This window comes from Pseudarthrobacter sp. C1 (assembly GCF_034720455.1).
In the GTDB taxonomy this organism is placed as follows: Bacteria; Actinomycetota; Actinomycetes; order Actinomycetales; family Micrococcaceae; genus Arthrobacter.
In genome coordinates this window covers 1-42,012 of sequence record NZ_JAYESK010000013.1, presented here as the reverse complement: position 1 = coordinate 42,012, position 42,012 = coordinate 1, and the positions used below count along the sequence as shown (strand labels likewise).

Sequence of the window (42,012 nt, the reverse complement as noted above, 5' to 3'; positions counted from 1 at the left end):
CCGGCGCCGGCGCGCTGCGGTTCCCCGTTCTCGCCGATGACCACTCCCGGGGCGATCATGGTGCCGGGCGGCAGCTGCCGGAGCTGCATCTGCGCGGCCGCATTCTCCCGGGCCGCATGCTGGGCAGCGATGGCCGTCTGGATGCCGTGGAACAATCCCTCCAACCACCCGACAAGCTGGGCCTGGGCTATCCGGAGTTCAGCGTCGGACGGCGTGCCCTCGTCGGGGAAGGGCAGGCTGATCCTGTCCAGTTCCTCCACCAGTTCAGGAGCCAGCCCGTCCTCCAGCTCCTTGATGGAGCGCGCGTGGATCTCAGCAAGCCTGCCCCGCGCAGCCTCATCCAGCGGTGCAGACTTCACTTCTTCCAGGAGCTGCCGGATCATGGTTCCGATCCGCATGACTTTGGCCGGTTCATCCACCAAGTCCTGGATGTTGCTGCCCTTGGGCTTCCTGCGATCGGCAGGTGCGGACGGCGGGGGCACCGGCGGCTGCCACTCATCGATGGGAGTGCCTTCTACCGGGAGGTCCTCGGCTGATTGAGTGTCTCGTGGATCGCTCATGCGTTCATACTCTCATGAGCGATCCACCCGGAACCCCTGGATGATCCCTCCCGGCGGCTTGTACGCTGCAAGCTCAATCAGCAGCACCGGCCTTGCGGGTTGCTGTCCTGGCGGTCGGTCCGGTCGCGCCAGAACTCGCGCTCCGTGAGGGGCGCCTCCCCGTGCCCGGCCGCCCTGTGGTGCTCGAGGTACTTGGCGTAGGCGTCCGCGCCCAGGACTCCGCTGAAGTACTGGGCGAAGCCGCGGAACCGCCGCTTGAGCACAACGAGTCCGGCCGTCATGAGTGGTGGCCCGCCCTTTCGAACCTCAGTTCCGCGGGGACTTTCTCCCATTCAGCCATCAACTCGCGCTCGGCAGGAGTGGGAATGAGTCCGGCAGGGGCGAAGACACGCGACGGGCGGGCGGGGTCCTCGTTGCCGCGCGTGGCGGCGGCGTCCCCGCGGTTGCGGAACGCTTTGGCAGTGGCGAGCAGCGCCGTCGCGATCACGATGATGCTCAGCACCACGAAGATCACAGACAGCCAGCCCTGGATCGCCGTGTTCCTGACCACGGCCTCCATGGCCGGGACCGTCTTGGCGGTGCCGAACGAGGTCTTGCCCTCGGCCAGTGCCTTGCTGAAGGCCGCGTTGTTGGCGAAGTAGCCGACAGCCGGGGTGGACGAGAAGATCTTCTGGTAGCTCGCCGTGATGGTGACCACGGCGGCGAACGTTAGCGGCAGCGCGACGATCCACAGGTAGTTGAACGTTCCCCGCTTCGCCACGATGGCCAGGCACACGGACAGGGCAATCGCGGCAAGCAACTGGTTTGCTATGCCGAACAACGGGAACAGCGTGTTGATGCCGCCCAGCGGATCGGTGACGCCCATGAGCAGCACAGCGCCCCAGGCACCGACCATGATGGCGGTGCAGAGCCAGGCCCCGGGACGCCAGGAGTGCTCCTTGAACTTGGGGATGAAGTTGCCGATCGAATCCTGCAGCATGAACCGGGCAACCCGGGTGCCGGCGTCCACAGCGGTGAGGATGAAAAGGGCCTCGAACATGATGGCGAAGTGGTACCAGAAGGCCATCATGGCGGTGCCGCCGATGAACTGCTGCATGATGTGGGCGAGCCCCACGGCCAGCGTGGGAGCGCCACCGGTACGCGAAACGATGCTTTCTTCACCCACGTTGGCGGCGGTTTCACTCAGGAGGTCAGGCGTGATGTTCACCCCGGCCAGGCCCAGGCTGTTGACCCAGGTGGCTGCTGTCTCCACCGTGCCGCCGGTCAGCGCCGCGGGGGAATTCATGGCGAAGTAAAGGCCGCGGTCGATCGAGATTGCCGCCACCAGGGCCATGATGGCCACGAAGGACTCCATCAGCATTCCGCCGTAGCCGATGAAACGGGTCTGCCGCTCCTTTTCAACCAGCTTGGGTGTGGTACCGGACGAAATCAGTGCATGGAAGCCGGACAAGGCACCGCACGCAATGGTGACGAACAGGAACGGGAACAGGGCGCCCGGGAACACCGGACCGTTTTCCCTGCTGGCGAACTCGCTGAACGCGGGAACGGTGATCTCCGGCCGGACCACGATGATGGCAAGCGCCAGCATCACGATCACGCCGATCTTCATGAACGTTGAGAGGTAGTCACGCGGTGCCAGGAGCAGCCACACGGGCAGGATGGCGGCGATGAAGCCGTAGATGATCAGGCCCCAGGCGATGGTCACCTTGTCGAGGCTGAAGATGTCCGCCCCCCACGGGGTTTCCGCCACGATGCCGCCGCCGATAATGGCAGCCATCAGCAGGACGAAGCCGATCAGCGAAACCTCCATCACCTTGCCGGGCCGCAGGTAACGGAGGTAGATGCCCATGAACAGCGCAATCGGAATGGTCATGCCGACGGAGAAGACGCCCCATGGGCTCTCGCCCAGGGCATTGACGACGACGAGGGCCAGGATGGCCACAATGATCACCATGATGAGCAGGGTGGCGATGAGGGCGGCCGTGCCGCCGATGACGCCCAGTTCCTCGCGGGCCATCTGGCCCAGCGACCGGCCGCCGCGGCGCATGGAGAAGAACATCACAAGGTAGTCCTGGACGGCGCCGGCAAGGACGACGCCGATGATGATCCAGATAGTGCCCGGCAGGTAGCCCATCTGGGCCGCGATGACCGGGCCCACCAGCGGCCCGGCGCCGGCGATGGCGGCAAAATGGTGGCCGAACAGGACATTGCGGTCCGTCCGGACATAATCCTTGCCGTCGGCCTTGTACTCCGCCGGAGTGGCACGCCGGTCATCAGGCCTGGTGATGTAGCGCTCGATGACCTTGGAGTAGAAGCGGTAGCCGATCAGGTAGGTGCACACGGAGGCGAACACGAACCAGATGGCGTTCACGGTTTCGCCGCGGATGATGGCCAGCATGAACCATGCCACGCCGCCGAGGAGGGCAATCGCAGCCCACAACGCGATCTTTCCCGGTGTCCATTTCCGCTCTTCGGCCTCACGGACCGCTTCATCCACCGCTGTCGGCGGCAGCGCCGGATCGGTGGCGGCCACGCCCCTGCCTCCGGATGCACTACCCCGCTGATCAGGCGTTTCGGCCATGTCTCCTCCTTGAGATTGTTATGCGTCTTCTGTCACGCACCCTACCAAGCCGCAGTCACAATCCGGAGGCATTCTGCCGGCTGCCGCAGAAACGTGCGGCGAGCGGAGTGGACGCGGCGACGAACGACCGGACCCGGGCTGCCAGTTGTGCCTGCGTCAACGCAGGCAAGGCCCCCGTCCGGAAGGTCCGGGCGGGGGCCTTGGCTCGTGGGAACTGCGTAAAGCTGCCCCCTTACGCGTGTGAGTAGGTGAGGCAGTCAGCGTTGTCGGCGCCGGGGCCGACGTGGACCTCGGTGGCCTTGCACATCAGGTGGTCATTGTGGACGCACTCGGCGCGCTGGCACGCCCCGACGTCGGCAAGGACCTTGGGCAGTCCGCCGTGGATCCCGGTCTCGATGAACGTGGCGCAGCGGGCGTGGTTTTCGGCGCCGCCCACAGTGATGGCGGCGGCGTTGCAGTTGGTGTGGTCATTAAAGGAACAGTTCGTTACGCTGCAGTCGGCGACGTGCGTTGTCATGAGCTTCCTCCGTTTGTTCCACCGCCCGGCCGGACGGTTCCTGGGACTTACGGTATGCCTGTCCGGGTCATTCAAAAAGACCCAATTGTGTGACCTATTTCCCCTGTCCCTGCTGGATCATCCTGGCCTCGCACAAGTCCAGCCACCGGACTTCCGCCTCCGCCTGGAAGATGAGTGAGTCCAGGACCAGCAGCGACGCGGTGTCACCGGCGCGCTGGTTCAGCGCCATGTCCCGGCGGGCCTTCGAATAGTCCTGCAGCGACTTCATGGAGGACACACGCTGGCTCTGGATGACGGCCTTGACGTCGACGCCGGGCAGGGTGACGGCCAGCGCCAGCTTGATGGCCAGTTCGTTGCGGGGCGGGTTGTTCCGCTCCACCGGTGCCGCGAACCAGTTCCGGATTTCGGTCCTGCCGGCTGCGGTGATGCTGTACACCACGTGGCCGTTCCCGTCGTCGCCGTCCCTGGCCACCAGGGCATCGCGTTCCAGCCGGTCCAGCGTAGTGTACACCTGCCCGATGTTCAAAGGCCAGGTGGCGCCGGTGCGGTTCTCGAATTCAACCCGCAGCTGGTAGCCGTAGCGGGGCTGGTCCTCCAACAGGGCGAGGAGGCTGTGGCGGATGGACATGCTGTTCCTTGTACTTGGCGGGCGTCGGTGTGCCGGACCTACATGACCAACAGGACCTTGCCCACGTGGTCGCCGGTGTCGAAATACCGGTGGGCGGCGCGCACCTGGTCCAGCGGGAACGTCTTTGCCACCAGCGGCCTGACCGATCCGTTGCTGACCAGCGGCCACACGGCGTCGCGGACGGCGTTCATGATGGCGCCTTTTTCCGCTACCGGCCGCGGCCGCAGGGCGGTGGCCACGACGGCGGCGCGCTTCTTCAGCAGCTGCCCCAGGTCGAGCTCCCCCTTCCTTCCGCCCTGAAGTCCAATCACCACCAGGCGTCCGTAGTCAGCGAGCGCGTCCACGTTCTGGGCCAGGTACTTGGCGCCCACGACGTCGAGGATCACGTCTGCGCCCTTGCCCCCGTTCTGGCGGCGAAGGCTTTCCGGAAAGTCCTCCTCGGCGTAGTTGATGGCGATGTCGGCCCCCAGGAAGGCTTTGGCCGTGCTCACTTTTTCGTCAGATCCTGCAGTTGCGGCAACCTTGGCGCCGAGGGCCTTGGCGAGCTGGATGGCCATGGTGCCGATCCCGCCCGTTGCGCCGTGGATCAGGACGGTCTCGCCCGCCTGCAGCTGGGCCGTCATCACCAGGTTGGAGTAGACAGTGGCCGCAACCTCGGGAAGGGCGGCCGCGGTCACCAGGTCAACGCCGTCGGGCACCCGGAGGACCTGCTCGGCCGGGACCGCCACCTGCTGCGCATACCCGCCGCCGGCCAGCAGCGCCACCACCTTGTCACCGAGGGAGAATGCCTTTGTGACGCCGGGACCGAACCCGGCGATCCGGCCGGATACTTCAAGGCCCGGAATTTCCGATGCGCCGGGCGGCGGCGGGTACAAACCCCTCCGCTGCTGCACGTCCGCCCGGTTCAGGCCGGCCGCCACGACGTCGATGAGCACCTCTCCGGGACCCGGTACCGGGGCCTCCACCTCGCGGACCTCCAGAACTTCCGGGCCGCCCGGCTCCGAAATATAGACGGCTTTCATGGAACACTCCCGTTTCTGACTGAATACTGCGTGCAACCAGTGTGCACCGGACGCGTTCCGGGTTCTGTTTTGTTGCAGGCAAGTGCCTATGAAACACTACTGGGTGAGGAAGGTTGTCCGAGCGGCCGAAGGAGCTAGTCTTGAAAACTAGTGTGCGGTAACCCCGTACCAAGAGTTCGAATCTCTTACCTTCCGCGAAACAGGACCCCTGTCCGCCAGCATGCTGGCGGGCAGGGGTCCTTCGTTTTGCCGGCAAAAGCCTGCGGGCGCCGGGTTCCGACTGCTTGAAGCAACCTCCGGGCAGTTACAGCGCGAGTATTGCCCCGGCGATTTCGTCCGCGTCGCGAAGGGTCCGCTGGCCACTGCGGTAGTTTGGGCCGCCGGGCTGGATGGCCTCGGCGGCGATGGCCGTGCCCCATTGGACCGATGAGAGCTGGAGTCCCAGCACGTACAGGCCTCCGGTCACCGAGCCGTTGGCTGCCACGGGACGGTAGGGATGCGGCACCACATCCAGGCCGGTGGACTGCACGGGGGCACCCTCCACCGTCATCATCAGCCGCGGCCGGACCAGGCCGTCCGCCAGCAGCTGCTCCAGCACCGGCGAATCACTGGCCGAGACCCGGTTACCGGGCGCGAGCGCCTCCACCATGGTCCGGGCAGCCACCGGAGCTCCGGCCACCCAAGGTGACGACGCCGTGAAGGCGGCGTTCTTCCGGTCCACTGAGAACTTGGGGTCTGGACCCACGAAGCTCACCACCCCCGCCCTGGCCAGCGCCGCCAGCTGCTCGGAGCGCAGGGCCGGAGGCCCGCTCGCGAGTCCTTCCACAAACGACTCGAACCAGCCACGCAGTCCCGCCACCCAGGATTCATCGGTGATGCCGCCGTCGGCCACTGCTGTCTTCAGCACGGCGCGCCCGTGGTGGAGTGCCCCAATGGCCATCTTCACGGGGTCATCTTCCCCGAGCGCGGACCGGCGGGCGTCGTCCAGCAGGTAGTCGACGACGGCGGCATCGAGTTCGGTGCGTGAGGCAAAGGATCGTCCGGCAAGGGGTGCGGCGAGCGCCGGCAGGTCCAGCCGGTGCCGTGGCCCCACGTGCACGGCCAGCACGCTCTCCACGCTGTCTTCCCAGTTCGCGGCACTGTGCGCGTGCGGATGCAGCGCCTCATCGAGTGCGGCGAGGAAGGCCGCCGGATCCGGTACCGCGTTCGGCTGGGAACGCACCAGGGTGGAGTAGTACGCCCACAAAGCGTCACGGTGCAGGAGCGGCCAGAAATCGTGGTCGAACGCCGGGCGGATTCCTGCGGTGCGGAACCGTTCCAGCGCCGCTTCGGTGAAGTAGCGCAGGGTGACCGACGCCGGGTAGTAGCCGTCCAGGGCAGCTTTCGCCCGGTAGGGCGTTCCCCGGCGGGAGGCGGCAATGATCCGCGGTTCCTGGCCCGAAGGCTCGTACCTGAGCGCCGTTCCGTTGCTGATGAATTTTCCGCCGCGGCCCTCGGTCAGCTGCACCATGGTGTCGAAGAAGTTCAGGCCCATGCCGCGGACCAGGACGGGCTCCCCTGCGGGAACCAGGGACCAGTCCACGTCCGCAGGTACAGCCGGCGGGAAGTATCGGAGGCCCAACCGCTTGGCCGACGCCTGCAGTTCGCGCTGTTCGGGGTTCAGGCGGGACGGGACGTGGCCCAAGGCAAGCACTACGGCGTCGGTGCGCAGCCTGTCTCCAGTGGCCAGGCCGACGTCGAACGTTCCGTCCCCCGCGGGGCACACGGACTGTGCCGACGTTTCGTGGAAGTCGATGGTGACGCCGTCGGGCGCTTTGGACGTCAGCTCCTCCAGCGTGCTGCGAAGGTAACGGCCGTAGAGGGCCCGGCTGGGAAAGCCGGTCGGGCCCAGGGCGGCCAGTTCAGCGAGGTCCTCCCCGCTTAGGGACGGCGAGGGGTTGCGCTGCTGGCGCGCCCGCCACAGGTCGAAGGTGGTTCCTGCGACCGGCGACGCCAGGTCAGGGTCCTCGGGGATCAGCGTGGGGTAGAAGGACTGCGTGTTCATCAGGAACAGCCGGGACTGCTGCGGCTGCCACACGTGCCCCGGGCCCGCCGGAAAGGGGTCGATGACATCGATGTGGAGACGCACCGTTCCTGCACCGGAAGCGATCTGCGCAGCACGGCGGGCAAGCAGGCGTTCCAGCACGCTGGTGCCCCGCGGACCTGCGCCGATGATGGCGGTCCGGATGCTCTGCGTTTTTTCCACGCCATCCAGCGTACGGGCTGGAAACAGAGTGTGGGCTGAACGCTTGACTTGCCAGCCGTCCGCGGTGTTGTTTGGATGGGGCGCATGACCACCACTGAAGCTGATCCAGCGCCCGCCTCCGGAACCGGCCCGCAGGACATCGCGCCCGAGCCCACTGACGAAAACGCCTGGCTCGAAGACATTTACGGCGAGGAGCAGCTTGCCTGGGTGAAAGAGCAGAATTCGCGCACGGAGGACCTCCTGGAGGACGCGGACTACGCCGGACTGGAAGGCAGCATCCTGGAGGTGCTGGACTCCACGGACCGGATCGCCATGGTGGGGAAGCGCGGTGACTGGTACTACAACTTCTGGAAGGACGCGAAGAACCCCAAGGGCCTGTGGCGGCGCACCACCTGGGAGAGCTACTGCACGGATTCCCCCGAGTGGGATGTGCTGCTCGATGTCGACGCGCTGGCGGCAGCCGAGGGCCAGGAATGGGTTTTCCACGGCGCCACCTTCCTGCGCCCCGCTTCCGGGGAACCATACCGGCATGCACTTCTTGCCCTCTCCCCCGACGGCGGCGACGCCAACCGTTACCGCGAATTCGACGTGGAGGGCAGGACATTCGTGGACCCCGCCCAGGGCGGTTTTGACCTGCCGACGGCGAAGGGAAACGTTTCCTGGCTGGACGCGGAAACGTTGCTGGTGGCCTCCACCGCCGACGGGCTGCCGAAGACCGCTTCCTCCTACGCCCGGACGGCCGTCACGCTCAAACGCGGGGATTCCCTGGCCGGAGCGCCGCGGCTGTTCGAGGTCCCCGAGCACCACATGATGGCCGTGGTTGCCCACGATTCCACCCCCGGTTTTGAGCGCACCTTCGCCGTTGACTACATCGATTTCTTCAACCGCAGGAACCTGGTGCTGCGTGAAGGATCCTGGGTCCAGATCGACGTGCCCACCGATGTGAATGTCAGCGCGCATCGGGAATGGCTGCTGTTCCGGCCACGCCAGGACTGGGTGCTTGGCACGTCAACGTACCCGGCGGGCTCGCTCCTCGCTGCCCGGTTCGAGGATTACCTGGCCGGTTCAGCCGACCTGGCCGTGCTGTTCACCCCGGATGCGAATACGTCCCTGCAGTCCTGGAGCTGGACCCGGGACTTCCTGCTGCTGAACCTCCTGAAGGACGTGTCCTCCGAAATCCGGGTGCTGGATCCCTCCCGGCCAACGCACAATGCCCAGGCAGCGTGGGCGTCGTCGCCGCTGGATGCCTGCCCGCCGCTGCATGACGTCAACGCCTACGCAGTGGACGACGAAGACGAGGCCGACGGCGGTGCGGGCAACGACTTCTGGCTCGTCGCCACGGGCTTTACCACCCCTACCACGCTGCTGCGCGGCAGCTTGGAGCGTGCGGCGTCCGGTCCCCCCGGCGTGGTGAGCCGGCACGCGGTGGTCAAGGCGTCGCCGTCGTTCTTCGATGACGGCGGCTATGAAGTGCAGCAGCACTTCGCCGTGTCCGACGACGGGACCCGGGTTCCGTATTTCCAGGTGGCTTCCCGGGACCTGGCCCTGGACGGGCAGAACCCCACCCAGCTTTCCGGATATGGCGGATTCGAGGTTTCGCGCACGCCGGCGTACAGCGGCACGGTGGGCAGGGCCTGGCTGGAACGGCGCACGTCCGGTGCCCCAAACGCGGACGGCGGGGCACCACACTCCCGGGGCGGCGTCTACGTCGTGGCAAACATCCGCGGCGGCGGCGAATACGGGCCGTCGTGGCACCGGGCGGCGCTGCAGGAGAACCGGCACAAGGCGTACCAGGACTTCGCGGCCGTTGCGAGGGATCTTCTGTCCCGGGGAGTCACCTCACGGGAGCGGCTGGGCTGCGTCGGCGGGTCCAACGGGGGGCTGCTGGTAGGCAACATGCTCACCCGGTACCCGGAGCTTTTCGGAGCTGTCTCATGCGGCGTGCCGCTGCTGGACATGCGCCGTTACACCAGGCTTTCGGCCGGGCACTCCTGGATTGCCGAATACGGCGACCCTGACGTCCCGGAACAGTGGGAGTACATCAAGACCTTTTCCCCCTACCACCTGCTCAAGGACGGGGTTGAGTACCCGGAGACGTTTATCTGGACGGCCACCTCCGACGACCGGGTTGGCCCCGTCCAGGCGCGCAAGATGGCAGCCCGCATGCTGGCCATGGGCATCCCCAACGTCTGGTTCCATGAGGCGCTGGAGGGCGGCCACGCAGGGGCGTCGGACAACCGGCAGGCTGCGGCGCTGCAGGCCCGCAGCCAGCACTTCCTGTGGAAGGCACTGGCGGGCGGGGCCTCGTAGCGATGGCGCTCGAGGTGCGGCGGGCGGCGGCCTCCGACGTGGAGCGGCTGGCCGAGGTTCACGTCCTCTGCTGGCAGGAGACCTACCGCGGGATGCTGTCCGACGGGTTCCTGGCCTCGCAGAAGACCGGTTCGCGGCTGCAGCTGTGGCGCCACCTGCTGGAAGCCGCCGAACCCGCGCATGCCTGGGTGGCGTCCGACGGCGGCACGGTAGTTGGGTTTGCCGGCATCCGCAGGGAGCCTGGGGCCGCGTCGCACGGGTTTGCGCCGCCGTCGTCCGGGGACCTGGAACTGTGGGGGCTGTACCTGCTGGCGTCGCACCAGGGGCTGGGCCTGGGCCGCCGCCTCCTGGCGGCAGCGCTGGGCAATGAGGCGGCGAGCCTGTGGGTGGCCGCCGACAACCAGCGCGCCATTGGCTTCTACCGGCACTTCGGGTTTGAACCTGACGGCGCCGCCGACGTGATTCCCGGGTGGGAAGACCTTCGCGAAATCAGGATGGTCCGGGGCGGACAGCCGCCGGGGTGAAGCCCGCACCGGGCAGCCGGGGAGTCCTTTGGAGGCCCGGGCGATCCGTTTTGCACTGCATGCCCCGTTCTGCGTATCCTTGGTGGGCTAGGAATAGCAATTGGAGACGTGCCAGAGCGGCCGAATGGGCTTCACTGCTAATGAAGTGTGGGGCACAACTCCACCGGGGGTTCAAATCCCCCCGTCTCCGCGTTTGGCCCCGGTCCTGGACCGGGGCCTTTTGCGTTCCCCGGCAGGTTCAACGCCCCGGACGTATCCGTCCGTGGGACGGACACCCGGCGCCTTGCCCGTCCCGGCGGTGGCAGGATTGTCGGATGGCAGCAAGCGACACGGTGGATGAGGCGCACGGCACGGTGCAGGCGTGGAGCCCCCGCCTGGCGCTCCTGGTGGCCGCCACCTTCTTCATGGAGTTCCTTGACGGCACAGTCCTCACCACGGCCATCCCCAACATCGCTGCCGACTTCCGGGTGCCCGCCGCGGACGTCAACATCACCATGACGGCGTACCTGCTGACCGTTGCCATGGGTATCCCGCTCAGCGGCTGGCTGACTGAGCGCTTTGGTGCCCGACGCATCTTTTGCCTTGCCATTGCGATCTTCACGGCAGCATCCCTGGCCTGTTCACTCAGCCAGGACCTGGTTGCCCTCACCCTCAGCCGGACCGCGCAGGGATTCGGCGGCGCCATGATGGTGCCGGTGGGAACCCTGCTGGTCCTTCGCGGGACGCCGAAGGCGGACCTCCTGCGCGCCACTGCGTTCCTGGTGTGGCCCGGGCTCCTGGCGCCAGTGCTCGCACCGCTGGTAGGCGGGGCCCTGACCACCTATCTTTCCTGGCACTGGATCTTCCTGATCAACCTCCCGCTGGGTGTGGCCGCACTGCTTGCGGCACTCCGGCTGGTTCCTGCTGCCGCGGGCGACGGCGGGCGGCGGCTGGACTGGGTGGGCTTGTCCCTGACCACGCTGGGCGTGGGCGCCCTGGTGGCTGGCCTTGAACTGGTGAGCGCCCATCCTGCCGCCCCCTGGGCGGCCCTGAGCGCAGGTTTCGGCGTGACGGCTGCAGCCTGCGCCGTGTTCTGGATGCGCAGGACCCCCAATCCACTCTTTGACCTCGGGGTCTTCAGCACCCGCACGTTCAGGGCGATGGCCACCGGCGGGTTCGCCTACCGGCTGGCCATCAGCTCCGTCCCTTTCCTGCTGCCGCTGATGTTCCAGGCCGGGTTCGGCTGGTCCCCGCTGCACGCAGGTGCCATGGTGGCGGCCGTCTTCATCGGCAACATCGGCATCAAGCCGGCCACCACGCCGCTGATCCGGCGCTTTGGCTTCAAGGCGATGCTCGTCTTCGCCTCCCTTGCCTCTGCAGCCACGTTCATCCTCTGCGCCCTGCTCACGGCAGAAACGCCAGAGCCGCTGACGTTTGCCCTGCTGGTCTGCAGCGGCGCCTTCCGCTCAATCGGGTTCTCCGCCTACGCGTCGGTCCAGTACGCCGACATCGCGCCGGCGCAGCTCACCTCGGCAAATACTGTGTCTGCCACCCTGGTCCAGCTCGCCACTGCTGCGGGCATTGCCATTGGGGCCTTGCTCATCCGGCTGTTCGACGGGCTCAACAGCTTTCCAGCTGATTCCGCCGGACCTTTCCGCGGCGCATTCCTCGCCATGGCAGTGCTGATGCTGGCGAGCACGGCGGACAGCCTGTTCCTGCCACGGCATGCCGGAGCGGAAGTCAGCCGGCGCGGGGCCCAGCGGGTCTAAGCCCTGCGGGGTCCAGGCCCAGCGCGTCCGGGCCCTGCGGGGTCCAAGCGCAGCGCGTCCAGGCCCTGCGGGGTCCAAGATCTGCGCGTCCAGGCCCTGCGGGGTCCAAGCCCTGCCGGATTAGGTTAGCGAACCCAGAGTCAGCCCGCCTGGGCCAGCACCAGCGGAAGCACAGCACCAGCCCCGGCCTGGCGAAGAGCCCGGCCCGCCACGGTGAGCGTCCACCTGCTGTCCACGATGTCATCGACCAGCATCACGCTGCCGCCCTGCAACGAGCCCAGCGCGGCCTCAAGCTCCGGCCCCACCACCAGACGGTCCCACACCCCCGCCAGCCGGTAGGCGCTGTTGCCCCCGCGGTTTCCCGTGGGGCCACCGTGGGCCAACTGAAGCTCGCCGAGGTACGGGATGCGTCCGATCTCCGAAATTCCCTTCGCAAGGGACCCCACCAGCTCAGGCTTGCCCCGCGACGGGATGCTGACAATGGCGGCCGGCCGTCCGGCACCGCTCCACGCAGGGTTGCGCGGGTCACCGCCGGCCCATTCGCGCAGTACCTGGACGCATGCCTGAAGCATGCCCGGGTCAACGGGCCGGTCCCCCGCGCCGGCCGCAAACAGCTCCCGCAATGCCCCGCCCCAGCCCAGGTCTGTCAGCCGTGCGAGGACCCGCCCCTCGGAGACTCCTTCTGCAGGTTTGAGCTTCCCCTTCACCGGAACACCAAGGCGGTCCATGCCGCTGGGCCACTGCAGCCGCGATTCCAGTACTCCGCCCGCCCTGCTGAGGGTCTGGCCGGCCGCCGCGGTGGCCTGCTCGGCAATCTCCGCCGGGAACCACCGGCCGGCGCAGTTATCGCACCTGCCACAGGCGTGGGCGGTCTCGTCATCAAGCACGGACGTGATGTATTCCATCCGGCAGCCGGCAGTGTCCTGGTAGATCACCATGGAGTCCTGCTCGTCCACGCGGGCCTCAGCTATCCGCCGGTACCGCTCGGCGTCGTATGCCCAGGGCCGGCCAGTTGACCGCCATCCACCGCCCACCCGCTCCACGGCGCCATCCACTGAGAGGACTTTCAACAGCAGTTCCAGCGGAGTGCGTCGAAGGTCCACCCTGGCTTCCAAGGCAACTGTGGACAGTGCGGTGCCTGCTTCGGCGAGCGCCGTGAGGACGGCGGCGGCTTTTTCCTCCGACGGCATGGAAGCCGTGGCGAAGTACTGCCAGATGTCCCGGTCTTCGGCACCCGGCAGGAGCAGGACATCGGCGTTCGCCGCCCCACGGCCGGCACGCCCAACCTGCTGGTAGTAAGCCACCGGCGAGGACGGCGCTCCGAGGTGGACCACGAAGCCGAGATCGGGCTTGTCAAAACCCATGCCTAGCGCGGACGTGGCAACCAGCGCCTTGACCTCATTGTCCTTCAGGAGCTGTTCGGCGCGTTCCCTGTCTGCGGGGTCCGTGCGCCCGGTATAGGCCAGCACCTCGTGGCCGGCCTCCGCCAGGAGGCGCGCTGTGTCCTCAGCCGCGGACACCGTCAGCGTATAGATGATGCCGCTGCCGGGAAGGTCGGCCAGATGCGTCAACAGCCAGCCCAGGCGCTGCTTGGCATCAGGAAGTGACAGGACTCCCAGCCGCAGCGAATCCCTGCCCAGCGCACCACGGATGGTGAGGACGCCGGCGCCGAGCTGCTCTTCGATGTCGTGAACCACCCGGGAGTTGGCGGTGGCTGTGGTGGCCAGCACGGGAACCGAATCCGGCAACTGGGTTATCAGGTCGGCGATCCTGCGGTAGTCGGGCCGGAAGTCGTGGCCCCAGTCTGAGATGCAGTGTGCCTCGTCGATGACCAGCAGGCCTGTGCGCCGGATAAGTTCGGGAAGCTGGTTTTCGCGGAAGGAGGGGTTGGTCAGCCGTTCCGGGGACACGAGCAGGACGTCCACCTGGTCAGCGGCGAGCTGTTCGCGGACGGTGTCCCATTCCAGCTGGTTCGCGGAGTTGATGGCCACGGCACGCACTCCTGCCCGGGCAGCCGCGGCTACCTGGTCCCGCATGAGGGCGAGGAGTGGCGACACGATAAGCGTGGGTCCGGCCCCGCGGCGGCGCAGGAGCAGGGAGGCCACGAAATAGACTGCCGATTTTCCCCAACCCGTACGCTGCACCACCAAAGCCCTACGGCCGTCATCCACCAGTGCCTCGATGGCTTCAAACTGGCCCTCGTGGAAACCGGCCGCCGGGTTGCCCACCAGCTCACGGAGAACGGCGAGCGCCTGCGCGTGGGTTGCCGAAGAAGGAAGGACGCCGGCATTTGCCGGTTCAGGAACGGTTGCGGGTTCAATGAGGTTGGTGGCGTGCTGGTTATCGACCATTGATTCAGTATCCCAGCCGCCTCCGACACGAGGCACACCGGAGCGCCCTATGTGGAAACCCCGCCACCGCAGCTTCGCGTCACATACGCCGGCCCCCACCCGTCCTCCACAGCCACTTCCGCGGCCCACGTAAGATAAAGCCCGTGACTAGCGAACAGACAACGACTTTTGACCTTTCGGCATCCTTCAAGGCGTACGACGTCCGTGGCATCGTGGGCGAGTCCATCACCGCCGAAATCGTCGAAGCCGTGGGCGCCGCCTTCGTGGACGTCCTCCAGCTCGAAGGCCAGACCATCCTGGTGGGCGGCGACATGCGCCCGTCCTCCCCGGAATTCAGCAAGGCCTTCGCCAACGGCGCAGCCACCCGCGGCGCCAACGTTGAGCTGCTGGACCTGATTTCCACGGACGAACTGTACTTCGCCTGCGGTTACCTGAACCGTGCCGGCGCCACCTTCACCGCCAGCCACAACCCGGCCGGCTACAACGGCATCAAGATGTCCAAGGCCGGAGCCGTTCCCATTTCTTCCGAATCCGGCCTTAAGGACATCCAGGCCCTCGCCGAGCAGTACCTCAACACCGGCACCATCCCGGCCGCGGCGAAGCGCGGCCTCATCGGTGTCCGCGACGTCCTCAAGGACTATTCCGAATACCTCCGCAAGCTCGTGGACCTGTCCGGTTCCCGGCCGCTGAAGGTTGTTGTGGACGCCGGCAACGGCATGGCAGGCCTCACCACCCCTGCAGTGCTGGGCGACACCCTGCTCCCCAAGCTGCCCCTGGACATCGTCCCCCTGTACTTCGAGCTGGACGGTTCCTTCCCCAACCACCCTGCGAACCCGCTGGAACCGGAGAACCTCCGCGACCTGCAGGCGGCAGTGGTGGAACACGGTGCGGACATCGGCCTGGCGTTCGACGGCGACGCCGACCGCTGCTTCGTGGTGGACGAGAAGGGCGAGCCCGTGTCGCCGTCGGCCATTACCGGCATGGTGGCGCGCCGCGAGATTGCCCGCGCCAAGGCCCTGGGCGAGGCAACCCCCACGATCATCCACAACCTCCTCACTTCGCGCGCCGTGTCAGAGCTCGTGGAGCACGACGGCGGCCGGGCAGTCCGCACGCGCGTGGGCCACTCCTTCATCAAGGCGGTCATGGCGGAGGAAGGCGCGGTCTTCGGCGGGGAGCACTCAGCCCACTTCTACTTCCGTGACTTCTGGAACGCGGACACGGGCATGCTGGCGGCCATGCACGTCCTGGCAGCCCTGGGCGAACAGGACGGCCCCCTCTCGGAACTGGGCCGCGAGTACGAGCCGTACGTCAGCTCGGGCGAGATCAACTCCGAGGTCGACGACAAGCCCGCCGCCGTCGAGCGCGTACGCGCTGCCTTCGCGGACGAGGACATCACCATCGACACCCTGGACGGCAGCACGTTCACGGCCAATGACGGCAGCTACTGGTTCAACCTGCGTCCGTCCAACACCGAACCTTTCCTCCGGCTCAACGCCGAGGCGACCGACCGCGCCACCATGGAACGGGTCCGGGACCGGGTCCTGTCGATTGTCCGGGCGTAGGCAAGCGTGACACAGACCCCGGAGCCGGGCTCCGAAGAACAGGGCTCCTGGCGCGGCTCGGTGCCGGAAGCCACCGCCACGGATCTGGAGAACCTCCTGGGCACGGGCGTCAGTGCCGCCCAGGAGCAACTCCACCGCAGCGGCGGCTTCCTGCCCTTCGCCCTGACCGTCCAGAACGACGGCGAGGTGCGGCTGGTGGCCGTCTCGCCGGCAGATGCCGCGGAAGGTTCGGACGGCGACTTTGATGCCGACGCCATGATCAGCGACCTCACAGCCCTGCTGCGGCAGAACCGGGAGGACTTCCGGGCTGCCGCCGTGGTCTGCGACATCCTGCTGGTAGAGGAGGACTCGGACGCCATCCACGTGGCGGCGGAGCACCGCGACGGCTCTGTCTTTGCTGCCGTGCTGCCTTACTCGGCGAACGCGGGTACCCAGACATGGGAATTTGGGGAGCTGGCGGCCGACGCCAGCGAGCCCGCGATCTGGGTGGACTAGACCGGCCGCGCCGCCATGAAGATCAACGCCTTCGCCGACGTCAGCCTGCGCGCCCTCATGGTGCTTGCGGCAGCTCCCGCGGGCGCCCTGCTGACCACGCAGAACATCGCCGACTCCGTAGGGACGCCCTACAACCACGTCAGCAAAGCGATGGCGAAGCTGCGCACCCTCGGATATCTCGAGGTGGTCCGCGGCCGGACCGGCGGCTCCCGCCTTAGCCACGCCGGCCGCAATGCCACCGTGGGGCAGGTCCTGCGGCAGCTCGATACCCGGACCGACGCGGCAGACTGCGTGGCTCCCGGCGGGAACTGCCCCCTGATCAATGAATGCCGGCTCCGCTCCGCGCTGTCCAGGGCACGCGAGGCGTTCTACCACGAACTCGATTCCGTCAACATTGCGGACCTCCCCGTGTCCAGCCAAATGGCCCCGGTCTTCAGCATGATCGGTCTCCGCCCGGGGCTCTGATACCCGGGCCATGCCTGTATTACCGGGCGATTTGCTTCCATCTTCTACAACATGTAGAAATTGGGTATGAAAACCAGCATTTTGAATGCAGGTATTCGCAAAGGCCGGACGAAGGCCCCGGTCACTACCTCAGGAGTTCCCATGCTCTCGGAAAAATCCCGCCCCGTCATTGAAGCAACGCTGCCCCTCGTCGGATCCCGGATCGGCGCTATCACCCCCAATTTCTACGCCCGCCTGTTCGCCGCCCACCCCGAACTCCTGGACGGCCTGTTCAGCCGCTCCAACCAGCGCTCCGGCAACCAGCAGCAGGCGCTGGCAGGCAGTATCGCGGCCTTCGCCACCCACCTGGTCAACAACCCGGGCACCCTTCCCGAGACCGTCCTCTCCCGCATTGCCCACCGGCACGCTTCCCTGGGCATCACCGAACCGCAGTACCAGGTGGTCTACGAGCACCTCTTCGCCGCGATCGCCGAGGACCTGGCGGAGGTCATCACCCCGGAAATCGCGGAAGCCTGGACCGAGGTGTACTGGCTGATGGCCGACGCCCTGATCAAGCTCGAAAAGGGCCTCTACGCCGCCCAGGCCAATGACCGGATGTGGATGCCGTGGCGGGTGGCGGCCAAGACCCCCGCCGGCGCAGGCTCCATGACCTTCACCCTCGAACCGGCCGACGACACCCCGGTCACCCCGGCCCTTCCCGGCCAGTACATCAGCGTCAAGGTGACCCTGCCGGAAGGCCTTCGCCAGGTGCGCCAGTACTCGCTCTCCGGCGAGGCCGGCACCAGCCGAAGCTTCACCACCAAGCTTGACGACGGCGGCGAGGTCTCCCCCGTGCTCCACAACAACGTGCAGGTTGGCGACGTCCTGGAGATCTCCAACCCCTACGGCGAGATCACCCTGAAGGAGGGCGACGGGCCGGTGGTGCTGGCGTCCGCGGGCATCGGCTGCACCCCCACCGCTTCCATCCTTCGGTCCCTGGCAGAGGCCGGGTCCGAACGGCAGGTGCTGGTGCTCCACGCGGAAAGCACCTTGGACAGCTGGGCGCTGCGCAGCCAGATGACGGACGACGTCGAGCGCCTGGACGGCGCCGAGCTTCAGCTGTGGCTCGAAGAGCCCGTGGACGGAGCCAGGGAAGGTTTCATGTCCCTGCGTGAGGTGGATCTGCCGGCGGATGCGTCCCTGTACCTGTGCGGCCCGCTGCCGTTCATGAAGAACATCCGCAACGAAGCCATCAACGCCGGCATCCCGGCCACCCGGATCCACTACGAAGTGTTCGGCCCCGACATCTGGCTCGCCAGCTGAATCGATTGCTCCGTACCTGTCGTTTTGGAGTTCCATAACGACAGGTGCGGAGCAATCGATGGCGGGCCGGTGGGGAACGACGGCGGCGCCGCACCTTTTTCCCAAAAGGTGCGGCGCCGCCGTCGTTATGCCTGCTTGATGCCGGCTGGTCAGCTGTGGTCAGCCATGCGCTCCTTCAGGGCGTCCAGCTCGGCACGCAGCGCGTCCGGGAGTGAATCGCCGAACTGCGCGTACCAGTCCTCGATGGACGCCAGCTCGGCGTCCCATTCCTCCCGGTCCACGCGGACAGCCTCCTCCACGTGTGCGTGGGTAAGGTCCAGGCCCGTGAGGTCCAGCGAGTCACCGGTGGGAACGTAGCCGATAGGCGTCTCCACGGCAGCGGCCTTGCCCTCGATGCGCTCGATGGCCCATTTCAGGACCCGGGCGTTGTCCCCGAAGCCCGGCCAGGCGAAGCCGCCGTCGGCGGTGCGGCGGAACCAGTTCACCAGGAAGATGTGCGGCAGCCGCTCGGGGTTGGCCTTCCCCGAGACACTGATCCAGTGCTTGAGGTAGTCGCCGGCGTCGTAGCCGATGAACGGGAGCATGGCCATGGGGTCGCGGCGGAGCCTGCCCACCTGGCCGGCTGCGGCGGCCGTGGTCTCCGAGGAGAGCGTGGAGCCCATGAAAATGCCGTTTGTCCAGCTGCGGGCCTGGGTCACCAGGGGAACCGTGGTCTTGCGGCGGCCGCCGAAGAGGATGGCGGAAAGCTCCACGCCTTCGGGGCTGTAGTATTCCTCGGCCAGCATGTCGATCTGGGAGATGGGCGTGCAGAACCGGGAGTTCGGGTGGGCGGCAGGCTTGTCCGAATCCGGAGTCCAGGAGTTGCCCTCCCAGTCGGTGAGATGGGCCGGAACGTCGTCCGTCATGCCCTCCCACCACACGCCCCCGTCGTCCGTGAGGGCCACGTTGGTGAAGATGCTGTGGCCCTTGGCGATGGCGCGCATGGCGTTGGGGTTGGTGCCCCAGCCGGTGCCCGGAGCGACACCGAACAGGCCGGCCTCCGGGTTGGTGGCGCGCAGTTCGCCTTCCTTGCCGATCCGCATCCAGGTGATGTCATCGCCGAGGGTCTCGACTTCCCAGCCTTCAATGGTGGGATCCAGGAGGGCCAGGTTGGTCTTGCCGCAGGCCGACGGGAAGGCCGCCGACAGGTAGTACGACTTCTTCTCCGGCGAGGTGAGCTTGAGGATGAGCATGTGCTCAGCCAGCCATCCTTCGTCGCGGGCCATCACGGAGGCGATGCGGAGGGCGTAGCACTTCTTGCCCAGGAGGGCGTTGCCGCCGTAGCCCGAGCCGAAGGACCAGATGGACCGTTCCTCGGGGAAGTGGACAATCCACTTGTCCGGGTTGCAGGGCCATGCGACGTCGGCCTGGCCGGGTTCCAGCGGGGCCCCCAGCGAGTGCAGGGCAGGGACGAAGAACGCGTTGGTCTCGGTGATCTTGTCCAGCACCGCGGTTCCGATGTTGGCCATGATCCGCATGGAGGCAACAACGTAGGCGCTGTCCGTGATCTCGACGCCGAACTTGGGGTCCTCAGCGTCAAGGTGGCCCATGACGAAGGGGATGACGTACATGGTGCGGCCGCGCATGGAGCCGGCGAACAGCCCGCGCAGCTTTTCCTTCATCTCGGCGGGAGCCATCCAGTTGTTGGTGAACCCGGCGTCACGCTTGTTTTCCGAGCAGATGAACGTCTGCTCCTCAACGCGGGCTACGTCTGCGGGGTCGGAGAAGGCAGCGAAGGAATTCGGAAACAGTTCCTGGTTCAGCCGCGTCAGGGTGCCGGCTGCCACCAGTTCATCGGTCAGCCGGGTGTTTTCCTCTTCGGACCCGTCCACCCAGTAGATGCGGTCCGGCTGCGTTAGCTCTGCAACCTCTTCGACCCACGCCAGCAGACCGGCATGTGTGGTGGGTGCTTTCTCAAGCAGCGGCTTCTGCGCCAGATCGCCCATTTCGGTTCCCTTCCTCGGGTTCATCGGTGTGTCCTAAATGCTATGGTCCGGACCACTGGGGTTTTTGGGACGTATGCTGACGATTTGAGGCCACAGAAATGGAATTCCGCGGGAAATCAAGGAACTTCAAGCTGAAATTCTACGACAAAGTGACGAAGGTCACCTATACCGGTCTAGTAGCCGAGATTACACGCCCCTCGATTTGGCATCCCAGCCAACCCTCGCGTAAAGTAATTCGAGGTTCAGGGAGAGCGGTTCTTCTCCAGGAACACGGAATGCGCCCATAGCTCAGCTGGATAGAGCGTCTGTCTACGGAACAGAAGGTCAGGGGTTCGAATCCCTTTGGGCGCACCAACAAGGTCCGCACCGGTTCGCCGGTGCGGACCTTTTGCGTTGACCCACGTCCGCATTCTCCCGGGCGTAGGCTGTCCCCATGATGCCCGAGCCTGTGAAGCAGGAATTTGACGTTGTGGTGATCGGCGCAGGCGCCGTGGGGGAAAACGTTGCGGACCGCGCCGTCCAGGGCGGCCTCTCCGTGGTGCTGGTGGAGGCGGAGCTGGTGGGCGGCGAGTGCTCCTACTGGGCATGCATGCCGTCAAAGGCCCTGCTTCGGCCCGGAACGGCGCTGCACTCTGCGCAGACGACGCCGGGCGCCAAGGAAGCCGTCACGCGGACCCTGGATGCTGCAGCAGTGCTCAAGCGCAGGGACCATTTCACGTCCAACTGGCAGGATGACAGCCAGGTTGCCTGGGTCAAGGACTCCGGCATCGACCTCATCAGGGGCCATGCCTGGCTTACGGCTCCCAAGGCGGTCCAGGTTGCGGGGCTGGACGGCACCTCCCACCTGCTGCGGGCGCGACACGCGGTGGTGCTGGCCACAGGGTCAATGCCGAACATGCCCCCGATCGAAGGGCTCGAGGACGTGCAGGTCTGGGGAACCCGGGACGCCACCTCGGCCAGCGAAATTCCGGAGCGGCTGGCTGTCCTGGGCGGGGGTGTTGCCGGGACGGAGCTGGCCCAGGCGTTCGCCCGCCTCGGATCCGCCGTGACGCTCGTGGCGCGCAGCAGGCTGCTGGGGAACTATCCGGAGGAGGCAGCCAGCCTGGTTGCCGCGGGCCTGCGAGCGGACGGCGTGGACATCCGGCTCAATACCGTGACGGAGGGCATCACTGCGAACGACGACGGCACCTTCAGTTTGCAGTTGGCCGGCGGGTCAACGGTCATCGCTGACAAGGTCCTCGTCTCCACGGGCAGGCACCCCGCCCTTGAGGGCCTGGGGCTGGAAAGCGTCGGCATCGAGCCGGACAGCCACGGCCGCCTGACCCTCAGTACGGATAGTTCCGGCCTGGTGGAGGGCATCCCGGGCGACGACCCGTGGCTGTATGCGGTGGGGGACGCGGCCGGCAAGAACCTGCTGACGCATCAAGGAAAGTACGAGGCACGGGCGACGGGCGACGCCATCACGGCCCGGGCCAAGGGCGAACTGACCGGGCGGCCGGCGGACTGGAGCCGCTATTCCCAGACCGCCAACCAGCATGCCGTACCCAACGTCGTCTTTACCGATCCTGAGGTTGCCACCGTAGGCCGCACGCTGGAAAGTGCCCGCGAGGACGGCTACAACGCCTCTTCGGTGGAACTCCCCATCCAGGTTGCCGGGTCTTCACTGCATTCGGAGAACTATGAGGGGTGGGCGCAGCTGGTGGTCGACGAGGACCGGAAGGTACTGCTGGGCGCCACGTTCGCCGGCCCGGACGTCGCCGAGCTCCTGCACGCCGCAACGGTCGCCGTCGTGGGCGAGGTCCCGCTTGACCGGCTGTGGCATGCGGTCCCCTCCTACCCCACGATCAGTGAGGTTTGGCTGCGGCTCCTGGAGAAATACGGCCTGTAGGGCGTCGAACCAGCCGCTATTTGAACTGACCGGTCAGTTTAGTTAGGCTGGAGCTGGACGCATTCTGCGAAAGGCCAATCTTGCTCTCAGCTCAGCTGCTCTCGGTCAGGGGGCGCAGGGACCCCCTGCTTCCGGCCACTTCCCTCCACGTTAACCGCGGTGAACTCCTGCTGGCCACCGGCGGACGGCAGGACCGCCGCACGGCCCTTGCGCTGGTCCTCAGCGGCAGGATGAAGGCAACCGGAGGCCGTATCACCTGGGACGGCAGCGAGCGGGTCAAGCCGCGCCGGCTGGCGAGCGCCCTGGTGGACTCCCCGGGCGTCAACGAGCCGGAGCAGCACCTCAGCGTCCGGGACCTTGTCACGGAGGACCTGGCCCTGGTCCCGCGCCGCTACCGGGGCGCCCTGCTCAGCAGTCCGTGGCTGAAGGTGAACAGCTTCGAGGACATCGCCGGCCTTTGGACCGAGCAACTGGATCCGGGCCGGCGGCTCGAGCTTCTGACCGCGCTTGCGCTGGCCAATCCGCGCACGGACCTGCTGGTGGTCGATTCCCCCGACCGGCACGGTGACTCCGAGTGGCTGCCGCGGCTCCAGCGGCTGGCGTTCGACGGCGGACGGCCGCTCGCCGTCGTCGCCACTGTTGGCGCCCTCCCGCCGTCGTGGAACGGACCAAGCGTTGCCATCGGCAACGCCGCCACGGGGGATGCCGCGGAAACTGCTGAACTCGAAACAGAGGTTGCCAAATGACGATACTGCGGCTGGCCCGCTCCGAACTCAAGAGGATGACCGGCGGGCTGCTGCCGAAGCTGACCATCCTCGCGCTGACCATGGTCCCCCTGCTGTACGGCGCCGTCTATCTTTACGCAAACTGGGATCCCTATGGCAACCTCGACCACGTCGACGCAGCCCTTGTTGTTGAGGACGCCGGAGCCCCGGCCAGCGACGGAACGCGGCTTGACGCGGGGGCGAAGGTGGCGGACAGCCTGGTGGACGGCAACGTGTTCCACTGGATACCCGTAGCCACCACGGAAGAGGCGGACCAAGGTGTCAGCAACGGCGAATACGCGTTCGCCCTGAAAATTCCCCGGGACTTTTCGGCCAACCTGGTGTCCCCCGGCAGTTTCGATTCCGCCAGCCAGGCAATGCTGAACGTCACCACCAACGATGCCAACAACTACCTCCTGAGCACCATCGTGGATAAACTCACCACTGCCGTCCACAGCACCGTTGCCACGGAGGTGGGCGAGGAAACGGCCAACCAGCTGCTGACGGGTTTTGGCACCATCCACACACAGATGGTCAAGGCGGCAGACGGCGCGGGCCAGGTGGCGGACGGCGTGGCGCAGCTCCGCGACGGAGCCGCCGCCCTCCATGAGGGCACCTCCGAGCTGAGCAACGGCGCCGGCGGGCTTTATGCCGGGCAGGCCAAGCTGCGCGACGGCGCCAACGAGCTGACCGACGGGGCAGGCCAGCTCAGCAGCGGACTCTCCACGCTCAAGGACAAGACGTCCACGCTGCCCACCGATTCCCGTACCCTCGCCGCCGGTGCAGCCCAGGTGGCAGCCGGAAACGCGCAGCTGAACGCCAAGGTGCAGAACGTTGCAGCCCAGCTGGAAGCCGCAGACCAGGGGCTCCGGACACGGGTGCTGGAATCAAACAGCAGGCTTATCGCGGCAGGCGTCCTTACGCAGGAGCAGGCCGACAGCATCCTGGCCGACTTCGACGCCACAGCCGGCTCGAGCCCAATGGCTGCAGCCAAAACGGGAATCCAGGCAGATGCCGCCCAGATCCAGCAACTGGCGGACGGGGCACAGTCTGTCAGTGCCGGCGCGGCGCAGCTCGCCGCTGGCACGCCGGCACTGAGGGACGCCGTGTCGCAGGCTTCGTCCGGCGCCGACCAGCTGCACACCGGGGCTGCCGCACTGGCCACCGGAGAACAGGCCGCGCTCGACGCGGCCGGCCGTCTTGCTGACGGAGCAAGCAGTGTGGATGCCGGGGCGGCCCAGCTGATGAATGGTGCCGGGACAGCAGCGGGCGGGTCACGCACGCTGGCGGACGAAATCGGCAAAGGCGCCGGGCAGGTGCCCAACCCCGACGACGCCCAGAAGAGCAACATCTCCCGCGTCATGGCAGACCCTGTGGCGGTCAGCAACGTCTCACAGGCCAAGGCCGAGTCCTACGGGGCCGGGCTGGCACCGTTCTTCCTCGCCCTCGCGCTGTGGATCGGCATCTTCATGCTGGTCCAGGCAATGCGTCCCATCACCCAGCGGGCGCTGGCGTCCAATGCGGCGTCCTGGAAGATCGCACTGGGCGGCTGGCTCCCGTTCCTGGCGGTCTCGGCGGTGCAGGCAACCCTCCTCACCCTGGTCGTGAATCTTGCCCTGGGGCTCAATCCCGCCCACCCTGTCCTGATGTGGTTCTTTATGCTGGCCGCAGCAATGGCGTTCAGTGCCCTCATCCAAGGCGTTGTGGCGCTGCTCGGCTCTCCGGGGAAACTCGTGGTGCTCATCCTGCTGGTCCTGCAGCTGGTGTCCTCCGGCGGGACCTTCCCGTGGCAAACCACTCCGCAGCCGCTCCACGTGGTGCATGAGGTCCTGCCCATGGGCTATGTAGTGGCCGGGATGCGGCACCTGGTCTATGGCGGGGACCTGACCGTGATCGCACCCACGGTCCTGGGCCTGGTGGGCTATACCGCCCTGGGCGCGGCCATGTCCACGGTTGCGGTGCGCCGGAATAAGTACTGGACCCTGAAGACGCTGAAACCTGAGATTGCGGTATGAGCACGGAACCACCGGGAGCGGCGAAGAGCCTGCGCACCGCCCGGACGACCGCTACGCGCCAGAAACTCTTCGAGGCGTCCATGGAACTCATCGGCGAGCGGGGTGCGGCCGGCGTCACGGTTGATGAGATCGCCGCTGCGGCAGGCGTCTCCAAGGGAACCGTCTACTACAACTTCGGCAGCAAGTCGGAGCTCATCGCGCAGCTGCTGCGGCATGGGGTGGACATCCTGAAGGCCCGCCTCCTGGGAGCACCGGAGCAGGGAGCAGGCCAGCCCGGGGGCCGAGCCGGGGCTAGCGACCCGCTGCTGGCCATGGAGGCAATGATCGGACAGGCCCTGGACTTCATGGCGGACTACCCGTCCTTCGCGCGCCTCTGGGTCAGCGAAAACTGGCGTACGCCCAGCGAGTGGCAGGGCACCTTCGCCGTCCTTCGCGGCGAGCTGCTCGGCGTGATCGGGGAGGCAGTGGAGAAGGTGGCGCAGGCATACCCGGTGGACCCGTCGGTTTCCCGGGGCAGCCTGGAAACCGCCATTTTCGGGGCCTGCTTCGTGGTGGGACTGGACCGCCAGACGTACCACCCCGAGCGGACGCGTGACCAAAGTGTTGCAGCAATCATGGCCATCATGCGCGGCTACGTGCTGAAGCAACCCTCAGCTCAGGGATGATTGGACCCATGGGGAAGAGCGGAAAGTTCGCGGTTATTTCCGGTGTTGTTGCGGCCGGCCTGCTGGTGCTGACCGGGATGACGCTCGCCGAGCCGGTGTTCATTGCGTTCCTGGGTGTCCTGGCGCTGGCGTGCCTGGCCTGCATGACGGAGATCCTGAACCGGGGGCGGCGCCTTGCCCTGCTCGTGGCCGGCGCGGGCACCAGCCTCACCATCGGCTTTTCCCTCGCCTTCGTCAGCACGTGGGAACTGGCTTTCGCCGGCCAGTCCTCGTTCGTCGGTACGCCGTTGCCCACTGACGACCCCGACAACTACTTTTTCGGCGCTGCCACTGCAGCCGTGGTTACCCTGCTCGTGCTGTTCCTCGGTGCGGCCTGGCCCCGCGGGCGCCGGCTGCACGCGCTGTCGCGGAAAGGCACGGCTGGACGGGGTACGGCTGGACGGGGCCCCGGCAGAAAGGGCACGGCAACAAAGGGCACGGCAACAAAGGGCACGGCAACAAAGGGCACGGCAGGCAGGAACACAACAAGCAGGGGCACGGCCGGCAGGGACGCTTCCGTGCAGGGACGGACGGCGGCGGGCAGGCCGGCCGCCAAGGGAACAGCCCAGCGCAAACCGGCCCAGCAGGCAGGGGGCCTCCGCGCGCCCGCGCGGGTGCCTTCAAGCGCAGCCAACCGGCCGTCGTCGTCCGCTTCCCCTGCCAGGACGCCGCCGAAAACGGGGGCCAAAACCACGCCGCGCCGGTAACTCCTGCCGGCCCGGCAGGATGGGCGCCAGGTTAGTGGGCCCGGGGAACCTTGAACTTGGTGATGCGGGCGTCCTGTCCGTCCAGTTCGGCCCAGGATTTCTCCGTCTCCAGGACGGTGAGGGCGTTGGTGGGGTACCGGGTGGCAGCGTCCATGTAGGCATGGTGGTCGGAATCCCGCGAGGCGAGGTGCATTGCCAGGTCCTGGACCCCCGGCAGGTGTGAAATCACCATCAATGTGGTCACGGTGTCCGGAACGTGGTTGATGACCGTCAGCATCCGAAGTGCTGAGGCAGCGTACAGCCCGTCCTCAAGCTTGGGGGTGGGCGCTTTGTCCCCCAGCTCCGAGCACACCCAGGTGCAGGTCTGCCTGGTCCGCAGGGCACTGGAGCAGAGGATGAAGTCCGGGACGATATCGTGCTTGAGCAGCCAGCGGCCGGCCAGGGGCGCCTCCCGGTGGCCGCGCTCCTCCAGCGGACGCTCGTGGTCGGCCACCCCGCCCGGCCAGTCGGCCTTGGCATGGCGCATGATCACAAGCCGTCGAAGATGGTGCCCACTCATGGCCCTAGCCTATAGCCCGCCGCCCAAGCCAGGCACGGAGGGCACATACGCAGAGAGCGCGGCCTTGAGGTTAGTGCTAGATCGAGTATTCCGGAGCGGCCCAGACAACCACTTCGGGGTGCTCGTAGAACCGGTACCCCTGGCCGCGGACGGTGCGCACGGTGTTGGCGAGGCGGCCCAGCTTGGAGCGCAGCCGGCGGATGTGGACGTCGATGGTGCGCTCGTTGGGGACCTCTTCGGCGTTGCGCCAGAGGCCTTCCAGGAGCTCATCGCGGCCCACGGTGCGGGTTCCGTTCTCCACAAGGTAGTTCAGGAGCTCGAACTCCTTGAACGTCAGGTTGAGGGACTCGCCGTCCAGGTGGACTTCGCGGCGGGCGAGGTCGATCAGGACACCGGACGGGCGCGGCTCCTGGGCCTGCGCGGGACGCGCGGCGTCAGTGCGCGGGCGGGTGTTGACGGTGGGGTCACCGAACGTGGAACGGACGACGTCGAGCGCGGAACCGGGAGTGCCTGCGGGGGCCACGGCGACGGCTGCGTAGCTTTCGGCCCCGGACACCAGGGACTGGGCGTAGGCGCGGATTTCCTGGGCCAGCTTGGCGATGGAGGTCCCGGCGGCCGCCGCGGTTTCCTCGTCGATGCCCATGTAGAGCACGAATCCGCGGGCGACGTTGTCATTGGCGACAGGCCGGACAGCAGCCGGACCGGCGACTACGGGAGTGGGGGCCGTCATCGGTGCCGCGTCGGCAGGCTGGACGGCACGGAGCTGCCCGTAGGAATTGGGGTTATAGCCCTGGGGCGCGTAGCCCTGGGCGGGAAAGTTGCTTCCGGAAGCAGAGGGAGCAAGGGCAGGGCGGGGGCCGAAGCCGGGGCGGAGGCCGGTCTGCTGGCCCGCCTTGGCGGCGTTACGGACAGAGATGTGGACGTATCCGGATGCAACTGACATAAGTGCTTACCTCAATGTGAATGGCCGTCATCACGGCCCGAATGCTGGGTTTCCCCGCAATGCGAACTGGGGAGGGGCGCCCGACGCTGGGCTGGGGGCGAATGCCTAAGAACTTCGGAGGGTGGGAAGGTCAGGCGTGCATTCGACAACAGCGCATGTCGGCAGCAGCGGATGTGCTGGGCCAATATTCTGCGTATGCAGGTGCTGTTGAGTTCTTGTTCACATTGGAAGTGTGCAGCGTAACAATGCCAACTTGCAAGTAACAATGGACGCGATCGTCCGCATAATGAGACGAACTGGGCTAATGTGCTGCAAATCACGATTCTGGCGGAGCCATAAAAATAACGCTTGTTATCCCTTGGAGGCGTCCGATTCCGCCCCTAGGCAGAATTTTGTTCGACAGCATGGTGCTTCCCGTCGAAAATATTCAAGACTGGGACTGATAGGGAAATCCCACTCACCGCCTTGCTGGCGTGTCCAGCCGCCCGCGTTTTCGGACAAGAAATTTTCCAGGAAAACTGCCGCGCGACGGCAATCCCGCAGCAGCGGCCACGCAGGAGCAGCCGCATTTCCGGCATCCAGCTCGCTAGGCTGGGATTCACAGCTTGGTCACAGGAACGCCATAGCCGGGCTTAAACCAATAATCGGAAAGTTGTCCCATGGCCACGTCGCACTCCATGACAAACAACCTCCCCAAACTCACCCATCCGGACGGCTCCCCCATCAGGGCCCTCGTCGTGGATGACGAACCCAGCCTCTCTGAACTCATGAGCATGGGGCTGCGCATGGCGGGCTGGTCCGTGGCAGTAGCTGCCGACGGCCCGGAAGCGGTGAAGCTGGCCAAGGACTTCCGCCCCGACGTCCTGGTATTGGACGTCATGATTCCAGGGTTCGACGGCGTCGAGGTCCTGAACAGGATCCGCGCTTTCGCACCCGAGGTTCCCGCGCTTTTCCTGACCGCCAAAGACGCGGTCCAGGACAGGATCGTGGGCCTCGCTGCCGGCGGCGACGACTATGTGACCAAACCCTTCAGCATGGAGGAAGTCCTGCTGCGGCTGCACCGGCTGGTCCAGCGCTCCGGAGTTGCCGCCATGGACACTGCGGAACTGGTAGTGGGAGACCTTGTGCTCAACGTCGACACCCGGGAGGTGACCCGCGCGGGCGAGGAGCTCCAGCTGACGGCCACCCAGTTCGAGCTGCTGCGCTACCTCATGGAGAACCCAAAGCGCGTCATCAGCAAGGCCCAGATCCTGGACCGGGTGTGGAACTACGACTTCGGCGGGCAGGCAAACATCGTGGAACTCTACATCTCCTACCTGCGCAAGAAAGTGGACGCCGTGCACCCGCCCATGATCCACACCGTGCGGGGCGCCGGGTACGTCATCAAGCCGGCGGAGTAGGCGCGCCATGACCTCCGTGCACACCGCGGAGCCGCAGCCCCGGAGCTGGCTCAAACCCGCCACCTGGCACTTGCGCACACGCCTTATCCTGCTGGCCATGGCGCTGTTGATCGCCATCTGCGGTGCGGTGGGCGTAGCCAGCTACGCCTCGATGGACTCCTTCCTCACCCGCCAGCTGGACGAGCAACTGAGCCAGGCCGCAGCCCGCTCCAACGATCCCGGCCGGCCTCCCTCCGGCGGCTTCAACGGCAGGGACCCCCTGGATTCCCGCGGACAAAGCGTGGGAACACTGAACGCCCGCATCCTCAACGGCCAGGTCAACAGCGCCGGCTTCCTGGCCCCGGACACTACGCGCTCTGCGCTGTCCTCCGAGGACAAGCAGGTCCTGCTCGCACTGGCCACCGATGCCCGGCCCGTTGACCGCACGCTCTCAAACGGTGACTACCGGCTGATTGCGGTCAAGACCAGTTTCGGCGACGTCCTGGTCACAGGGCTCCCCCTGGCCGCCAAGGAGAGCACGCTGACGTCCCTGGTGTGGACCTTCGTGTTCGTCTCGCTGGGCGGGTTGCTCCTGATCGGGCTGGTGGGCACGGTCCTGATCCGCCGCACCATGAAGCCCCTTGAACAGCTCTCCGAGGTGGCCACCCGGGTTTCGCAGCTGCCCCTGGACGCCGGCGAGGTGGCACTCGCCGTTCGCGTCCCGCCGTCGAACTCCAACCCTGGAACTGAGGTGGGCAGCGTGGGGCACGCGCTGAACCTCATGCTGGACAACGTTGCGAATGCGCTGCAGGCGCGGCAGAAGAGCGAGACCAAGGTCCGGCAGTTCGTGGCTGACGCCTCCCATGAGCTGCGCACGCCGCTGACCGCCATCCGCGGCTACACCGAACTGATGAGAATGACGGAAAACTTCACTCCGGACGGGGAGAAGTCGCTGGCACGGGTGCAAAGCCAGTCGGAACGGATGACCGCTTTGGTGGAGGATCTCCTGCTGCTCGCGCGGCTCGACGAGGGCCAGCCGCTGAAGCTTGCCGAGGTGGACCTGACCCAGCTGGTGGTGGAAGGCGTCAGCGATGAGAAGGTCATGGCGCCAGGGCACACCTGGCGGCTGGAGCTCCCCGACGAGCCGGTGGTGGTGAACGGGGATCCGTCCCAGCTGCGGCAGGTGCTGATGAACCTGCTCTCCAACGCCCGCAAGCACACCCCTCCGGGAACCACGGTGGTAACGGGGGTGGAGAAAACGCCGGAGGGCGCCGCAGTGGTGACCGTAACGGACGACGGCGGCGGCATACCGCCGGAGTTCGTGGACCAGGTCTTCGCCCGGTTTGCCCGCGCAGACGCGGCACGTGCGGGGACCAGCGCGCCCGGCGCGTCCGCCGCTGAAGGAACCAGCGGTTTGGGCTTGTCCATCGTCGAGTCCATTGTTGAGGCCCACGGCGGACGGGTAACGGTGACGTCGCAACCCGGCCGCACGCAGTTCGCCCTGCGGATACCCCTCATGCGGGGAATGGCACAAGGCGGCGCGCCGTCATCGTGACCTCCGTTACCAAAATGTGACTTATGCGCTGAACTCCTGTACCGTCGAATGGGTGCGGTCCCCGTTCGGGCCGCATATCCCGGGTTGACGCCAAGCTCTGCCACTTCCCGGATTCCTCTTGAACAACGGCAGAGGCGGGGGACCCACCGTCCCGGGCACTGACTGCCCTTGGGGTTAAGCCTGCACGTGTTTTTTCCGTGCGGCCGGATGCCCTCATCCGAACCCGACAGCTAACTCCGCAGGTGTGAGAGGCGATCTATTATGTCCAAGTTCCTTGTAAAACCACGCCCGAATTCAGGCACGGATGCACGCTCCACGCGTGCAGCAGGCAAATTCCCCTCCGTCGGCCGGCGCGCCGGGCTGCTGGCAGCATCCTGCGCCCTACTTGTTGGAGTTGGCGCTGCGGGCCAGGCCACCGACACGGGTGCCCGCGTGGCAGCCACCGGGGCGCAGGCTTCGGAGTCCCATTCCAAGCTGAGCATGGAGCAGAGCGAAATCCGGGCCAACCCTGCGCCTGAGCCCGCAGCCGAGCAGATCAACGTTGTCCCGCAGGCAGCCGAACCTGCTCCCGTTGCCGAGCCCGCACCGGCTCCTGCGCCGGAACCCGCTCCGGCCCCGGCACCCGAGCCCGCACCCGTCGTCGCGGTTAATGATCCCGCAGGCGCCCAGGCGTACGCCGCAGGCCAGCTGGCTTCCTATGGCTGGGCTCCGGACCAGATGCAGTGCCTGCAGACCCTCTGGACCAAGGAATCGGACTGGACCACCACGGCCACCAACCCGAGCAGCGGCGCCTACGGCATCGTCCAGTCCCTGCCGGCTGAGAAGATGGCCAGCGCCGGAGCCGACTACCTCACCAACTACCGCACGCAGATTAACTGGGGCCTGAACTACATCCAGGAGCGCTACCAGTCGCCGTGTGGTGCACTGAACTTCCACTTGTCGAACAACTGGTACTAGGCGGGATGCAGTAACCTACTTCTGCTGCTCCCCCGCGTCCCGGCCGGGGATGTACTGGACGGCCCACCGGTTCCCGTCCGGATCCGCGAAGTACACAAAATGGCCCCAGTCCTGCACGTCCACTTCGCTCACGTCCACCCCGTTGCCCTTCAGGTGCTCGTAGGCAGCCTGGATGTCGCTGACCACGAGCTGGAGGTTCGAGCCGGTACCCGGAGGCGCGTCCGTGAGCCCTTCCCCGATGCAGATGGAGCAGGCCGAGCCGGGAGGAGTCAGCTGGACAAAGCGGATGGAGTCCGTGGGCCGCTGATCGAAATCGGCATTGAACCCCACCTTGTTGACGTAGAAATCCTTGGCCCGGTCCACGTCGGACACAGGGACAAACACCAGTTCCAGTTTCCAGTCCATCCGCACAGGCTAGCCCTGCGGCCGGGAACAGGAAAGGCCTGGCTTTAGCCTGCGATGTCCTTAGCCTGCGATGCCGTACAGCCGGTCGCCTGCGTCGCCGAGGCCAGGAACGATGTAGGACTTCTCGTTGAGCCTTTCGTCGATGGAGGCCAGCACGATGGTGACGTTGGCGCCGGAGAGTTCTTCCTCCAGCTTCGCCAGTCCTTCCGGAGCAGCAAGCAGGCAGATGCAGGTGACATCAGAGGCGCCGCGCTTGAACAGGAACTTGATGGCTTCGCGCAGCGTCCCGCCGGTGGCCAGCATGGGGTCCAGGACGAAGATCTGCCGGTCGGTAAGGTCCTCAGGCAGGCGCTCGGCGTACGTGATGATGTCCAGGGTTTCCTCGTCACGGGCCATGCCGAGGAAGCCCACTTCAGCGGTGGGGACGAGCTTGGTCATGCCCTCGAGCATTCCAAGGCCCGCGCGCAGGATGGGCACCACCAGCGGGGTGGGCTTGGTGAACGCCGTGCCCACGGTGGTGCTGACGGGCGTTTCGATGGTGACGGGCTCGGTGCGGACCTCGCGCGTTGCCTCGTAGGCGAGGAGCGTCACCAGCTCCTCCGTCAGCTGCCGGAAGACCGGGGACGGAGTGTTTTTGTCGCGGAGGACAGTGAGCTTATGGGCGACCAGCGGGTGGTCCACAACGAGAGTGCGCATTGGTCAAAACTATCACCCGGCCGCCGGCCCCCTCCCCGGCACTTCGCCGCTGGCCTCCGGCTCCCCGGTGTGGTCCTCGCGGAGGACGGGGTGTTCAAACGTGGGCGCAGGGCCCGCGTGCTCGCGGCGGCGTATCAGGTGGAACAGCCGGTGGGCGAGGATCACCATGGACACCCACGCAAGGCCAAGGAACCAGCCGGCCATCACATCGGTCAACCAATGGTGTCCCAGGAAAACCCTGCTCAGGCCCATGGCGATGATGAAGATGGCTCCGGCCGTTATCGCGGCGATCCTAGCCCACAGGATTTGGAACTGGAGGCACATCAGATAGACCAGGACGCCTATCACCACAGTTGTGTTCAGCGTGTGTCCGCTCGGGAAGGACGGTGTGGTCTCATAGGGCGGCACCGCCTCCGAATGGTCCGGACGGGTCCTGCCGACCAGTCGCTTGCCGAGGGTGGTGGCAGTTGTGGAAACGAGGGCAGCGCCGCCCACCAGGACGATGGGCCGCCACGTCCTGCTCAGTAATGTCAGCCACGCGGTGAGGATGCTGGCGAGAATGGGCATGCCGATCCCCCCGCCCACGTTGGTAAAGCCGGTGGCGAAGGCGTCCACCTCGGGATTCCGCAGCGACTGGGAGTATTCCAGCGCGGGAATATCCAGGCTGGCCAGCCCCTCCTCGTCCACTACATTCGCGTATACCTCCGCACCGAGCAGGGCCAAGGTGACCACCAGTGTTCCGCCGATGATCAGGGTCAGCCACAAGGCGGCATAGGGCTTGATCCACTTGTCCATGCGGTCTCGGACGGTGCTCACTGTGCCTCCCGGCGTCTGGGGCGTCACGGGCTCGGGTTATCCCACGAAACTATCATTGAGCCATGGTCTCCGCAGATAAAAAACACGACGCGTGGATGGGCCTTGCCCTGGCCGAGGCCCGCCGCGCCCTTGCTACGGAGGATGTGCCGATTGGTGCGGTGGTCATAGGGCCCGACGGCGCCGTGCTGGGTTCCGGCCGGAACCAGCGGGAGGAGCTTGGTGATCCCACCGCCCACGCCGAGATGGTTGCCATCCGGGAGGCGGCAGAACGGTTGCGCCAGCTTTCAGTGCTCGACGGCGGCAGCGGGGACGGCTGGCGGCTCGCCGACTGCACGCTGGTGGTGACCCTGGAGCCCTGCGCCATGTGCGCCGGCGCCATTGTCCTGGCCCGGATTCCGCGGGTGGTCTTCGGGGCTTGGGATGAAAAAGCGGGGGCGGCAGGATCCGTGTTCGACGTGCTCCGCGAGCGCCGCCTGAATCATTGGGTTGAGGTTTATCCCGGGGTGCGCGAGGCGGAGTGTGCCGGGCTGCTGCGTGATTTCTTCGCCGGGCACCGGCTCTAACTTCTGATGGCGTCCAGCACCACGGCCGCTGTCCGGTCCCAACCCGGCAGCGTGCTCCTCGCCTGAACCGCCCTTTCGCGCCAGGAAGCCCTGGTTGCGGTGTCCTCCAGCCAGCTGCGGAGGACCTGGGCCAGCAGGGCCGGGTTGGCGGGGTCGTCATCGGCAGGGAAGGCGACCTTCGCCCCGGGAAGCGGGCCGCCGTCGTCGTCCGTACCCGGTGCGCCCAGGCGCAAGGCCTCGACGGCGCCCGTCCCCTCGCGCACGATCACCGGGATACCGCGGGCGAGCGACTCGGTGACCACCATGCCGAAGGCCTCAGCGCGGGAGACCAGCAGGCTGAGGTCTGCCCGCAGCCATGCGTTTTCGAGCGCCTGTCCCGTCAGCTCGCCGGTGAGCCGGATCCGTCCGCCCAGGCCGTTCGCCTGAACGGCAGCGCGAACCTTGCCGGTGTATTCCGCGTCTGCCCGGTCCGAACCCACAAGGGCTGCCGTCCAGTCGAGGTCCTGCAGCAAGCCCAGTGCTCCAACCACAAGCAACTGGTCCTTGTTGGGCAGGAGCGCGGCCACGGTAACGATATGGGGCGGCGTGGATCCCGGGGCCAGCGGAGCCGGGTCGGTGCCGGGAAGGGCGACCTTCAACCCATGTAGGCCATGGCGTGCCGCCAGGACATTCCTGGCCCAGGTGCTGGTGCACAGCACCCCGGTGGCCGCACGCAGGGACCTTACCTCAAGTCCGTAGCGGGCGGGGGCAGGCATGTGGACCAGCACCCAGGTTTCCCGGCCGGCTTTGGCCGCGAATTCCAGCTCATCCGGCGCGCCCATGGCGATCAACCCATCCACGAGGATCACGGTGCCCTGCAGTCCTGCGTCCGGTTCCCAGGCGCCAAGCAGGCTGCCCAGCCGGCGCCGAGCGTGGGCATTGGCTTCCGGCCAGGAGCCGTCCACTGCGATCACCTCGACCTCTGTCCCCAAGGCCTCCAAGCCCTGCACCAGCCGCGCGTTGTAGACGTTCCCGCCGGAATGGTGATGGATGTTGCCAGGTACCAGCAGGCGGATGCGGGGCACGGGATCAGGCTGCTGGAGAGTCCGCTGCCGGGAGATCCAGCGAGTAGGTGGCCCAGGCATCCGGGTTCTCCCGCAGGGTGACGTCGATGCCCTCAAGACGGCCGCCGTCGTCGTCATTCTGCAGCTTTTCCGCAACTGAATGGGCAATGTATTCCGCGAGCGCCTCAGTGGTGCTGAGTTTGCCCGCAAAATCCGGATGCTCGTCCAGGTTGCGGTAGTTCAGGCCTGCCAGGACCTCCTCGATGATGGTGCCGGCGGCGCCGATGTCCAGCACGATCGCGTCCTTGTTGAGGGTCCGACGGCGGAAGGACACCTCGGCGACAAAAGTCGCCCCGTGCAGGGCCTGGGCCGGCCCGAACGCCTCACGGGGCAGGCTGTGGGCGATCATGAAGTGGCGGCGGACGGTCAGGCTGAACATGGGACTACCTCTGGTCTTCTCGGGTCTGGTGCGGGTCTTTGTTCTCGGGGTCTTTGTTCCCGCGGTCTTTGTTCCCGCGGTCCTTGTTCCCGCCGCCTTCGTCGGTGGGGTATTCGATGACGTGGCACAGGGCTTCAAGCTTCCCGTGGGCGAGGTCCTGCACCGTGCCGGGCAACTCGGCGAACCGCGAGGTACCGGTGAGGAAAGCATCGAAGACGGGGTCCTTCAGCAGCGAGACGGCGAGGTCCAGGCGGTCGGCGCTGGTCCTGCGGTGGCGGCGCGCACGCGCCACCACACCCACCTGGCTGGCCCGGATGGACAGCCGCCGGGCATGGAAGTCCTCCCCCAGCGGCAGGGTTACCTCGCGGTTGGCGTACCAGGACATCTCGATGACGTCCCCCTCGTCGCCCACGAGCTGCAGGCTCCGCTCCAGGCCTTCCTGGGATGCAGAGCAGTGGAAAACGATGTCGCAGTCGGCCAGGGCGTCATCCGGGCGGGCGAAGTCCACGCCCAGGGAGTCCGCCAGGTGCTTCCGGCCCGGATCCAGGTCCACCAGCTGCAAGCGCTGCAGCGGGAAGGTTCTCAGCAGGGTGGCAACCATGCCGCCCACCAGCCCGGCTCCCACCACCGCAATCCGGTCTCCCAGCCGCGGACCCGCCTCCCACAATGCGTTCACGGCGGTTTCCACCGTGCCGGTGAGCACTGCCCGGCGGGAGGGCACGTCATCAGGGATCTTCGTCAGTGAGCTGACCGGCACCACGTAGCGGTCCTGGTGGGGGTTAAGGCAGAAGACGCGCTGCCCCGCCCAGCCCTCCGGACCCTCCTCGACAACCCCGACGGAGAGGTACCCGAACTTCACCGGCCCGGGGAAGTGTCCCTCCTGGTGGGGTGCCCTCATCTCCTCGGCAACCCGGGGCGGAACAGCGCCTGCATGGACCACCATTTCCGTGCCTTTGCTGATCCCGGAGTACAGGGCGCGGACCAGGGCCTCGTCCGACCCGCGGGCAGGCAGCTCCTCGGGCCGGAGCTCGCCATGTTCCCTGGCTGTGGTCCAGTAGGCGGTTGCGTGCGTGCGACTGGATTGATGCGCTGGACTGGATTGATTAGTCATCTTGCTGATGAATCTAGCCGTCAACGTGCGCGCGGGAAAGCTGGCCGGCGGCAGTCCCCTTGTCCCGTCGCATCCTCCCCGTCGCTTCCTCCCCGTCGGGAGGCACAGTCCGGGCAGGCCTCACCATCACGATTGCGGAGAGGGCTTCGTTACGTGACGCCAGCGCTTGCCTGGCAGGCCATCTCCCACCAAACATCTTCGGGCAGCGGGTCCTTGGGCTGCTGGTACCCAGGCACGAACCAGTCAGGAAAAGTGTCCTCGGGGAACTCCTCCTTTGGATACAGGTCCTGGAGCGACCGGCCGGCCGCTGGAGGCCAAGCATCAGACAAGTCATCAGGCAGCGACACCCCCGAAAGGTTGTTGGGCGGCGACACCCCCGAAAGGTCGTTGGGCGGTGGCCACATCTCCGCACTGTCATCAAGCGCGCGGAGCCCTGCCGGCACAGCCCGTTCCGGCCAGTGGGGTGGTTCCCAGTCCTGGTGTTCGCTTGTGTAGTGGCGGCCGGTGGGTGAGGTCCAGCCGGGTGAGGTCCAGCCGGGTGGTGCGGTTGTGGTGGCGGGGGTGGGTTTCCAGCCGCTGGTGTGGCGGAGTTTGTGGTGTTTCGGGCAGGGCTGTCCGAGGTTCGAGACTCCTGTGGTGCCGCCGTTGTGCCAGGCGAGGAGGTGGTCGGCTTCGTTGTCGAGGGAGGGGTTGCTGCAGCCGGGGAAGGGGCATTTTCCGTCGCGCAGCCTGAGCCAGTTCCGCATGGCTTTGGTCACCCGGTAGCTGGTGCGGCCGATTTCCAGGGGCGCGCCGTCCCGCGGGTCCACCAGCACCCGGTAGAACGAATCCGCCCCGTCGGCGACGAGGTCCCGTGCCATCGAGGCGGGGATGGGGCCGGCCCCGTCCAGCACCGCCGGCTCGTCCGTCAAGCCCATCAGGGAAAACACGGGCACGGTGACCAGCACCTGTGGCCGAATCGACGACGACGGGCCGGGACCTGCCACCTCCGCGCCGCCGGAACTTCCCGTCTCACCGTGCCCGGCACTGGTTGCCTCGCTGTGCCCGGTAACCCGGGAGATGTTCCCGCCGCCCAGGAGCGCCTCGGCGAGATTGTCGGCCCTGAGCTGGGTCAGGGTGCGGGCCTCGTCCGGGCCCTGCATCCCCCGGGAAATGGCGGTCAGCCGGTTCCAGATCGCGGACGCCTGGTCCGCGGGCAGGTAGGCGGCCACCCAGGCCATCGCGTCGTTATCCGGCCAGTACTCCACGCGTCTATCCGCCAGGGACTTGGCGTGCCGCTTCGCCAGGCTCTCCGGATGGTGCCGTTCCCGCCACCCCCGGGCCTTGGCCCTGAACCGGTACGCGGGCATCTCCCCCACAGGGCACCCGCGGACCGCCCCCGGGGCGTCCGGGTCCAGGAAATGGGCCTCCAGGGCCGCCGCCCCGGACGGGCCAAGCCCGACGGTCTGGTCCACCATGGTCCGGGCATGCGCCCAGGAAATCGTCCCGCCCTGCAGGGCTGCCAGGGTCCGGGGCAGCGACGCGGTCAAGGCATGGGCTTCAGCGAGCAAAGCACCGGCGGCCCGGTCACCGATGGCCAGCGCACACCCGACCTCCGCCACCAGGCTCCGGTCCTGCGCCGTGGCCTCGTGAGGGGACCCGGGCGGAGGATTCATCGCCTTCGTCGCCCCGGCAAGGGCCGCCGCGGCCACTGCCTTCACCGCCGCCAACTTCGCTTCCGACCGCGCCACCCCACCCAGGACATCCAACGCCGCATCAGCAACCCGCTGCAACGGATCCTCAACGCCCCCGCCCCCGCCACGGCCATCGGAAACGGCAGGCCCGCCCGCGGCAAGGCCTCCGCCAGCCAGCGCAGCCATAAACGCAGCAACAGAAGCGTCAACCGCTTCCTCCCCCTGCACCACCGCCGCGTTCGATTCCATACCCCCATCATCGCGAGGGGGTCCGACATTATTAGGCCCTCAGCCCACCGCTGCGAAAAAGTTTTTGAATCTTCTTGGGGCCACCTCTGCCCGGGCGATAGCGGGCCAGGCGTGATCGGCCCCGTTTTGGGGATGGGCGCCTCGCTCCGGTACCCTATTGAGGTTGGTGACGTGTCCGAGCGGCCGAAGGTGCAACACTCGAAATGTTGTTTGGTGTAAAAGCCAACGTGGGTTCAAATCCCACCGTCACCGCCAAGTAGCAGGGCCCCGCTTCTCTTTGTGAAAGAGAAGCGGGGCCCTTTTGGTTTGTGGATCAGTTCCCGCTCCGGCGTCCTGCGTCGGGTACCCGGCACGGGGTTGGAGTCCGGTGAAGCAAATACATTGGAAAAGAAACCGAAAAGCACCCGCCGAATTGGGATTTCCTCACAAATTTTCCGTGTTCAGCGGTGGATACGATGGGCTGACCGGACAGAGCCGTCCGGCCAGATCGACCAGAAGGAACCCATGACTGCGGTGACGGTGGACGATATCCTTTCGGATCTCCCCTTGGGCTTTGGAAGCCTCATCCTCCGGCCGGCGGACGGCTCCGCGGTGGAACGTTTCCTGATCATGGACGCCGAGGATGAAAAGCTCGACGGCGACAGGGCGTTTGTCCTGCTGATTGGAGTCCGCGGACGGTCGGCTTTGCCCGCATTGCGCCGGCTGCTGCGGAACCCGCCGCCGGTGGTGGCCGTCAAGGGAAGCCGGCAGGAGCTGTCCGAAGCCGAAGAGTTGCTGCGCGACGCCGGTACCGGCCTGCTCCTGGTGGACCCCGCGGCCGACTGGGACCGCCTGCTGTCTATCGCGAAAGACAGGATCCAGCCGCCCAGCTATCAGAGCGAAGTCCTGACGCTGCTCGAAGAAGACCTGTTCGCGATCGCCCAGACCACTGCCCGGCTCACCTCCAGTCACGTGGTGATCGAGGACGCGGCCAACAAGGTTCTGGCGTATTCCACCGTTTCCAACGACATCGACGAGCTGCGCAAAGCCTCCATCCTGGCCAGGCGCGGGCCACGGAAATACGAGCTGCTGCTCAAGGACCTTGGAGCCTACCGTGAACTCCATGGCACCCGGTTCCCCGTGCGTGTACCTGCCAGGCCCCAGGACGGACTGCGCGAACGCGTAGCCATCACCCTTTTCGCCGGTAACAGGATCATGGGCTACATCTGGCTCCAGGAGACCGGCGACGGCTTCGGCCCGGACGTTGACCAGGTGTTGCAGGGTTCCGCTGCCCGTACCTCGGCTGAGCTGATCCGTTACCGCAACCAGCAATCCGTGCACATGCGGGAAGACCGCATTGCCCGGATCCTTTCAGGCCCCGCGGAGGCAGCAGCCAGCGCGCACAGCGAAAAGATCTCCGCTGACCGCCCGGCCGCGCTGATCCTGATCGGGATCTCCGATGTGGAAGCCGATGACGCCGCACTAAAGCACGGCGAGCTTGCCAACCTGGCTTCGATCCACGCCGCTGCCTACAAAGCTTCGGCAATCGTGGGGCAGTTCAAAGGCGACACCGCAGTGATTGTCCCCGGATTGCAGTCTGCAGCGGCGGAACCGGGACTCCGGGGCCTTGCAGAGTCCATCGTCCGGGATGCACGCAAGCACCTTGGCATCACCCCGTTTGCGGCCGTAGGCCCGGTGGCCCCGGACCTGCTCTCCATCCACTCGGTCACCCGGATGGCGGAAGCACTGTTGAGCTGCGTGGGAAGGTCCACAACGTCGTCAGTGGCCACCGTGGACGATTTTGAGGGAGAGATCCTTTTCCGCGAAGCAGTACAGAATTTCGCGTCTTCGGCTTTCCGCCACCGCAGCCTCTCGGCCCTCCTGTCTGAGGACGTGGAATTGGCCGAAACGCTGCGGGTGTACTTCGAAGCTTCCCTTGATGTTGCCGCATGCGCCCAGCGGATGAAGCTGCACAAAAACACCGTCTACTACCGCATCAGCAAGGTATCCAAAGTGACGGGACTGGACTTCGGCAACCCCCGGGACTCGCTGGTTGCCCTGCTGCACATCCAGGAATGGGCTGAAACATCCAATCGAAAAGCGGGCCGGAAATGACCGTAGCGATTGCGGCACCACCGCTCGGCCCCCTCCTCCACGACCTCGTGCGGAACCACCGGCCGCGGCGGGAGACAGGGTCTGTCCCGGCGAACATCCCGTTCCTTGCGGACGTTCCCTTCAACAAGTTCGGCATAGCCGTTGCCACCACTTCCGGCCAGGTCTTCAGCTCCGGCGACGCGGATGTCCCCTTCTCGATCCAGAGCATCTCCAAGGTGTTCACGCTGGCCATGGCCCTGCAGGGCGACACCACCGGAACGCTGTGGTCCCGGGTCCTGCGTGAACCGTCAGGGACCCCGTTCAACTCGCTGGTCCAACTGGAGGCGGAACACGGGATCCCGCGGAACCCCTTCATCAACGCCGGCGCTTTGGTGGTCACGGACCACCTGATGGAAGGAACATACGACGCCGCCGCTTGGGTATTGCGGTTCCTCACCGCACAAGCGGGCATCAGCGGGCCGTACATCGATGAAGCGGCGGCCGCCAGTGAGCTTTCGGGCAGCAGTCGCAACCTGGCGCTGGCGCATTTCCTGAAGGACTTCGGCAACCTGAAGCGACCGGCGGAAGCAGTGGTGGAGAACTACGTGCGCCACTGCTCCATCATGATGACCTGCGTTGAACTCGCCAAGGCGGGGCTTTTCCTGGCCGGGGAAGGCCGGGGAACGGCGGGACCCGTCCTGTCCCCGAGCGATGCCAAACGCGTTGGCTCCATCATGCTGACCTGCGGCATGTACGACGCTGCCGGAGAGTTCGCGTACCGCGTGGGCCTTCCTGGCAAAAGCGGTGTGGGTGGCGGCATTTTGGTCATCGTTCCCGGCGAGTGCTCCATCTGTGTGTGGAGTCCCCGGCTCGACGGCAAAGGCAATTCCCTTGCCGGCACTGCCGCCCTCGCCGACCTTTCCGACCGCACCGGCTGGTCAGTTTTCTGATCTGCGTTCCCCTTCCTGCCATGTGAAGGTATCTCCCCACAACTTTTCCCCACCCAGTCAGATCTTCCCCGGATCGAAAGGATCAACCATGCCCCACAACCCCAACGACGAGGTTGCAGCAGACCACATCATTGACGGCGGGCACGCCCATGCCTCCGAGACCGCCCTGCATGCCGAGGACAAGGGCTACCACAAGAACCTCAAGCCCCGGCAGATCCAGATGATCGC

The 42,012-nt window shown here is 66.5% G+C and carries 36 protein-coding genes, 4 tRNA genes and 1 riboswitch; of the genes, 22 read left to right on the top strand and 18 right to left on the bottom strand.

Annotated elements, in window-relative coordinates; translation table 11 throughout:
* The 6 genes from U7114_RS17660 to U7114_RS17635 form a co-directional block, all read right to left on the bottom strand.
* Window positions 1–560 (bottom strand): bacterial proteasome activator family protein (locus tag U7114_RS17660; protein ID WP_323058090.1); only part of this gene is annotated, 560 nt, incomplete at its 3' end.
* 77 nt (window positions 561–637) lie between these two features.
* The gene (locus U7114_RS17655; RefSeq protein ID WP_157239143.1) at window positions 638–841 is read right to left on the bottom strand and encodes a YbdD/YjiX family protein; all 204 of its coding nucleotides are present in this window, start codon (window positions 839–841) and stop codon (window positions 638–640) included.
* Entirely contained in the window at window positions 838–3,141 is a 2,304-nt protein-coding gene (locus tag U7114_RS17650; protein WP_321215351.1) for a carbon starvation CstA family protein, read from the bottom strand. The genes U7114_RS17655 and U7114_RS17650 overlap by 4 nt, the downstream gene beginning before the upstream one ends.
* 232 nt (window positions 3,142–3,373) lie before the next feature.
* Window positions 3,374–3,658, bottom strand: coding sequence for a DUF1540 domain-containing protein (locus U7114_RS17645; protein WP_157239147.1), 285 nt, complete (start codon window positions 3,656–3,658; stop codon window positions 3,374–3,376).
* Between the two features lie 94 nt (window positions 3,659–3,752).
* Entirely contained in the window at window positions 3,753–4,286 is a 534-nt protein-coding gene (locus U7114_RS17640) for a PadR family transcriptional regulator (RefSeq protein ID WP_321215350.1), read from the bottom strand.
* A gap of 38 nt (window positions 4,287–4,324) precedes the next feature.
* Window positions 4,325–5,308 (bottom strand): NAD(P)H-quinone oxidoreductase, encoded by a 984-nt coding sequence (locus tag U7114_RS17635; protein WP_157239150.1) that lies wholly within the window; start codon window positions 5,306–5,308, stop codon window positions 4,325–4,327.
* Between the two features lie 107 nt (window positions 5,309–5,415).
* Here U7114_RS17635 and U7114_RS17630 point away from each other — a divergent pair.
* Window positions 5,416–5,503, top strand: a tRNA-Ser gene (locus U7114_RS17630).
* Between the two features lie 109 nt (window positions 5,504–5,612).
* Here U7114_RS17630 and U7114_RS17625 read toward each other — a convergent pair.
* Window positions 5,613–7,553 carry an FAD/NAD(P)-binding protein gene (locus U7114_RS17625; RefSeq protein ID WP_323058089.1) on the bottom strand — a complete coding sequence of 647 codons (1,941 nt, stop codon included), beginning with the start codon at window positions 7,551–7,553 and terminating at the stop codon, window positions 5,613–5,615.
* Window positions 7,554–7,637: 84 nt separating this feature from the next.
* Between U7114_RS17625 and U7114_RS17620 the strand changes: the two genes are divergently transcribed.
* The 4 genes from U7114_RS17620 to U7114_RS17605 all read left to right on the top strand — a co-directional run bounded on the left by U7114_RS17620 (window position 7,638) and on the right by U7114_RS17605 (window position 12,135).
* Entirely contained in the window at window positions 7,638–9,863 is a 2,226-nt protein-coding gene (locus U7114_RS17620; protein WP_323058088.1) for a prolyl oligopeptidase family serine peptidase, read from the top strand.
* Window positions 9,833–10,387, top strand: coding sequence for a GNAT family N-acetyltransferase (locus tag U7114_RS17615; protein ID WP_321215346.1), 555 nt, complete (start codon window positions 9,833–9,835; stop codon window positions 10,385–10,387). The genes U7114_RS17620 and U7114_RS17615 overlap by 31 nt, the downstream gene beginning before the upstream one ends.
* Window positions 10,388–10,489: 102 nt before the next feature.
* Window positions 10,490–10,577: transfer RNA gene (locus U7114_RS17610), tRNA-Ser, on the top strand.
* 124 nt (window positions 10,578–10,701) lie between these two features.
* Window positions 10,702–12,135, top strand: a complete 1,434-nt coding sequence (locus U7114_RS17605) for an MFS transporter (RefSeq protein WP_323058087.1) — start codon at window positions 10,702–10,704, stop codon at window positions 12,133–12,135.
* A 140-nt stretch (window positions 12,136–12,275) separates the two neighbouring features.
* Here U7114_RS17605 and U7114_RS17600 read toward each other — a convergent pair whose 3' ends face one another.
* Window positions 12,276–14,486 (bottom strand): RecQ family ATP-dependent DNA helicase, encoded by a 2,211-nt coding sequence (locus U7114_RS17600; RefSeq protein ID WP_321215344.1) that lies wholly within the window; start codon window positions 14,484–14,486, stop codon window positions 12,276–12,278.
* A 143-nt stretch (window positions 14,487–14,629) separates the two neighbouring features.
* Here U7114_RS17600 and U7114_RS17595 point away from each other — a divergent pair, with 143 nt between their 5' ends.
* The 4 genes from U7114_RS17595 (at window position 14,630) to U7114_RS17580 (ending at window position 18,310) form a co-directional block, all read left to right on the top strand.
* Entirely contained in the window at window positions 14,630–16,048 is a 1,419-nt protein-coding gene (locus tag U7114_RS17595; RefSeq protein WP_321215343.1) for a phosphomannomutase/phosphoglucomutase, read from the top strand.
* Window positions 16,049–16,054: 6 nt separating this feature from the next.
* Window positions 16,055–16,543, top strand: coding sequence for a hypothetical protein (locus tag U7114_RS17590; RefSeq protein WP_321215342.1), 489 nt, complete (start codon window positions 16,055–16,057; stop codon window positions 16,541–16,543).
* A 15-nt stretch (window positions 16,544–16,558) separates the two neighbouring features.
* Window positions 16,559–17,008 (top strand): Rrf2 family transcriptional regulator, encoded by a 450-nt coding sequence (locus tag U7114_RS17585; protein ID WP_323058086.1) that lies wholly within the window; start codon window positions 16,559–16,561, stop codon window positions 17,006–17,008.
* A gap of 141 nt (window positions 17,009–17,149) precedes the next feature.
* Window positions 17,150–18,310 (top strand): globin domain-containing protein, encoded by a 1,161-nt coding sequence (locus U7114_RS17580; protein WP_323058085.1) that lies wholly within the window; start codon window positions 17,150–17,152, stop codon window positions 18,308–18,310.
* Window positions 18,311–18,459: 149 nt separating this feature from the next.
* On the opposite strand, the gene U7114_RS17575 is transcribed toward U7114_RS17580, so the two are convergent.
* Entirely contained in the window at window positions 18,460–20,295 is a 1,836-nt protein-coding gene (locus U7114_RS17575; protein WP_323058107.1) for a phosphoenolpyruvate carboxykinase (GTP), read from the bottom strand.
* Window positions 20,296–20,572: 277 nt separating this feature from the next.
* Here U7114_RS17575 and U7114_RS17570 point away from each other — a divergent pair.
* The 6 genes from U7114_RS17570 to U7114_RS17545 all read left to right on the top strand — a co-directional run bounded on the left by U7114_RS17570 (window position 20,573) and on the right by U7114_RS17545 (window position 26,373).
* Window positions 20,573–20,649, top strand: a tRNA-Arg gene (locus U7114_RS17570).
* A gap of 82 nt (window positions 20,650–20,731) precedes the next feature.
* Window positions 20,732–22,183, top strand: coding sequence for a dihydrolipoyl dehydrogenase family protein (locus U7114_RS17565; RefSeq protein WP_416235569.1), 1,452 nt, complete (start codon window positions 20,732–20,734; stop codon window positions 22,181–22,183).
* An 80-nt stretch (window positions 22,184–22,263) separates the two neighbouring features.
* Window positions 22,264–22,929, top strand: coding sequence for an ABC transporter ATP-binding protein (locus tag U7114_RS17560; RefSeq protein ID WP_323058083.1), 666 nt, complete (start codon window positions 22,264–22,266; stop codon window positions 22,927–22,929).
* Window positions 22,926–24,962, top strand: a complete 2,037-nt coding sequence (locus tag U7114_RS17555) for a YhgE/Pip domain-containing protein (RefSeq protein ID WP_323058082.1) — start codon at window positions 22,926–22,928, stop codon at window positions 24,960–24,962. The genes U7114_RS17560 and U7114_RS17555 overlap by 4 nt, the downstream gene beginning before the upstream one ends.
* A complete protein-coding gene (locus U7114_RS17550; RefSeq protein WP_323058081.1) occupies window positions 24,959–25,627 on the top strand; it encodes a TetR/AcrR family transcriptional regulator in 669 nt (222 codons plus the stop codon). Before U7114_RS17555 ends, U7114_RS17550 begins: the two co-directional genes overlap by 4 nt.
* 8 nt (window positions 25,628–25,635) lie before the next feature.
* Window positions 25,636–26,373: a hypothetical protein gene (locus U7114_RS17545; RefSeq protein ID WP_323058080.1), complete on the top strand. Its 738-nt coding sequence runs from the start codon at window positions 25,636–25,638 to the stop codon at window positions 26,371–26,373.
* A gap of 31 nt (window positions 26,374–26,404) precedes the next feature.
* On the opposite strand, the gene U7114_RS17540 is transcribed toward U7114_RS17545, so the two are convergent.
* Both U7114_RS17540 and U7114_RS17535 read right to left on the bottom strand, forming a co-directional pair.
* Complete coding sequence (locus U7114_RS17540; RefSeq protein ID WP_323058079.1) at window positions 26,405–26,932, bottom strand: SixA phosphatase family protein; 528 nt, start codon at window positions 26,930–26,932, stop codon at window positions 26,405–26,407.
* 76 nt (window positions 26,933–27,008) lie between these two features.
* On the bottom strand, window positions 27,009–27,875 hold the full coding sequence (locus U7114_RS17535) for a winged helix-turn-helix domain-containing protein (protein ID WP_323058078.1): 867 nt from the start codon (window positions 27,873–27,875) through the stop codon (window positions 27,009–27,011).
* A 659-nt stretch (window positions 27,876–28,534) separates the two neighbouring features.
* Between U7114_RS17535 and U7114_RS17530 the strand changes: the two genes are divergently transcribed.
* The 3 genes from U7114_RS17530 to U7114_RS17520 all read left to right on the top strand — a co-directional run bounded on the left by U7114_RS17530 (window position 28,535) and on the right by U7114_RS17520 (window position 31,766).
* Window positions 28,535–29,275, top strand: a complete 741-nt coding sequence (locus U7114_RS17530; protein ID WP_157239174.1) for a response regulator transcription factor — start codon at window positions 28,535–28,537, stop codon at window positions 29,273–29,275.
* 7 nt (window positions 29,276–29,282) lie between these two features.
* Window positions 29,283–30,809, top strand: a complete 1,527-nt coding sequence (locus tag U7114_RS17525) for a HAMP domain-containing sensor histidine kinase (RefSeq protein ID WP_323058077.1) — start codon at window positions 29,283–29,285, stop codon at window positions 30,807–30,809.
* 95 nt (window positions 30,810–30,904) lie between these two features.
* Window positions 30,905–31,065, top strand: a riboswitch (cyclic di-AMP (ydaO/yuaA leader).
* Window positions 31,066–31,070: 5 nt separating this feature from the next.
* Window positions 31,071–31,766 carry a hypothetical protein gene (locus U7114_RS17520; protein WP_157239177.1) on the top strand — a complete coding sequence of 232 codons (696 nt, stop codon included), beginning with the start codon at window positions 31,071–31,073 and terminating at the stop codon, window positions 31,764–31,766.
* A gap of 15 nt (window positions 31,767–31,781) precedes the next feature.
* Here the strand turns inward: U7114_RS17520 and U7114_RS17515 are convergent, their stop codons facing one another.
* The 3 genes from U7114_RS17515 to U7114_RS17505 are packed head-to-tail and all read right to left on the bottom strand — an operon-like array spanning window position 31,782 to window position 33,662.
* Window positions 31,782–32,171, bottom strand: coding sequence for a glyoxalase superfamily protein (locus U7114_RS17515; RefSeq protein ID WP_157239179.1), 390 nt, complete (start codon window positions 32,169–32,171; stop codon window positions 31,782–31,784).
* A 60-nt stretch (window positions 32,172–32,231) separates the two neighbouring features.
* On the bottom strand, window positions 32,232–32,867 hold the full coding sequence (upp, locus tag U7114_RS17510) for a uracil phosphoribosyltransferase (protein WP_157239181.1): 636 nt from the start codon (window positions 32,865–32,867) through the stop codon (window positions 32,232–32,234).
* 12 nt (window positions 32,868–32,879) lie between these two features.
* Window positions 32,880–33,662 carry a phosphatase PAP2 family protein gene (locus U7114_RS17505; RefSeq protein ID WP_157242708.1) on the bottom strand — a complete coding sequence of 261 codons (783 nt, stop codon included), beginning with the start codon at window positions 33,660–33,662 and terminating at the stop codon, window positions 32,880–32,882.
* An 83-nt stretch (window positions 33,663–33,745) separates the two neighbouring features.
* On the opposite strand from U7114_RS17505, the gene U7114_RS17500 reads away from it, so the two are divergent.
* Window positions 33,746–34,246, top strand: coding sequence for a nucleoside deaminase (locus U7114_RS17500; protein ID WP_157239183.1), 501 nt, complete (start codon window positions 33,746–33,748; stop codon window positions 34,244–34,246).
* On the opposite strand, the gene U7114_RS17495 is transcribed toward U7114_RS17500, so the two are convergent.
* The 4 genes from U7114_RS17495 to U7114_RS17480 all read right to left on the bottom strand — a co-directional run bounded on the left by U7114_RS17495 (window position 34,243) and on the right by U7114_RS17480 (window position 38,761).
* Complete coding sequence (locus U7114_RS17495; protein ID WP_323058076.1) at window positions 34,243–35,310, bottom strand: glycosyltransferase family 4 protein; 1,068 nt, start codon at window positions 35,308–35,310, stop codon at window positions 34,243–34,245. The genes U7114_RS17500 and U7114_RS17495 overlap by 4 nt on opposite strands.
* 4 nt (window positions 35,311–35,314) lie before the next feature.
* The gene (locus U7114_RS17490) at window positions 35,315–35,728 is read right to left on the bottom strand and encodes a 6-carboxytetrahydropterin synthase (protein ID WP_323058075.1); all 414 of its coding nucleotides are present in this window, start codon (window positions 35,726–35,728) and stop codon (window positions 35,315–35,317) included.
* Between the two features lie 4 nt (window positions 35,729–35,732).
* The gene (locus tag U7114_RS17485) at window positions 35,733–36,839 is read right to left on the bottom strand and encodes a zinc-binding alcohol dehydrogenase (protein WP_323058074.1); all 1,107 of its coding nucleotides are present in this window, start codon (window positions 36,837–36,839) and stop codon (window positions 35,733–35,735) included.
* 149 nt (window positions 36,840–36,988) lie between these two features.
* Window positions 36,989–38,761: an HNH endonuclease signature motif containing protein gene (locus U7114_RS17480; RefSeq protein ID WP_323058073.1), complete on the bottom strand. Its 1,773-nt coding sequence runs from the start codon at window positions 38,759–38,761 to the stop codon at window positions 36,989–36,991.
* 165 nt (window positions 38,762–38,926) lie between these two features.
* Here U7114_RS17480 and U7114_RS17475 point away from each other — a divergent pair.
* The 3 genes from U7114_RS17475 to U7114_RS17465 all read left to right on the top strand — a co-directional run bounded on the left by U7114_RS17475 (window position 38,927) and on the right by U7114_RS17465 (window position 41,784).
* Window positions 38,927–39,016 (top strand) — tRNA-Ser (locus U7114_RS17475).
* Window positions 39,017–39,265: 249 nt separating this feature from the next.
* Window positions 39,266–40,855, top strand: coding sequence for a PucR family transcriptional regulator (locus tag U7114_RS17470; RefSeq protein ID WP_157239188.1), 1,590 nt, complete (start codon window positions 39,266–39,268; stop codon window positions 40,853–40,855).
* Window positions 40,852–41,784, top strand: coding sequence for a glutaminase (locus U7114_RS17465; protein WP_323058072.1), 933 nt, complete (start codon window positions 40,852–40,854; stop codon window positions 41,782–41,784). Before U7114_RS17470 ends, U7114_RS17465 begins: the two co-directional genes overlap by 4 nt.
* Window positions 41,785–42,012: the final 228 nt, after the last annotated feature.

Bases quoted from the DNA above. Each gene is read 5' to 3' on its own strand.
- U7114_RS17520 (WP_157239177.1), top strand. From the start codon at position 31,071: ATGTCCAAGTTCCTTGTAAAACCACGCCCGAATTCAGGCACGGATGCA.
- U7114_RS17600 (WP_321215344.1), bottom strand. From the start codon at position 14,486: ATGGTCGATAACCAGCACGCCACCAACCTCATTGAACCCGCAACCGTT.
- U7114_RS17470 (WP_157239188.1), top strand. From the start codon at position 39,266: ATGACTGCGGTGACGGTGGACGATATCCTTTCGGATCTCCCCTTGGGC.
- upp (WP_157239181.1), bottom strand. From the start codon at position 32,867: ATGCGCACTCTCGTTGTGGACCACCCGCTGGTCGCCCATAAGCTCACT.
- U7114_RS17485 (WP_323058074.1), bottom strand. From the start codon at position 36,839: ATGACTAATCAATCCAGTCCAGCGCATCAATCCAGTCGCACGCACGCA.
- U7114_RS17585 (WP_323058086.1), top strand. From the start codon at position 16,559: ATGAAGATCAACGCCTTCGCCGACGTCAGCCTGCGCGCCCTCATGGTG.
- U7114_RS17580 (WP_323058085.1), top strand. From the start codon at position 17,150: ATGCTCTCGGAAAAATCCCGCCCCGTCATTGAAGCAACGCTGCCCCTC.
- U7114_RS17480 (WP_323058073.1), bottom strand. From the start codon at position 38,761: ATGGAATCGAACGCGGCGGTGGTGCAGGGGGAGGAAGCGGTTGACGCT.
- U7114_RS17465 (WP_323058072.1), top strand. From the start codon at position 40,852: ATGACCGTAGCGATTGCGGCACCACCGCTCGGCCCCCTCCTCCACGAC.
- U7114_RS17640 (WP_321215350.1), bottom strand. From the start codon at position 4,286: ATGTCCATCCGCCACAGCCTCCTCGCCCTGTTGGAGGACCAGCCCCGC.
- U7114_RS17635 (WP_157239150.1), bottom strand. From the start codon at position 5,308: ATGAAAGCCGTCTATATTTCGGAGCCGGGCGGCCCGGAAGTTCTGGAG.
- U7114_RS17490 (WP_323058075.1), bottom strand. From the start codon at position 35,728: ATGTTCAGCCTGACCGTCCGCCGCCACTTCATGATCGCCCACAGCCTG.
- U7114_RS17620 (WP_323058088.1), top strand. From the start codon at position 7,638: ATGACCACCACTGAAGCTGATCCAGCGCCCGCCTCCGGAACCGGCCCG.
- U7114_RS17515 (WP_157239179.1), bottom strand. From the start codon at position 32,171: ATGGACTGGAAACTGGAACTGGTGTTTGTCCCTGTGTCCGACGTGGAC.
- U7114_RS17555 (WP_323058082.1), top strand. From the start codon at position 22,926: ATGACGATACTGCGGCTGGCCCGCTCCGAACTCAAGAGGATGACCGGC.
- U7114_RS17550 (WP_323058081.1), top strand. From the start codon at position 24,959: ATGAGCACGGAACCACCGGGAGCGGCGAAGAGCCTGCGCACCGCCCGG.
- U7114_RS17565 (WP_416235569.1), top strand. From the start codon at position 20,732: ATGCCCGAGCCTGTGAAGCAGGAATTTGACGTTGTGGTGATCGGCGCA.
- U7114_RS17545 (WP_323058080.1), top strand. From the start codon at position 25,636: ATGGGGAAGAGCGGAAAGTTCGCGGTTATTTCCGGTGTTGTTGCGGCC.
- U7114_RS17650 (WP_321215351.1), bottom strand. From the start codon at position 3,141: ATGGCCGAAACGCCTGATCAGCGGGGTAGTGCATCCGGAGGCAGGGGC.
- U7114_RS17575 (WP_323058107.1), bottom strand. From the start codon at position 20,295: ATGGGCGATCTGGCGCAGAAGCCGCTGCTTGAGAAAGCACCCACCACA.
- U7114_RS17540 (WP_323058079.1), bottom strand. From the start codon at position 26,932: ATGAGTGGGCACCATCTTCGACGGCTTGTGATCATGCGCCATGCCAAG.
- U7114_RS17655 (WP_157239143.1), bottom strand. From the start codon at position 841: ATGACGGCCGGACTCGTTGTGCTCAAGCGGCGGTTCCGCGGCTTCGCC.
- U7114_RS17530 (WP_157239174.1), top strand. From the start codon at position 28,535: ATGGCCACGTCGCACTCCATGACAAACAACCTCCCCAAACTCACCCAT.
- U7114_RS17500 (WP_157239183.1), top strand. From the start codon at position 33,746: ATGGTCTCCGCAGATAAAAAACACGACGCGTGGATGGGCCTTGCCCTG.
- U7114_RS17535 (WP_323058078.1), bottom strand. From the start codon at position 27,875: ATGTCAGTTGCATCCGGATACGTCCACATCTCTGTCCGTAACGCCGCC.
- U7114_RS17645 (WP_157239147.1), bottom strand. From the start codon at position 3,658: ATGACAACGCACGTCGCCGACTGCAGCGTAACGAACTGTTCCTTTAAT.
- U7114_RS17505 (WP_157242708.1), bottom strand. From the start codon at position 33,662: ATGGACAAGTGGATCAAGCCCTATGCCGCCTTGTGGCTGACCCTGATC.
- U7114_RS17525 (WP_323058077.1), top strand. From the start codon at position 29,283: ATGACCTCCGTGCACACCGCGGAGCCGCAGCCCCGGAGCTGGCTCAAA.
- U7114_RS17605 (WP_323058087.1), top strand. From the start codon at position 10,702: ATGGCAGCAAGCGACACGGTGGATGAGGCGCACGGCACGGTGCAGGCG.